The organism is Rhizobium sp. R634 (genome assembly GCF_002211305.1).
Lineage (GTDB): Bacteria > Pseudomonadota > Alphaproteobacteria > Rhizobiales > Rhizobiaceae > Rhizobium.
This window is the reverse complement of record NZ_LOKW01000001.1, coordinates 683,896-741,566: the sequence shown is the minus strand read 5'-3', so window position 1 is coordinate 741,566 and position 57,671 is coordinate 683,896. Positions and strand designations below refer to the sequence as shown.

Below are 57,671 nucleotides of genomic sequence, written 5' to 3'. Positions count from 1 at the left end.
TGCCTGCGGATCCGGAGGCACGGTTGACGGTCGGCCGTATCACCGCCGAACCGGGTTCCATCAACGTCATTCCCAGTTCTGTTGCCTTCACGGTCGATATCCGCCATCCGGACGCCGCTGCCCTTGCCGCAATGGACCAGCATGTGCGGAAGGAATGCGAGACAGCGGCCGCGCGCTGGGACTGTGACGTTGCCATCAGCCAGCGCGTCGACATGGCACCAGGCCGCTTTGCATCATCGATAACAGGAACAATCGAGGAGGCCTGCAAAGCTCTAGGTCTCAAGAGCCGTCAAATGGTTTCCGGGGCCTTTCACGATGCGCTGTTTGTTAGCCGCGTAGCGCCGACGGCCATGATCTTTGTACCGTGTCGCAATGGCATCAGCCATAACGAGGCGGAGTTCGTAACCGACACGCATATGATTTCCGGTGCCCGGGTGTTGCTCAAAGTGGTCGAATCGTTGGCGCTTGTGACTCGGATCGCGTGAATGTTATCGTTGTCTCGTAAGTGAGTGCCGTTATGTAAGTTGATGGCCGAGGGTTCGAATAGGTTCAAGGTGACCGGGTCGTCGGCCTGGTTTGGCTTCCGCCTACATTTCCGGCCGCTAGATTCTCTGATCAAGTACCGATGACAGAAATACGCGCGTCCTCTGCGCTTGCGGCGAACCGAATATGTCTTCTGGCGCACCCTGTTCGCAGATGCGACCCTTATCGAAAAAACAAACGCGATCTGACACTTCTCGAGCGAAGCGCATCTCGTGAGTGACGAGTAGCATGGTCAAATCATGTTCATGCGCCAATGTGCGGATAACGGAGAGCACCTCGCCCACCAGTTGCGGATCGAGCGCTGACGTTGGTTCATCGAACAGTAGAACACGTGGGCGCATTGCAAGCGCCCGGGCAATCGCCACACGTTGCTGCTGTCCGCCGGAAAGTTGTACCGGATAGTGGTCCTTCTTGTCCGCCAGCCCCACCATTTGCAGCAGATCAACAGCACGTGCTTCCGCTTCCGGCCGCGCCATTCCCAGTACCCGCACCGGCGCTTCGACAACGTTGCGGAGAACCGTCATGTGAGGAAAGAGATTGAAACTCTGGAAGACCATGCCGACGTGATTGCGGATCTGGCGCAAATGCCTCTCCGAAGCCTGAAAAGGACCTTTGCCACCCGGCTCGTGGTACGACGTTCCAGCAAGCGTCAGCTTGCCTTCCTGAAACGGTTCGAGTGTCATGAGAATGCGCAGAACGGTTGATTTGCCGGAACCGGATGGCCCAATGAGCGTGACCTTCTCACCCTTCGCAACGCTGAAATTGAAGTTATCAAGCACTGTCAGAATGCCGAAGCGCTTGGTGACATCGGAAAACTCGATGATGGGCTGGTCGTTGTCATTGGTCATCGCAAGGGTATTCCTGCCTTTGGAAGAGCTTTTTGCAAGCGGTGGAGGCCCGCCGAGCAGATCAGGGTCAGCAGAAGGAAAATCAGGCCGACAAGCGTCAGCGGCACGAGATATTCGAACGTGCGTTCGCCGATCATGTTGGCGAGCGCCATCATCTCCAGAACGGTGACCACAGACAGCACAGGCGTTTCCTTGATCATGGCCACGAGGTAATTCCCCATCGCCGGTACAATGCGAGGGATGGCCTGGGGGATGATCACGTCGCGATAGGTTTGCGTACGGGTCAGATTTAGCGCCGTTGCTGCTTCCCATTGGCCGCGATGAATAGCTTCGATGCCACCGCGATAGACCTCAGACGTATAAGCTGCATATTGAAGACCGAGGGCCAGTGCCCCGGTGAAAAAGGCGGGGAACACGACCCCGAAATCTGGCAGCACGTAATAGAGGAAGAACAGTTGGACTAGAAGTGGCGTATCGCGCAGGAACTCGACGACGAAGGCGGTTGTCCAGGAAATCGCCATGACGCGGCTGCGGCGCAACAGAGCGAATACCAGGCCAAGCACCAGCGCAATCCCAAAGCCAGCAGCTGCCGCCTTCAACGTGACCGTCAAACCTATCAGGATGATCGGCAAGATCGACGTCGTGTAAGTGACCCAGGTTGTCGTGTCCCATTCGTAACCATACATCGAACTGTCCTCATGAATGGCCGCCGCGGGGGAAGACATCGCCGCGTCGTACGAAGTGCTCGATCACGCGAACGGCTGCCATCAGGACAAGCGACATGGCGAAGTAGCACACGAGCGTGACCGAATAGATGCTCGCGCTATCCAACGTGATGTTGCGGATGGATTGGGCTGCGAAGGTAAGATCGGCAATCGAGATCAACGACACCAGCGAGGACAGCTTCAGCGTTTCGATAGTGAGGTTGCCGAAGGCCGGCATCATCTCGACGACCGCCTGTGGCAGCGAAATGCGAAAGAGGGTCTGGACACGGTTGAAGTTCAATGCGCGGGCAGCTTCCAGCTGCTGCGCGGAGACCGACAGGAGGGCTCCGCGGACGATTTCGGCGCCATAGCCGCCGACATGAGCGGCCAATACCAGGATGCCGGTGGTGATCGGATCGAAACTTAGGCCGACCAGCGGCAGCGCGTAATAGAACCAGAACAGCTGAACGAACAGCGAAGTCCCGCGAAACACTTCCGTATAACACAGCGCGACGGCCGACAGAATCGGTCCTCCCTCGACGCGCAGGATGCCGAAGACGAAGGCGAGCACCGCGCCGCAGACGATCGCTGCCAGAGTGATCGTCATCGTCACGATAGCGCCTTGCCAAAGCATTGGCAGATAGGCTGTCCAGCTCATCTGGCAATCTCTCCGAATGAAAGCAGGTGGCGCCCAGTTCGGGACCGGGCGCCCTTTTCGTTACTTCCCGGCGCAGAGATCGGTGACGTTCTTCTTAGCCGCCGCCGCGATGCTCTGTTCGGATAGACCATACTTCATGAGGATCTTCTTGTAGTCGTCCGTCTTTCGGAACGCGACGAGCGCGGTGTTAAACGCGTCGCGCAATTCCTTGTCTTCCGGACGGAAGGCAAAGCCGCCATAGTTGCGGACCGGTGCGTCCTTGACGATCGGATCCTTGAACGGCGCGACCTGCTCGACATTGGCCTGATCCTTGGCGAGCGCGGAGACCGTCAGCTCGGTGGCCGCATAGGCATCGACACGGCTCTGTACGGTCGGGATCGCATCGGCATTCGCCGGAATAAAGACGATCTGGTCGTCCTTGACGCCGACTGCACGCAGGAAGTCGACATTGTTTGCACCCGAAACCACCGCGACTTTCAACGACGGGTCTTTGGCGATGTCGGCATAGGTTGTCAGACCCTTCGGATTGCCCTTCTTGACCAGAAGGCCTTCACCGTAGGACGAGTTGGGTTCGGTAAAGGCGACCTGCTTGCAACGCTCGGGGGAAATGTTCTGCTCCGCAGCAGCAAAGTCAAAGCGACGCGCCTTGAGACCTGGAATGAGCGTGCCGAAGGGCGTCACCGTCCAGTTGATTTCCTCGATGCCCATGGATTTCAGGACGGCATTGGCAACATCGGGACCGATACCGGCAGAGGTGCCGTCCGGCTGCATATAGGAATAGGGTACCTCGTTGGCCGTCGCGGCCCGGATAAATCCTTGCTTCTTGGCTTCTTCGACGGTCAGTGCGCTCGCCGACGTGACGCCGATGCCGAGCGCAAGTGCGGACAGGCAGATGGTTTTTGAGATGCGCATTCGAATTCTCCTCTGGTTAATTTATGTGGTCCGTTTTCGGATCTCACGGCGTTCGTCTGGTCAGGTTTTCTCCGTGATCGTTGCGATGACGGAAAGGCAGTCGCCGGCCTTGATCAGGCCGGGCACGTGGCGGGCCGCAAGCACGCCATCCATGGCGGCGCGGTATTCGATTGGCGCAACACCGGTCTTGCCGACGGGATACACGCGCGCGACGATTTCGTTCCTTTTGACCGGCTCGCCCAGATCAAGGGCAAAGGCGATAAGCCCATCGTCCTCAGCAAAGGCGAAGCAATCGCTCGATGGCATATCCAGCCAGCGGGTCGGCCTAGCGTCCGGCGCGCCCTTCAGGATTCCGGTGTGACGCAGGAGGTTGAGGCTGCCCTTTCGCGCGATCTCGACCGACTTTGCGGTGGCTGTGCCGGCGCCGCCGAGTTCAGTGGTGACGAAGACCTTGCCCATCTCCTCGACCGTCGTATCCAGCATGCCAACCGCATCGATCTCCAACATCCTCATCGAGTAGGGCGCAGCAAAAGCCGCAACGGCATCAAAGCAGCGTGCCTCCTGATCCTTGTCAGGCAATTCGTGTGCTGCGGCATAGGGCAGAAAATCGAGCGTCTTGCCGCCCGAATGGAAGTCGAGGACGATGTCGGCGAGCGGTATCAGATGGCGGGTGACGTAATCCGCGATCTTTTCCGTCACCGAACCATCCGGGCGACCTGGAAAGCTGCGGTTCAAGTTTCCGAGGTCGATCGGAGAGGTGCGCGTGCCTGCTCGAAAGGCCGGGTAGTTGAGCGCCGGGACAATAATGATGCGCCCGCTTACCTTCGACGGATCCAGCGTCTGTGCCAGTTCGAAGAGAGCCGCCGGACCTTCATACTCGTCGCCATGGTTGGCGCCGGTCAAAAGAGCGGTTGGGCCTTCGCCATTGGCGATGATACAGATCGGAATCATCACGGAACCCCAAGCGCTATCATTACGGCTATAGGGTAGTCGCAGATGCCCGTGCTGAACGCCCTTCGCATCGAAATCGACGGAGGAGGTGATCGGCGAAGGGCGGGGCGCGCCGGTCAACATGGCATCAACCCTTCACGAATAGTTGGCGCGGCACGTTCGACAGGCATTCCACGCCTGTTTCGGTGATCGCGATGCTTTCGGTGATTTCGAGCCCCATGTCCTCGAGCCAGAGACCCGTCATGAAATGGAAGGTCATGCCAGGCTTCAGTTCGGTGCGGTCGCCTGGACGCAGGCTCATCGTACGCTCACCCCAATCCGGCGGATAGGAAAGACCGATCGGATAGCCGGTACGGTTGTCTTTGATGATCCCGTATTTCTTCAGCACGGCGAAGAAGGCGTTGGCAATGTCCTCGCAGCTATTGCCCGGCATTGCAGCGGCAAGGCCCGCTTCCATGCCCTCGAGTGTCGCCTTTTCCGCATCGAGAAAGGCCTGAGTCGGTTTGCCGAGAAATACGGTGCGCGACAGCGGGCAGTGATAGCGCTTGTAGGCGCCGGCGATCTCGAAGAACGTTCCTTCGCCCAAACGCATCGGCTTGTCATCCCAGGTCAGGTGCGGCGCGGAAGCGTCTGCGCCCGACGGCAGCAGTGGCACGATTGCGGGATAATCGCCGCCGAATTCCGAGGTGCCGCGGATGCCGGCATCGTAAATTTCTGCGACGAGATCGCATTTGCGCATGCCGGGCTCGACGATGTCGACAATGCGCTTGTGCATCAGTTCGACGATCTTGCCTGCCCTGCGCATGTAGTCGAGTTCCGTCGTGCTCTTGACCGCGCGCTGCCAGTTGACGAGGCCTGCCGCATCCTTGAAGCAGGCATTGGGCAGATGCTTTTGCAGAGACGCGAAGGCGGCTGCCGAGAAATAATAATTGTCCATCTCGACGCCGACGGTGAGGCTCGACCATTTGCGCTCATTGATGATCTGCGCCAGGAGATCCATCGGGTGACGCTCGGTCGACTGGACGTAGTGATCGGGGTAGCCGATGATATTGTCATCGTTCAAATAGGCGGTGCGTTTCGCGCCATTGGCATCCTGCTTGCGACCGTACCAGATCGGCTCGCCGCTCGGCGGCACCAGAACGCATTGATGCACATAGAAGGACCAGCCATCATAGCCGGTGAGCCAGTGAATGTTGGACGGATCGGTGACGATCAGGAGATCGATCCCCGCCTTTTCCATCGCATGACGGGTTTTGGAAAGGCGCGCGGCATATTCCTCGCGCGTAAAGTTCAGCGTCACGCTCACGCTGCATCTCCCATTTTGATGTCGTTTTCGATCGTCTGGCCGCTTCCTGCGTCTCTTGCGCGGGCAAGTGCCAGATTGGCGATGGCGGTGTCCTGCACGCCGGCCCCTGTGAGGTCGGCGAAGGTTATGTCGTCTGCGCTCGATCGGCCAATTGCCGTGCCGGCGATGATGGCTCCGAGTTCGGCAAACTGCTGGTCCGGCGTCACTGCGCCGGCCTTGATGGCATGATGCAGCTCGCCGAGAATGCGGGTCTGCGAAAGACGGTCTGCAACGTAGATAGCGCGATCAAAGACGGCCGGATCGATCTCATTCTTGTGCTCCGCATCCGACCCCATCGCGGTCAGATGCTGACCGGGTTCGAGCCATTCGGCCATCAGGATCAGCTTTTCTGCCGGCGTCGTCGTTACGACGAGATCCGCGCCGTGGATCGCTTCACGCGGATCGGCGATGGCGGCGACCTCGATTGCGTGGTCGCGAGTGAAGTCTGAAGCAAGCGTCTTGGCCTTTGCGGGGTCACGCGCCCAGATCCGGGCCGATTTGATCGGCCGCACGAGCAGGAGAGCCTCGAGCTGCAGCCGCGCCTGCATGCCTGCTCCAAAGATCGTGGCGACGCTGGCGTCTTTGCGTGACAGATGGCGTGCGGCGACCGCGCCGGCCGCTGCCGTGCGCACATCCGTGAGATAGCCGTTGTCGAGAAGGAGGGCTTCAACCAACCCGGTCTTCGCGCTCAGCAGGATCATCAGCCCGTTGAGGCTTGGCAGACCGATCTTGGGATTGTCGAAAAAACCGGGGCTGACCTTGATGGCAAACCCATCGAAGCCTGGCACGTAGGCCGTCTTGACGTCCACCTCGCCACGAAATTCCGGAATGTCGAGGCGCAGGATCGGCGGCATGGCAACGGCTTTGGTCGCGAGCGCAGCAAAGGCTTGCTCGACACAGTCGACAGCAGAGACGTCGAGCTTGACGATAGCGCGAAGGTCTCTTTCCATCAGAATACGGATACGGCTCATATGGCAGCCTCCGCGACGATTCTCTGGTGCAGGATCGGGTCAATGTTGCCGCCTGAGATGATGACGGCGGTGGAGCCGGAAAGTTCGACTTTGCCAGCGAGGATAGCGGCAATGCCGACCGCACCGGCACCCTCGGCCGTTATGTGCTCCTCCTGTGCGGCATGGCGGATGCCTTCAGCAATCTGATCTTCGGAGAGAAGGACGATGTCGTCGAGGAGATAGCGGCAGAGCGTAAAGGTCACATGGTTTGAAAGACCGATGCCGCCACCCAGTGAGTCCGCCAGCGTTTTCTCCTCGCGGACCGCGACTGGCTTGCCGGCGGCAATCGCCGCATGCATGGCCGCCCCACGCTCCATCGAAATTCCGATGACGCGGACCTCAGGCTTCAAGGCTTTGACGGCAACGGCAATGCCGCCAGCCAGGCCACCGCCGGAAAGGGGCACGAGCACTGTCGAGAGGTCGGGCAGGTCCTCCACAATTTCGAGGCCGATCGTGCCTTGACCGGCAACAACGTTCGCATCGTCGAAAGGCGGAATCGGCGTAAGGCTATGGCTCAGGCGTTCGACTTCCGCTTGCGCGTCGTCCTGCGATCTGCCGACGATGCGGATTTCGGCGCCGAGCGCGCGGATCGCTTCGACCTTGTTGGCGGGCACGAGCGATGACATGCAGATGGTGGCGGGAACGCCGAGTTCGCGTGCGGCATAAGCCACCGCGCGACCGTGATTGCCTGTCGAGGCAGTGACGAGACCACGCTTGCGCGTCATATCATCCAGCGCGAGGATAGCGTTCATCGCGCCGCGCAGCTTGAAGGCGCCGATGGGCTGGCGGGTCTCGAGCTTGAGATGGACAGGCCGACTGGCGCGTTCAGAAAGAGCGCTGGAATAAACGAGCGGCGTGCGTGTCACTCGGCCGCCGATGCGAGCGGCAGCCCGCTCGATATCGGCCAACGCGACTGGCGGCATCTTTTCTTCGGTCGATCTGGACAGGATTTCGCTCTTCATGATTGTCATGTTGAGAGCGAAGTAAAATCATGTCAATTATTATATTGTAATGATTCAATGATTTAGGTCAGATCTATCCGATAGCGCCGATGTCATAGACCGGCGGCAATTGCTCGAAGGCCTGCCGGACGATCGTCATTGCCTTGGCCAGGCTTGCATGGTTCATGCGTCCACCCAAACAGACACGAATGCCACCGCCATGACCCGGACCGGCGATGAAGGGTTCGGACGGCGTGACGGCGACTTTCTGGCTGGTGAGCGAACGGATCAGACCTTCCTCGGACCAGTGCGGCGGGACCTTGAGCCAGGCGCAGAGCGAGAGCGGATGGCTGGAGGCGATATGGTACCCCAGGATTTCACCGGCGATGGCTTGGCGCGCTCTTGCTTCGTCGCGTTGGATTTCGACCAACTTCTGTGCTGTACCGTTCTCGACCCAGCGGGTGGCGATTTCGCCGGTCAGATAGGTGCCGCTCCAGCTCGACACACGCAGGATCGAGGCAGCGCGAATGGAATAGGCGGGTGGAACAACGAGATAGCCAACGCGCAACCCGGTCAGCACCGCCTTGGTGAAGCTCGTGACGAAGAAGCCGAGGTCGGGCAGCATCTCAGTGATCGAGGGCAGGTTTTCCTCGATCAATGGGCGATAGACCTCATCTTCGATGACGAAAACACTATACCGCGCCGCAATCGCGGCTATCTCGGTCCTGCGGGCTGCGCCCGTGACATGACCGGTCGGATTGTTGAGCGTCGGGATAAGCACCAGCGCACGAACGCCGCCTGCCGCACAGGCGGCTTCCAGCGCATCGGGTACGATGCCCTCATTGTCCGTCGGCAAGCCCTTCAAACTAAAGCCAAGGATGTTGGAAAGCCCGATAATGCCGTGATCGGTGAGGTTTTCGCACAAGACCACATCGCCGGAGCGGACAATACAGCTTAGAGCAAGAAAAATGGCATGAGCGGCACCATTGGTGACGAGGATACGCTCCACCCCGGAAGTGACCCCGAGTGTCCGCAACCAGACGCGCGCGGTGTCTCTATGGCGATCGAGGCCTGCGATTGGGCGGCACGGACGCATGAAACTTGCATTGTCGCCGTCGGCGAGCTCGCGAAGGATCTCGCGTGATGCGGTCTCATGCGCATCAAGATAGACGCCGCGGATAATGGAAAGGTCGAGCACCTCGTTGGCACTATGATCAAGCATCATGCGCCCGGCCCGGTCCGTTACCCGTGTCTTCACGAAAGTGCCACGACCGATCTCACCGCTCAGGTAGCCGAGCCGCTCAGCCTCCTTGTAGGAAAGGCTGACGGTCTGGACGGAAAGGCCGAGTTCACGCGCCAGATCGCGATGCGTCGGCATTCGATCCATCGGCTTGAGCACACCGGAATCGATATCGGCGATAATGCGCTCGGTGAGCGCCGCATGCTTCGTCTCGCCTTTTTGTTTGGCGAGGCTTGGTCGCCATACCACCGGCTTCATCGCCGTTGTCGGAAAAGTGTTCAGCGGATTGGCTTGACGTCGCATGAAATTGTCTCGTTTAAGGACGATCATTTCATGACATTATGCACGCTTCGTCTGAAAAGATGAAGCTCTATGCAATTAGAGTCGTGATTGCTCCCGAAATAATCCCGATCATTTCGACTTTGCTCGCAAATCGGGAGCGGCGGGCAAGATTTTCTCGCCCCGCCGGCCATGCCTGCATCAGATCTTCTCGCCAGCCTTGATCAACTCGTCCATGACGGAGCGGACGGCGGATTCAGCAATGGCGACAATTTCGTCGATTTCTTCCTTGGTCGTGACGAGCGGCGGGGCAAAACCCAAGATATCGCCATGCGGCATGGCGCGGGCAATCAGTCCGCGGCTGCGCGCGGCCTTCGAGATTCGTGCGCCGACAGTCATGCCGGGCGCGAAGCGCGTCTTCTTTTCGCGATCGGCCACAAATTCGATTGCGCCCATCAGGCCGACGCCTCGCACTTCACCAACGATCGGGAGCTGAGCGAACGTGGCCTTCAGCTGCTCCTGGAAATAGCTGCCGACCGTTCGGGCATTCCCCGGCAGATCCTCCTTCTCGACGATGTCGAGAACGGCGTTCGCTGCTGCGGCGCCGATCGGGTGGCCGGAATAGGTGTAGCCATGCGAGAAAGAGCCGACGCGATCAGCCCCTTCTTCCATCACCTTATAGACCTTTTCGCTAACGATTGCGCCCGACAGCGGAAAATAGGCCGAGGTCAGCCCCTTGGCGACGGTGATCAGGTCGGGTTCGATGCCGTAATGTTGTGATCCGAACATCGAGCCGGTGCGTCCGAAACCAGTAATGACTTCGTCGGCGATGAGCAGGATGTCGTATTTCTTCAGGATCTTCTGTACTTCCTTCCAATAGCCTTGTGGCGGCGGCGTGATGCCGCCGGTGCCGAGCACCGGTTCGGCGATGAAGGCGCCGATCGTGTCGGGATCCTCATGCACGATCAGCGCTTCGAGTTCGTCAGCACGGCGTTTGGAAAATTCACGTTCCGTTTCACCGGCTTCCGCGCCCCAATAGAAATGCGGTGCGCCCGTGTGGATAATGCCCGCACGCGGCAGGTCCATGTGGTCATGGTAGAAGCTCATGCCGGTCATGGAACCGGAGACGACGCTGCAACCATGATAGCCGCGTTCGCGGGAGATGATCTTCTTCTTGTTCGGCTTGCCACGCAGGTTGCTGTAATACCAGACGAGTTTGGCTTGCGTTTCGTTGGCGTCGGAGCCTGACATGCCGTAGAAGATCTTGCTCATCTTGCCGGGTGCCATTTTCACCAGCCGATCGGAAAGGATCGCGAGCTCGTCCGTCGTGTGGGCGGCATAGGTATGGTAGTAGGCGAGGCGATAGGCTTGGCGCGAAATGGCCTCGGCGACCTCGGTGCGGCCATAGCCGATATTGACGCAGTAGAGACCGGCGAAACCGTCGATCAGCTGCTTGCCGAGCGCATCCTGAATGCGGATGCCCTTGCCCGTTTCGACGATCGTCGGATCGCCCATCTTGCCATTGGCGAAATCCTTGAGCTGCGTGAAAGGATGCAGGACGGAATTACGGTCCATCTCGGCGATCTGATTGGGATTGACGGTCATGGCGCGGATCCTTTCATGCAGCGAGGTTGCCGAAGCAGACATATTTTGCTTCGAGATATTCCAGGAGGCCGTGGCGCGACCCTTCGCGACCGAGGCCGGATTGTTTCCAGCCGCCGAATGGTATCGGGGCGCCGGTGAACTTCGGTGTGTTGACGGCGATCATGCCGTATTCGAGCCGGTCGGTGAGACGCATCGCGCGACCAAGATCGTTGGTGTAGACGTAGGCTGCCAGCCCCATTTCGGTGGCGTTGGCACGCGCGAGCACTTCCTGTTCATCATCGAAGGGCAGTATTGCAGCGACCGGACCGAAGGTCTCTTCACGGGCAATCAGCATGTCGTCGGTGACATCGGCAAGGACCGTCGGTATGACGAAGTTGCCGCCGAGCGGACTGTCCTGTCCGCCGCAGACGAGACGTGCACCGGCGGAGAGGGCCTGTGCAATCTGCTGGCGGCATTTTTCGGCAACCGAAGGACGGGTCATCGGTCCGATATCAGTGCCGGGTTCAAGGCCATGACCGACGCGAAGATCCATGGTCGCTTTGGCAAAGGCATCGACGAACCGATCATAGTGCCCGCGCTGGACGTAGATCCTGTTGGCAGCCAGGCAATCCTGCCCCGATGTGGCGAATTTTGCGCCGACACAGCCCTTTACAGCCTTGGACAGCTCGGCGTCGTCGAACAGGATGAAGGGTGCGTGGCCGCCAAGTTCCAGGGAGGCCTTCTTGATGGTCGCCGCCGATTGCGTCAGCAGGATGCGCCCGACTTCCGTGGAGCCAGTGAAAGAAAAGGCCCGCACGTCCGTGTGTTCGAGCAGACGGCGCGCGAGCGGCGCGGCTTCTCCCGTCAGAACCTGGAAGACGCCGGCAGGCATCCCGGCCTCCTCAGCAAGCTTTGCCAGAGCAAGCGCCGATAAAGGCGTTTCCGGCGCCGGCTTGACGATCATCGTGCAGCCGGCTGCGAGCGCAGCGCCCGCCTTGCGGGTAATCATTGCAGAGGGAAAGTTCCACGGCGTGATCGCAACCGTCACGCCAAGCGGCTGCATCTGTATCGAAAGGCGGCTGCCCGGCAGGTGGCTTGGCATTGTTTCGCCATAGGCACGCTCGCCTTCGGCGGCGAACCAGTCGAGGAAGTTCGCGGCATAGGAAATCTCGCCAAGGGATTCAGCGAGTGGTTTTCCCTGTTCAGCGGTCATGATGACAGAGAGATCCTGCGCGTTGTCGCGCATCAGTTTGCCCCATGCACGCAGGATCTGGCCACGTTCAACTGGGAGCCTGTCACGCCACTTGAGAAAGGCATTTCTCGCGGCGTCAACCGCGGCATCGGCATCGTCGAGTGAACAGGCTGCGACATCGACAAGGTGCTCGCCAGTTGCCGGATCGACAACGCTCAGCGTTTCTCCACGCTGAGCCCATTTTCCATCGAGAAATGCACGGCCTTCGATCAAATCGGGTCGTTGCAGCGTTTTCAGCGCAGCGCTGGCGATACCTTTCATGCGGAACTCCAGATGGGGTTTACAGGAAGACTAACCGCGCGCCATGATCGATTGACTGCATTGATTTGGCCGCCCGAGCAGGAAATGGGCTTAATTTGGATATCGAACGCAGGATTTCCGCATGACCATTCTCGATAGAGCGGATCGGGCGTTGCTTGACGCCGTCCAGAAGAACAATCGTCTGACCTCCGAAGAGCTGGCGCAGATCGTCAATCTTTCGCCAACTGCCTGTCAGCGACGGCTGAAACGCCTGCGAGAGGAAAAAGTGATCGAGGCAGACGTGTCCATCGTCTCACCCAAGGCGGCCGGGCGTGGGATTACCATGATCGTTCTTGTCTCCCTTGAGCGCGAACGGGCAGACATTGTCGATCGATTCAAAGCGGCAATCCGCACCACCAAGGAAGTGATGATCGGCTATTACGTGACGGGCGATGCCGACTTCATCCTGGTGATCACGGCGAAGAATATGGAAGACTACGAAGCGTTCACGCGCCGGTTCTTCTATGAGAATCACGATATTAAGGGTTTCAAGACCATGGTGGTGATGGATCGGGTGAAAGCCGGCTTCGCTTTCCCCATAGAGGATTGATCGCAGTCGGCCCACAGGATTGCCTGCGACAAGAAGTATTCGATCCAGTAACCTCATCCTTCTGAGCCGTTGAGTTTTCGACGTGACACGCTTGGCAGCGTCCACATGAGCCATGGCCAGCTCGATCTCACCTAAGATCGCTCTGAGCAGCGGCTCAAAGTTCTTTCTTGCCTTCTGCCTCCCTGCTATCGTGGAAGTGAGGAGACGGCGCCATGAGCGAGACCCGAAAGCTGGCTGCAATCCTGGCCGCGGACGTGGTTGGGTACAGCCGACTTGCCGGCGCCGACGAGGACCGCATTCTGGCGAGATTGCGGGCACTGCGCAGCGATCTCATCGATCCGACGATCGCCGTGCACCACGGCCGGGTGGTGAAGCGGACCGGCGATGGTGCGCTGGTCGAGTTCCGCAGCGTGGTGGACGCCGTGCGTTGCGCCATCGAGGTGCAGAACGGTATGGTGGAGCGCAATGACGGCGTGCCGCAGGACCGTCGCATCGAGTTCCGGATCGGTATCCATTTGGGCGACGTTGTCGAGGAAAGCGACGGCGATCTGATGGGCGACGGCGTCAACATCGCCTCGCGGTTGGAGGGGGTCGCCGCGGCCGGCGCGATCTGCCTGTCCGAGGATGCCTATCGCCAGGTCAAGGCGAGGCTCGACCTCTCGGTCTGCGATCTCGGCAACACGCAACTCAAGAACATCGCCGAGCCGATCCGGGTCTATTCCGTGCAAGTCGGCAGCGCCGGAACCAAGGCAGCCGCGACCTCGGAAACCGCGGCGAGCCGACCGGCGACGGCCGCGTCTCCGGAGCTCTCGATCGCCGTTCTGCCCTTCGCCAACATGAGCGGTGACGCCGAACAGGACTACTTCGCCGACGGCATCTCGGAAGACATCATCACGGCGCTATCGAAGTTGTCCCAGCTCTTCGTCATCGCTCGTAATTCGTCTTTTACTTTCAAGGGCAAGAATGTCCATGTGCAGGAAGTGGGCACGAAGCTTGGCGTGCGCCACGTGCTTGAGGGCAGCGTACGCAAATCGGGCAACAGGGTACGCGTCACGGCGCAGCTCATCGACGCGACCACCGGCGGGCATCTATGGGCGGAGCGGTTCGATCGCGAGCTCACCGACATATTCGCGGTTCAGGACGATGTCACGCAGCAGATCGTCGAGGCGCTGGCGCTCAATCTGACCGAGGGCGATCGGCAAAGACTGGCGCCGGGGCAGACCCGGCACCCCGAGGCCTATGACTGCTTCTTGCGTGGCAGGGAGCTGTGGCACCGGCTGACCAGACAAACGAACAGCGATGCCCGCGACCTCTTGCAACGTGCCGTCGACCTGGACCCGAACTTCGCCTCAGCGCACGCCTTCCTCGCCCTTACCCACGGGCTCGACTACCTGAACCGGTGGAGCGAGTCGCCGCAACGCTCTATCGAGCAAGCCGAAGAGGCTGCGACGCTGGCGGTAGCGCGGGATGATAGCGATCCCGTGGCGCACTGGGCACTGAGTGTGGTCAAGCTTTACTCGCGACAGCACGATCGAGCCATCAGCGAGGTCGAGCGTGCGATAGTCCTCAATCCGAATTTTGCCGAAGGGCAGGTCAGCCTCGGTGAGGCACTCATCTATTCAGGTAGATCTGAGGAGGCACTCGCCTATTTCGATCGGGCGAGGGTCTTAAATCCGTACTTTCCGGATGTCGTTCTCCACTTTCAGGCCTTGGCCTTGTTTCAACTGCGAAGGTACGAAGAGGCCATCGAGCTGTTGCTGCAGCGTGTGAGCCGCAACCCTGTCACCGATGTATCGCGCGCGCTTCTGGCCGCCTGTTACGGACACCTCAGCCGTGTCGAAGAGGCTCGCGCGATGTGGCAAGAGGTGCTGCGCGTCAATCCCGATTATTCATTGGAATATCGTCGCAAAGTCTTGCCCTTCAAGGACCCCGGCGCTTTCGAGCTCGTCTTGGAGGGGCTGCGCAATGCGGGGGTCGTACAATGACGGGTGAATATATTCGATCTTGAAACTGTTGCGGCCAATTGCCCAGTGGCTGCCGTGCGCGCCGAGGCCCGTGTAAGCAATCAAGCGACGACGAAATATATCGCCGAAAAACGAATAGGCTTCCATTCGGTCACCGGTAGCGGCAGTCCCGGCGCGATCCAATTCCATCCCGCAATCCGCCCTAGATGAGAACCACCGCCGCCCCAAACTGCCAATGTCGAGGCGGCAGATATGGCCTGGGTGAGATCGCCTGAGAATGTCCATCGGCCGCGGTTGCCGATGGCGACGGCGACCGCGATCTTCCACTGGTGTGTAGGCTGTCGCGAGCGAATAGAAGCTCATCACAAGGGCATGGGCTACGAGACGGTGAACAGGATGATGCAGGCGATAATTGCAAAAACGCCAGTGTATCGGTCACTAGAAAAAAATCGCGACATGCGCCGGGAGCATCAGCAATTCTTCCAAGGTGATCTGCGTTCGCAGCCCTCCTTGCCCTGCTGGCCAAGGGTCGCGCACCTCCAGGACCTTGCCATCATCCGAGTACCCGTACACGACATAATAATGGATCGCTGTGCCAACTACGAAAATTCGATCATTATCTATCTCGGTCTGGACCAGGTTAGCGGTGAGACTTTGTACGAACCGGCCGCCGGTAGCGCTGTTATCGAACGCGTTCCATTGCGTACGCACCAACTGCACAATCTGGCTTCGCAGATTCGCTCCCCCGTCTTCGTGCTGGCCCGCAGAGGCGTCCAGCGCCTCGGCCAGCTCCCATCGCTCTTGAACCGCAGGATCGAGTTCTGCTAGCGACCAGGTAATCCTCCTCGCAATGTCATACTGCGACATCGCAGTGAGACGACGGTAGTTCCTCACCATGCCCTCCGCGGCAGCGAAGCACCAAGAGGGTGTCTCCTGAGCGACCAGGGCTGGAGGTCTTGTGACTGTCGGCATGGGTGGCTCCTTTTTAACCGTCGGAAGCAGCGCGGTTAGTTGTAGCTGATCAATGGGAGCCTATATTCAGCTTCTATCTGCGCTCGCGTCACCAGATCCTCGAGAGTGGCCGCAGAAGCCGCTCCACCCGTCAAGAAGTCCCATGTTTCCTTCATGCGCTGCCTTGCCTCGTCGCGTTCTTCCTTCGTCAAGGTCGAGATTTCGTTCAGCTGAAGTGCGAAAATTCCAACGAAATCCGACCAGGAGATCTTTGCCACGTCAACGTTCGACAGCACATAGGAAAAGGCCGTTGCCTGCTCGATCTTCGTCTTCAACGAAGCCGCCGTCACCGATCTCGACCAAGCCATGAGGTCGACGCGATAGATCGCAAAATCCGTGGCGTAGACGAAATATTTGCTTGTGGTCATGGACTGTCCCTCAGTCGAACCCAGGAATACCTCAAGAGCCTTTGAGAGTAGCGAAAACACACCATCAATAATATTGTTGGTACCGCCTTCTATGAAGCCGCCGACCGCTGTTTTGATCACTTCCGGTATGTCTTTCATATTGTGCGAACTGAACGCTCTGGACATTCCGTCGGTGCGAAGGACCTTCGATATTGGCACCGTCTTGTTCGTGCCGTGCCCAGCATCTAATATCAGGAGATTAATTTGCTTCGTAAACAGTTCGCGTTTGGTTTCGCCCAACGCTTCGAGTGTTTCAAGCGCTTCTCGCTCCGCTTGAGCCAGTTCACTCGATCCGTCGAACTCAGAAATAAGGGTGCGAAACACGGCCATGTTTCTCTCCTGTTAAAGGTGCCAAATCTTTTCGAGCCACTTGTAGCAAAAACCGCAACCGTAAGGCACGGAATTTTTTTCTTACAATTAATAAGTTTATGCCTGGGTTTGAGCCTTGTGGCAGATTGGCACAATTCCGACGCCAGGCCGGGCACCTCGGGATGCAGAGGCCATCCGGAGCTTTGCGTCCGTTTCAGCTCGGTGGTTGCCTTTCCGTCCGCTCAACTATGGTGGACGCGAACTGGCAAGCGCTTCAGCGTTCCTCTGCACAAAGGGAAGCCATGAGGCGCCGGAGCGCCGCCGCTTCGGCTATCGCTGCATCCATGTGATCCTGGATCGGCAAGGGTGGATCCAATGAGTGACGGACAGTTGCATGAGTTCTTCTTACGAAACTGACGCTGAAATATCGGGGTTAACGGTTCTGGCACGGCGAGAACAATCAGCGCCGATCCAATCAGGGCGGTTGAAGCAGGTCATGGCATCGGAATGTTAGGATGACCAGCCGAGAATTCATTAAGGATGTCGGGGAGCGAACGACGGCTTAATTGTCGGGTCTTCCTATGCGATTTTCTTCTCGTCTCTTCATCGACTTGAGCGGAAACCCGCCAGCGGAGCACATTGTCGAGGATAAGGTCTGAAGACCGCTATGTTACAGGAACGCGACTAGTCTCCGGAAGCGAATATCGCGTGAGAACCGCATCCTCGCCATCGAGGGTCACTTCAATGACTTCATTGACCATATCCTGGTCTCCTGCCAGATCCTGCAATATGAGGGCAAACAATTCTCGTTGCTGTGCGGGAAGCACCTGCGGGACAATGATCACCAGACCCGCATGCAATTCCTCTTTCGCGTACAGCTTCCGGAAGTCGCGGGCATTGTTCGTTACGAACGTAAAATCCTCCTCGATGATCCGAGGCATCAGATCCCAGTCGGTTTCGCCGCTCAGTCCGAGCCAGTTCACATGGAAGCAATCGTGGCCGTGCGCTTGAGCCACGGCCACGAGAGACGTGTGAAGGCATTCATCGATAAGAAACTTCACGAGGTCGAGCCAGAGGGTTTGGAGAGATTCTCGTTCCGAAGGCTCAGGTGCTTCACGGATTTCACCTTCAGGCCCTGCTCCGAAAGCTTCCGCGGACGTCCTCTGGCGGGATGGGCCGCAACCCAGATCTCGGCAAGTTCCACCATGCGCTCGGTGAGCGACGGATAACCCTCGACGATTTCCGCTGTACTTGCGCCTTGGCTCTTCATCGCGGCAATTACTCGCACGGGAACACGGGTTCGCTTGAACACCGGCTCGCCGCCCGCGACACCCTTCACACTTTCGATCAGTCGTTCGGCTTCTCGAAGCGCCTCGGCCCGCGCGGCCAGTTGCTCCCGTGCGCGAGCGACGTCGATAATGAGATAGTCGTCTGCTCTCACGGTTTCGGCATCGGGGTTCTGGTCGATCGTGTCGAATAAGCGCTTGCGGCGCTCGGCAGACAAGATCGATCCGACGCCGTACCAGAGCTTCAACCGAAGCAGATCCTCATCGGTGAGTGCTCGACCCCTGCTACCAACGAGATGAGTCTCGATGATGCGCTTGTCGATCGCATTGTGCACTGACTTCACAGCGATCTCGCTGACAGCCGCCGCCTCGGCGGGCGTATAGGCGTGTGATGTGTTGGCCATAATCATTCTCCTTATGGAGAATATAATGCAGGTGGCGTCCCCCGTAAACACCGGCCGAGCTTTTCGATCTCGCTTCTGCTTATTGGTGGGCACCTTTGCAGCGGCCGTTCAGTCACGCGAAAACATCGCCCCCGCCCAGGCGAGGGACTTGCTCGTGCCGGCTCTTCACTTCGGTTCGTCGAAGATCAAGAGCTGGAAATCTCTCAAGATTGCGCTCGCTGATTGCTGCGATGGCAGAGCAATCGGTTCTGGTCCCATCAGGGCGAACGCATCTCATATAGCTTTCACAGAAAACTTTGCGTCCAAGTTCGAAAGCTTCAGCTTGAACATCATGGCAATCGTCCGTTGCGGATCGTTTCTGAGCTCAGCAAGAAAGGCAGTTGCGATCTCATTTGCCTTGGACGCTACCACGTCAAATCCATGTGCTGCTCTGTTCATTGCCTGAAGCGCGCTTCGAAACTAGTCGGTGACCTGGGGAGCAATGCCGAGCTCCTGTAGTTCCCACCTTTGTCTATCCCGACGCCGCAACTTAGAGAAAAGTTTCACGGACTCCGGCTGAAAGTTCTTTCAAGCGCTGCGTATTTTTACGCAACGCCACCGTTTGTAATTGTGCTAGCTAGACGACGCGAAATCTTAAACCCAGTTTTCTTGGTTTCATAACTTACTTGGAATTTATTTAAGCATATGAACTGCTTCTAATCTGTCGAAAAATATGATGACCAGGAACTGTTGGCGGCAGCGCGGATAACTAGCTGTACTAGAACTATTTTCTGAACTCAACACTTGCGTGCGCGCGGATTAATACGGCGTAACAAAAATGTCATATTTGGTTGCAATCGGGAATGAAAGAATGGAATTGAACTACGACATCCTACTCGTGGGAGGTGGGATTACTGGCTTGATGGCCGCGCAGAAGTTGAGCGATTTGGGCCTGCGGATTGCTCTAATTGAAAAGCAGACAACCCTCGCATCTGGTCCCTCAACTAAAAATGAAGGCCTGGCTACATCGGGGTACTTATCACGCGTCTTCCATCCGGGATCGCAATGCAGCCATTCAGGTTGCCCGCAGATGTATCTACGGACACAAACAATTGCGGCGTTTCGCACCCGAGGCTGTCGAAGATCCCGACGTGCTGCCTCTGGCCCTTATCAGGGACAGGGATAACCTTTCGGAGGTGATCTCGCGATGGGACGAGGCTAATGTTCGTTACCGGCCGGTGTCGCGTGCAGAAGCCGAGAAGATCATTCCGGACGCCTCGTTTAGGAAAGTTTCAGGAATTTTTCAGGTGGGGGACGTCAGTCTCAACACGCGAATCCTGTATCGTAAACTTTTCGCTCTTGCTCAAAAAGCGGGATGCGATTTCTATTTGGGATCTGAAATCGAAAAAATTGACGGTCGGAGTCTGATTGTTCGAGACAGCAGCGGTGACAGGCGGACATTCTCCGCGCGCAAAATCGTTTACTCATCTGGAATAGGTGCGAAAGACCTCTTCCAAAAACATCATGGGCTCAATCTGCCCATTCGCTATTGGAAAAGCCATCTGGTTGTGACCAAGCGTCTGGCGCAGGCCGGCGTTTTCTTTCTCGACCCTCATGAAGCAGCCATGATGCATCACGGCGATGTGAGTATTGTTGGTTTCAACGAGGATGCGCTGCTTTGCAACGAACCGTCATATGATGTCATTCCCGATCGTGCCGAAAATTTGCGCCGAGGCATCCGCCGAATATTCCCGTCCTGGGATGATCGTCAGTCGATCAACGTCGCGTGTGTGAAGGTTGACTATGTTACCGATCTTATGAGCGCACGTTCGCTGAACATTGCCATAAATGAGCCGATTCCAGGACATGTGTTGGTATTGCCCGGCAAGATGACGGAAGCTCCGTATCTCACCGATGTTTTGACCTCTTACATTCACGAACAGCTCGATAATCCGGAAATTGCACTCCGGCCCTGTGATCAATTCCCTCTTCAAGATTCGACTGCCATCAGAGAGGTTGCATAGATATGGCATTCCCCTCATTTATCGATGACACGCGTCGTTCGCGCGGTCTGATGACTATCGCAGACACTGGGAAGCTCACCGAGCGAGGGAATATAATCTTCGATCCATTTTCGGTGTTGATTGCTGCAGACGTCAAAATCGGCAGAGACAATATCATCTTTCCCTGCGTTTCTTTATTGTGCAGAGAACTGGGCGAACTCCTGATCGGCGACAACAATACATTCTACAGCAACTCTCTGGTCGAGGCCGTATCTGGCCCAATTTCCATCGGCTCGTCCAACCAGTTTGGCGAAGGTGGATTTACGGCAAAGACAAATAGGCTAGGTGCCCGGATCGTCATCGGCGACCATGGTCGTTACCTCAGCGGCGCATCTGTTTTTGGGGAGGCGACCTTAGGAACAGGAAGTCAAATCCTCGGAGCGATCACCGTCGATAGCTGCCATCTCGAGGCCGGCCAGTCACACAAGGAATCCGACCCGGATCTTCGGGGGGGGGGTGCTGAAAGGTTCAGGCGTCGCCCGCAATCTCATCGTTCCGACCGGCCAAGTCGTTCTTGGAAACGGCGTATTTTCTCAGGACGATACAAAGCCCCAATCCTTTTTCCACCCCAAGGGCAAATAAGATGTGCGCAGTTGAATTGGGGTTGGGCCTATTGTCGATAGGTCGGCAATGGGGTGTGAATAGGGTGTTACCTCCGGACGAGGAAGCAGCGCTCTTGCTCATTGACACAGCCTATTCGAAGGGAGTCCGTTTTTTTGATACGGCCCCCGCCTATGCAAGAAGTGAAGCGATTTTGGGTTTGGCTTTGTCCAGATCGCTCCTGCCACGGAACCAGGTCACCGTTGCAACGAAAATGGGCGAGAATTGGGATGCAAGAGATGGGGTTGCGCGGCCCGATCATTCCTTCGACGCGTTGGCAAAAAGTCTGGATAGGAGCCTGGAGTTGCTTGGCAAGATCGATGTGCTGCAACTCCATAAGGCGAATGCATCCAATGTTACCTCGCCTGACGTTTTCCGGGCATTTGATCGCGCTGAATCGATGGGGGCGAAGAAATTCGGTGCGTCTGTTAGCGACTTCGAAACTGCCGTTATTGCGTGCAAGTCCGGTCGATACGAATATCTTCAGTTTCCGTTTAATTTCGAAAATCAGTCGCTGCAGCCGGTATTTAGGATGCTGGCCGGATATCGCATGAAGGCTATTGTCAACCGCCCCTTCGCCATGGGGGCTCTCGTCCAGAATGATGCAGATAAAGGTGAGAAGTTGTTTCGGTTTATTCTGGAAATGAAATTTGAAGGCGTCATTTTAACGGGCACTTCTTCCTCCTCTCATTTGCAAGCAAATATTGAAGCTTTTTGGAGCGCGATTTCCTGATGTGGATGGTTTTTGGTTTATCAGCTGGCGCATTGCTCGGTCTTTATGACTTTTGGACGAAGAAAGCGATGGACGGTAACGGCGTGATCCCTATCGTGTTCTGGTCCTCCCTCTTTGGCGCATTCGCGTGGATACCCGCGTTCCTGCCGGTTTCCGATGCTTTCGGATTCCATGTGGATTTGTCTCAAACGAACGTGCACCAGCAAATACTGATTTTAATAAAGGGACTGGCGATGACCTTGTCTTGGGTCTTTGCCTATTATTCCGTTAGAGAGCTCCCAATGTCATTTTCTGGAGCTGTACGAGCGTCTGGACCATTATGGACTCTGGTTGGCGGTGCTCTTATCTTTGGGGAATATTTGTCCGCTCTCCAGCTCTCGGCTGTTCTGTTGTCAATTCTGGCTTATTACGCCTTGTCGCAGATCGGAAAAAAGGAGGGCATCCGCATACTGCGTAGCTGGCCGGTCCTCATGATGCTTGCCGCAACGGTACTCTCCGCTATGACCACGGTTTACGACAAGTTCATCGTTCAGAATCTCGGGCTGCCAATCTACAGCATCCAGGCTTATTCTGCGATCCATCGTTGTGCACTTGCGATGTTGTTCTTTGTCGTAATGTCCTGGAAGCGGGGCGGTTTCATGCCTTTGCGGTGGTCGGTCTATGTTCCGCTCGTTGGGCTTTCATGGGTAGGGGCTGAGCTAATTTACTTTTTTGCAATCGCCGATCCGGTTGCGAATGTGACGTATCTGTCAATATTCCGACGTACAAGCTTGGTAGTGGGCTTTCTCCTTTCGGTTCTTCTTATTGGGGAGAAGAATGTTCTTCCAAAAGGTGCAATCATCCTACTAATTGTCGCCTCAACTGCGGCTCTGATACTGGATCGATGAGCCTGATGTCAGCATCACTAGCATTGACCTGAAAAGGTCAACCTTCAACCTTTCCTTAGCTAACCGCCCTGGCCGTAGAAGACGAAGGATAGCGCTCGAAAGAGTTTTCCTCCCTCAACTCCATTAAAAAAGGAACTGCTTGCTCTACACCTCCCGCGCCGCGCGATGGTAGAGAATTTTGTCGACCTCCTCAAACAGCTACTTGCATTTGTAAATATTTTCGACTTTAGGGAGTGTAAATTTCAGCACGTCTTGATTCATTTGGGGGATTCATGGGTCACTTTCGTTCGGGTGTTGCAGGTTTTGCCGTAGCGATTCTGTCGGCATTGTTTGTTGCACCGGGCATAAACTCTGCTGTTGTTGGAACCGCGGTTGCGGCGGATACCAGCAAAAGTGGCTTTGGCAATGGAAGCACGGGGCTCGGCGGGACGGCCGCCCCTGATCCGACGACGTCCGACCTTACGTCCAATCCTGCAGCTGCTCCCTCTCAACCGGACAAGGCCGTCGATCGGACCACGCTTGGCAAGAGCGGTCTGACGCCTGCCGACAGCGACACGACCGCGACTACTTCGACCGAAAACGCGGTCGGCGCCGAGGCGAGCGACGACTCCACTGGCGCCGACAACAAGACAGACAGTTCCCTCAAGGCGAAGAGCCTGAGTGCCACGGCCACTGCAGCCGCCGTATCGATCCCCGCCGAGGCAGCGGTGAGCGCACTGGAGAAGGCGTCCCTCCCGCAGATCGCCGGATCGGGCTCATTCACCCAGTCGATTCCGATTGATTTCCCCTACTTCCACGGCATCGAGCCAAAACTGTCGCTCGGATACGACTCTACCCGCAAGAGCCGTATCGGCGGCAGCTACCAGGGGTGGCTCGGTTATGGCTGGGGGCTCGATGGGCTCGAGGTCATCGAGCGCGGCAGCGTCGGGAGCGGCATCCCGGCCTTCGACCTCAGCGATCTTTATCTGCTGAACGGTGAGTCTCTGATCCCCTGTTCACCGAGCACCTCCGTTTCATGCGCTACCGGGGGCTCTCATGCGACCGAGGTTGAGAGCGATCGCCGCATCAAGTATGACTCCACTGCCAGGACTTGGACGATTACCAATCGCGACGGCACGGTCTCGACCTTCCGCCCAGTGGCTGTCGTTGCCGGCACAAGTCCTGTCGCTGGAAGCGTTGATGGGAATTTGCAGCTGCTCGGACGGTTCCTGCTGACCTCCGTAACCGATACGAGCGGTAACACCGTCAATTACGGTTACACCTGCCCTGACCTGCCGGTCTGCTATGTCGCTTCCATCTCCTACGGCAGTACACTCGTCAGATTCAACTATGAGATCCGCCCCGACTACATCATCACTGGCAATGGCCATAATCTCTCCTATACGCGGCGCCGGCTAAAGACGATCGCGGTCCAGTCGTCCGGCCAGAACCTCTCTGCCTATCTGATGACCTACGACCAAGCGCAATTGTCCAACACCTCGCGCCTGACAAGGGTCGAGCGCTATGGCAGGGACGTGGCGTTCGACAGCGCGGGAATTCCGACTGCCGGGACCCACAAGATCATTCGGAAGATGGCCTATGACAATTTTAATCTGAGCTATGCTTCGATAGGCAGTCAGTTCCCGAAAACCGCCTATGACCAAGACTCGTATTTCTACAACAAGCAGGTCGTGGACCTGAATGCCGATGGATACGACGAAATCTTCGGCATGCGGCTGACCCATACGTATGACAGCTCGATCAAGAAATATAAGCCATATTTCTACTGGGACGCTACGAACTTTGCCTCCACTGGCGGCGTTTCGGGAACGTCGAGCGTTCAGATATTCAACCAGACAACGGATGCCCTACCGACACTGGCGGTTTCCTACACCGGACGCTTCGATGCGGGTAAAGTCACCAAAGACACTGCCTACGCGCTAGACTACACGATGACAACTGATCACAGCGGCAGTCCCGTCACCACCAAGTCCCGCTCTATCGGTGTTATCATCACCAGTGGTCTGAACATCAGCAAAACCGGCGGTACGGTCAACTTCAGCAGCGCTATCGATAAAACGTATGGTAAGACCAAGTCTTTAATGGCCCTGGACCCGGAAGGCGACGGTATTGACAGTGTGATCAGCGCGAAGGGCTATCCGGCAGATCTTCGGGGCAACGGCCGGCAGAGCGTAGCTGACCCTGCATCGAGCGTCTATGGCGACGTTGATGGCGACGGAGCGACCGATCGCGTTCGGATCCGTGCTGATGGCGTAAAATACTACGTCAGTATCGATATCTCGACTGGAAGCGGTTTCGTCCAAGTCGCCTCCGACTTGCCAATCCCAGGCGCTCCGATGCTGCGCGACATGGACAATGACGGCAAGATGGAGCTCGTCAGCTCCGCAGTCAAAAACACTACTACGCCCTTCCGCGACCTGCGCGCCTATTCCGTCTGGTCGAACGCAAGTGGGGTTAGCCTTCAACCTTACGGCACCACCTTCCGCGGCTCTGGTCTGTCCGGCGACTTCAACGGCGACGGGCTGCCGGACTTTGTGTCGTCGGAGACAGCGACGATCATCTCAAATGCCGGGTCCGGGAATCCGAACTTGATGCGCTCCGTTGCCCTTGAAACAGGCGGGACGGTTGCGATCGACTATACGCCATCCACCCGCTTTTCGAACAGTTACCTGCCGATGGTCATGCATCCGGTGACGAAGCTGACCGTCAGTGATGGACGCGGAAACGTGGCCGTCACCAGCTATTCTTATTCCGGCGGACTCTACAATCCGTCAGCTCGAAAATTCCTCGGTTATCGCACCGTCACACTCGTACCCGGCGAAGCTTCCGCTCCCGTCGTTGCGACGGCGTACCATCAAGATTTGGCTCGCTATGGTTTGCCAGAAGTCACCATCTTGCGGAACAGTGCGAATACGGCGTCCAAACAGGTTAACGAAACCTACGAAGCCAGTGCGTCGAAGCCCTACAAGGTTCGCAATATTGCGACAACGACGAAGCTGACGGAAGGCGGCACGACTGCCTACCTGCGGACGGAGCGCAGTTTCGATGCCTATGGCAATGTGACCGAGATCAAGGATCGCGGGCGCACGGTGGATGCCGCGGGCACCGAGAATGTCAATACCTTGGGCGACGAGAAGTGGACGACGTTCACCTATGCGCCGAACACATCCGCTTACATCGTCTCGCTGCCGACGGCGAAGGGCGTGCGCTTCGGTCTGGATGCCGCGTCACCGATCGGTGCTTATGAGGAATACCTCTATGACGGCGCCACGGCGATGGCGACACCGCCGGTCAAGGGCAATCTGACGCAGAAGCTCGTCTCTATGAGCGTCGGCAGCACGCCGCGGGTGTCATCGACCAGCTACGGCTACGACACCTACGGCAACCGGATCTCCGAGACCGATGCGCTCGGCAACCGCAGCGAATGGGACTACGACGCCAGCTATCATCTCTATCCGGTGGCGGAACGCAGCCCGCGCTACTTCGCCAATGGCGCCTTGACGGGCGACAGCCGCTTCGTCAGCACGACCACCTACGATCTGGTCTGCGGTCTTCCGGCCACCAAGACCGACTGGAACGGCATCGTCGAGACCTTCACCTATGACGCCTATTGCCGGCCCTATGGCTATCTGAATGCGGGATCGGGCAATTACCTCAACACCCGTTTCGAGAACGAGGGCAGCCCGACGACGCAGGCGGTGGTGACCGCTTCGCCGCGGACCAACGGCTCGGGCGAGGTGTTCAGCCGCACCTATTATGACGGGCTCGGGCGGCCCTGGCGGGTGGAGACGCCCGGTGCCTCCGCAACAGGGCCGGCACGGATCACCGACACGGTTTATGATGCCCGTGGAAACGTGCAGAAGACGTCGCTTGTCCGATTCAAGGCCGCCGAGAACGAGCCCGAGACGGTACAATGGACGACCAACAGCTATGACTGGCAGGACCGGGTGGTGAAGACGGTCAATCCGGACAGCAGCCAGAAGCTCTATCAGTATGCGGCGCAGTCGGCACTTGTTGCCGATGTCACCAGGCTGCCGGTGTCGCTGACTGTGATGACCGACGAGGAAAATCATCCGCACCGCAGCTATGCCGACGCCGACGGCAATGTCATCGCCCTGCAGTCGCAACTCGGCTCGGATTGGGTGACGGAGAACCGCAGCTACGACCCGCTCGGCCGTCTGCTGGGTGTGCGCGATCCCAAGGGGGCGCAATGGACCTACAGCTACGACCTGCTCGGCAACCGGTTGACGGCGAGCGATCCGGATCTCGGCAACTGGACCTATGACTATGACGATGCCGGCCGGCTGATCCGCCAGACGGATGCCCGCGGCGCGGTGACGACGATGGCCTATGACCAGATGGGCCGGGTGATCCGCAAGGAGGTGACCGAAGCGGGTGCGACGGTGCCGACACTGCTGGCTGAGAACAGCTATGACGAGCCCGCCGCTACCGGTTCGTCGCACAATGCCGGCATGCTGACCAAGGCCGAGAATGCCAATGCGACGGTGACCTACACCCGCTTCTATAACGGCGCCGGCGACAAGGTCATCACCCGGGCCGTCATTGACGGTGTGGCGAATTCGACCACGGTCGAGCATGGACCGACCGGCAAGACCACGGCGATCAGTTATCAGCCTGCCAACATCGTCGTCGGCAAGCGGACCTTGCCCTGGCTCTACAATGATGCCGACCTGCTCTCCAGGATCCCCGGGCTAATCGACTCGACGAGCTACGAGGCCGATGGCCAGACGACGTCGATCAATTACATCAATGGCGTGAAGACGAGCTTCAGCTATTCGCCGACGCGGCGCTGGCTGGACCGGGTGACGACGGCGAAGGGCACGACGGTGCTGATGGACAATCAGTATACCCGCGACCGGCTCGGCCGGATCAAGACGATCACCGGACTGACCGCCAACGACAACTGGACCTACAGCTATGACGATCTCTCCCGTCTGACCGGCGCCGACAATGGCGGCGACAACAGCCTCGACGAGACCTATACCTATTCACCAACGGGCAATCTTCTCTCGCGCAGCCGGATCGGCGCCTATACCTATCCGACGGCGGCAACGGCGGTGCGCCCGCATGCGGCAACGCAGATCGGCGCCAAGGCGATCAGCTACGATGCCAACGGCAACATGGTCTCCGACGGCACCCGGACGCTTGCCTGGGACGGATCGAACCGGCTGTCGACGGTGACCCAGAACGGTGCCACGGTGACGCTCGCCTATGGTCCGGACGGATCCCGGGTGAAGAAGAGCTGGGCCTTCGGCACGACGCTCTATCCCGATGCCAATGTCGAGATCGACCGGACGACGCCGGGCACGGATATCTACACGCTCTATCCGCATCCCGATGCCAAGATCGTCGTCACCGCAGGCAGCACGGTACAGGACAAGTTCTTCCTGCACCGCGATCATCTGGCTTCGGTGCGGCAGGTGACGAACGAAAGCGGCTATCGTGTCGAGCAGACCGGCTATGCCGCCTACGGCGAAGCCACCAACAGCACCATGCAGACCAAGAAAGGCTATATCGGCGAACGCTTCGATCCAGAGACCGGGCTGATGTATCTCAATGCAAGGTACTACGATCCGGCCTTCGGGCGGTTCATCTCGCCGGATGACTGGGACCCGACCAAGGAAGGCGTCGGCACCAACCGCTACAGCTACTCCGAAAACGATCCGATCAATAAGAGCGACCCGAACGGGCATTCCATCAACTACTCAGATAGTTGGGGACAGCGTAGTACCGATCCAATCAATGGACGGTCGTCCGGCTCTGTGACCGGGTTGAAAGCGGCAACTAACGTCAGTCTGAGCAGCGGAACAACCGCCGGCAGCCGAGCCTTTGCAGGCGGTGTTTTCGGTGATGAGCCCGACGTGGAAGAAGAAGGGGAAATCGGAAATTTTGAATTCCAGCGACGTCTGATGGACGAGCAGTTGGAAAAGCATATTCTGGGTCCAACAGCGGGCTTCTTCCACAGAGAAATGCATGGCGTCGATATCAAAGGCATTGGTACGGGCGGTCCCTTGGGGGGAACCGGAAAATCCGTAGGTCAAGTAGGGCGAGACGGGGAAGCAGCTGTCCGCGCCAAGGTCGATATTGGCGCTAAACAGAAAATCATTGTGAATGGAAGGGTTCGAATTCCCGATGGGATCACCCGATCAAGTCTTTCAGAGGTGAAAAACGTGGGAAGACTGAGTCTCACCCAGCAACTGCGAGATTACATCGACATCGCCAGATCTCGAGGGTTGCGTTTCGACTTGTTCGACCGGCCGACGACCCAAAGATCAAGCCCTCTCCAAAGGGCAATTGACGACGGCTTGATAAATCGCAGGGATATAGAGCGGTGATCTTAGGGGGCGTGCTATTAGAATTAGGAGGATAGAATGAGCGATATTTGGGCCATTCGCGACGCTCGCTTGCTTGAAGAGGAAAGACCTATTGTCAGCGAACTGCGCGGGGCAGGCGCGAACATTACCTCTATTTGGGACCTTGTTAACAGCAATAGTGGATATCCGAACCTGGTGCCGATCTTGATGAAGCATTTGCGTTTGCCTTATTCTGATCGAACCCTGAGCGGGATTGCAAGAGCTCTAGCGGTTCCCGCGGCCAGCGAATATTGGGATTTCCTCGTTCAGCGCTACATCGACGCAAAACAGGGAAAAGGCCCTGTTTTTCCCGGTGATGACACGGAATTTGTGCTTGGTTTTAAGGAGGCGTTAGCATGCGCGCTTTCCGGATCAGTAACTGAAGAGAGGCTCCCCGAGCTTATTGAATTGGCAAAAGACCCCGCCAATGGAGAAAGTCGCCTCTTGTTGATTGGGCCATTAAGGCGCTCCAAAGCCGTTATCAGCCAAAATGCGGTCGAGGAACTGCGACACGACCCGCAGCTCGCTAAAGAAATCGACTCTTGGCGGAAGAAGTAGCCAACGTCGCTTCAGGTCCTGAAACATATAGGGTATGACACCGTGAGGGGCTCGATGACTACATATCTTTGATCCGAGCTTCTGACCCTACGAGTGTTCCCGATATCGGCGCCGACGGCGGGCTGAAGGGCAATGGTTGCGAATGTCACCTTCGGCTCCAAGGGCGCCAACCTTGCCACCGGTGCCGAATGAGTGCGAACGACGATTGGCCGAGTGCTGTCATCGAATTCGTGAGGGATAATCTGCCGGTGGCCAGTAGATCACCGCTGAGATAGTCCGACAGCATGACAGCTTATCAGTCAGGGTGTGATGCGTTGGTGGCGTTGGGACAGGCAGAGCGCTTCGGTCCAGGTGCGCCGGCGAAGGACCGTCCAAAACTAACCGAAATTCTACCGCGCTGGGATGATATATGCGTGACTGTCCTGGAACTGGCGGATGTGACGTTCTTGCAGCCGGGAGCGCCCACATTAACCGGGAGATATCAACGGGTTCGGACAGCTCTAGACGTGATATCGCCGCCTCCGACGATCAACGAGGAGATCCGCCGCCGCACCTACGTCGTGCGTATCTTCCCCAACGCAGAAAGCTGTCTGCGACTGGTCAGGGCAGTCACTGTTGAAACCTACGAGAACTGGATGGAGGCCAACCGCTACATCAACATGGACGATCTCTTGATCGAGCGTTCGAAATTCCATTACCGGGCATTCCTCTATTGCGCCTGAAGTTCTACCCCATTAAAGCGGCCATTTTTTAGCTGTGAGTCACCGGCTCACTGTAGCTGGACTTGCGAGGCTGCCGCCCTTCTTTCGCCGATCATAAAGCCGCAACATATATTCCAACCCAGAAATTGGACTTAACCTGCTTTTTTGTTAGTGCGACTTGCAAAGCAAAGAATTTACGACTTTAACATGCCGAAATTTTATCACGTTTGATTCTGAGGGGACTCATGCGTAAACTTGGATTGCATGCTGCAGCTTCCGCTGCAGCCCTTTCGTTTGTTTTGTTGGTTGCTGCAGGGGTAAGTCAAAGCCTTGTCGGAGTTGCCTTTGCAGCCGATGCCGGCAAGGCAGGCGTCGGCGGTCTCGGTAACGGAAGTTCAGGGCTTGGCAGTCCAACCGAGAATGTTCCGGCAGCGTCTGATCCCACCGTCGATGTCTCAGCACCTTCTTCCGAACCCGACAAGACGGTCGACCGTACCGCACTTGGCAAGACTAGCGTTTCTGGCGCCGCGCCGACTGATGATGCCTCCGAGGATGCTGCCAAAAACCAGACTTCGAAAGCGAAGAATGCGACCTCCTTGGCAACGACGGCGGCGGCTATGGTCGCAGCGGCAGCGGTCGATCCGGATGCGCCACCTGTCGGCACGTCGACAAGTTCAACGACGCCGATACCGGAGGTTTCCGGCTCCGGCACCTTCAACGAGGAAATCGGCATCGAAATCCCGGCCTTTCATGGCATACAGCCGGACATCGAGCTTCAGTATGTCTCATCGCGCAAGACGAAGCTCGGCGGGCTCTATCAGGGCTGGCTGGGTTACGGCTGGGGGCTCAAAGGCTTCGACGTGATTGAACGTGCCAGCACTGGATATGGCCTGCCGGCATTCAACTCGAGTGATGTTTACCTGCTAAACGGCGAGGAACTCGTCCCCTGCGGAACGAATACTGTCTCCCCCTCGTGCTCGACCGGCGGCACGCATGCCACTGAGGTTGAAAGTAATCGCCGCATCGCTTTCAGTTCTTCCGCCAGCGAATGGGTCATCACAAATCCCGATGGAACAAGGCTGACATTCAAGTCGTTGGCCGCGGTGGCAAACTTAAACCCAGATCCCGGCCCGCTGCTTGATGTTTATCGTTCTCGCTGGTTGCTGGCCTCCGTCAGTGACACGAACGGCAACACTGTCGCATATGCTTACACGTGCCCCGACCTGTTTGTCTGCTACCCCGGCACGCTTTCATACGGCAATGCCACTGTCAGGTTCCGTTACGAAGCTCGGCCTGACCAGATCATCATGGCTAATGGTTATCGGTTCTCCTATACCAAAAACCGGATCAAGACGATTGCCGTCGAGGTCAATGGCCGGTTGCAGGCAGCCTATGGCCTTGCATACGATCAGGCGCCATTCTCTAACAAGTCTCGGCTGACCCAGGTCGAGCGTTACGGCAGCGACGCCGTCATCGCTTCCGATGGCACGGTTTCGGGGCCAACTCATAAGCCTATCCGCAAGATGGCCTATGATGATCTGAGCTATAGCTACTCGAGCGCGCCAGGCTTGTTTTCTGCGCCGGCTTTATCCTCTGGGGATGCCGAGGTGTACAGCACAGCAGATACGAATCTCGACGCCAGGGATGAGCTACTTGTAAGCCGTACGACGAAAGCAAATAGTTCCTGGGGAATGACGGTAAATTCCTTCGGCACGGACGGGCGTGCGGTCTATCCACGAAGTGTCTCTCGGCCAATTTCTGGCGATGCCGTTCATCTCCTTGCTTATCCGGGCAGATATTTCGCAAGTGTGAAAGACATACCTTATAGTTCGATCACCCAAAATGGATCAGGCTATCAGGCGCTGATCGGCGTGGTTGGAACGGCCTGGGACCAATCTATATCTGACGGACGCTGCGGATCCCCGAACTTTCCGGACTACGTAGCGATGTGCGCGTCACTCCCTTCCGCTTCCAATGCGTCCACCGATCCGTTTTCTCAGAGCCAATCGATTGTAGCTGATCCCGATGGAGATGGCGTCGATCAGCTTTTTCGCATCCCTGCATCAGACTTTGCCAACAACAAAGGGTATGTGGTGGGAGCCGCCGATCTCCTCGGAAACGGCCGTCAGGGCCTCGTCGTCGGCGGAGCAAGACCCACGACCACAGCCACAGCCGTCTGGACCTATGGCGGCGGTATCTGGAACACATATCGGATCGCCTCGATCGACTGCCGCGACAGGGTTTGTGCTCTCGCCGACGTCAACGGTGATGGGCTCACAGACCTTGTGCAGAACACATCCTTCTCGAATGGGAAGTACAGCGGTCTATCGATCTGGCTATGGACGGGACGCGATTACGAACCGTTTATACAGAATGCGTCTTTTTCAGGTCCGCCATTGCTGCGCGATTTTGACAATGACGGTATGACCGACATTCTGATTTCGGTGGGCGCGACCCAGAGCAGCCCCTATAAGACAACCAATGCCTACGGAGTCTGGTTTGAGGCGACAGGCACTCGGTTGGTTCAATCTCCGTTTTCAGCCGTTGCTTCCAATGTCTCTGGCGATTTCAATGGAGACGGCTTGCCGGACTTCATGAACTCCCGCACCGGCCTGCTTCTCTCGAATCCCGGAGCTGGCAACCCGAACCTTCTCCGCAGCATGATTCTTGAGGCCGGAGCTTCGGTTTCGGTCGAATATAAGCCATCATCGGCGCTGCCCGGCGGCTATATGCCACTGCTGCACACGGTCAGCAGAATAAGCGTCAATGACGGAAAGGGAAATGTAAGCAATACTGACTACGCATTCTCGGGTGCTATTTATAATTTCAGTCTTCGCAGATTCTATACATTCCGCTCGGTGGTCAAGACCCTGCCTCAAGCTTCCGGGGAGGCGGCTCCTCCCAAGGTCACCATATATTATCGGCCGGATGTTGCGAGCTATGGCCTGCTGGACGAGATGCTGGCAACTGATCCTATTAGTGGGAACTCCAAGAAGGTCACCGAAAGCTACGTCGTCAACGCGACATCAAAGCCTTATTGGGTCAGAAACACCGCGACGACGACAGCCTTAACAGCGCCGGAAAAGCCGGGGTTAACTGAAAAGTTGACCGTGAACCTTCGAACAGAGCACAGTTTCGACGCTTATGGCAATGTGACGGATATCTGGGATTATGGACGAACGGATGCCACCGGCGATGAGCGTAAGACGACGTTCACCTTCGCGCCGAACACGTCCGCCTATATCGTCTCGCTGCCGACCTCGAAGACGGTGCGCTTCGGCCTGGATGCGGCCTCACCCGTCGGCAGCAAGGAGGAGTATCTCTATGACGGCGCCACGGCGATGGCGACACCGCCGGTCAAGGGTAATCTGACGCAGAAGCTTGCCTATATGAGCGTCGGCAGCACGCCGAGAGTGTCGGCGACCAGCTATGGCTACGACGCCTATGGCAACCGGATCTCCGAGACCGATGCGCTCGGCAACCGCACCGAATGGGACTACGACCCCAGCTATCATCTCTATCCGGTGGCGGAACGCAGCCCCCGTTATTTTGCCAATGGCACCTTGGTCGGAGACAGCCGCTTCATCAGCTCGACGACCTACGATCTGGTCTGCGGCCTGCCGGCCACGAAGACCGACTGGAACGGCATCGTCGAGACCTATACCTATGACGCCTATTGCCGGCCCTATGGTTATGCGAATGCCGGATCGGGCAATTATATCAACACCCGCTACGAGAACGAGGGCAGCCCGACGCTGCAGGCGGTGGTGACCACTTCGCCGCGGACCAACGGCACGGGCGAGGTGTTCAGCCGCACCTATTATGACGGTCTCGGCCGGCCCTGGCGGGTGGAGACGCCCGGTGCCTCTGCCACCGGTCCGACCCGGATCACCGACACAAGCTACGATCGACGGGGCAATGCCTATGCTACCGCTTTCCCGCGCTTCTCAGATGAGACCGCGCAGTGGGCAATCAGAAGCTATGATTGGCAGGATCGGGTCGTCAAGCAGGTCAACCCCGACAACTCGCAGAGAACCTATCAGTATTATGCCTACTTGGCAAAGATCGGTTATACGATCAATGTTGCGCGGGAGTATGTTCTCGTTACGGATGAACAATCGCTTCAGTCACGCACTTATTACACAACAGACGGAGATATACTCAACGTCCAGCCAATGGTGGCCGGTGCTAGTTATAAGAATGAGTTCCGAGGTTATGATCCGCTACGTCGCTTGACCTATGTAATGGACGATTGGCAAGGCGCGCAATGGACCTACAGCTACGACCTGCTCGGCAACCGGTTGACGGCAAGCGATCCGGATCTGGGCAACTGGTCCTATGAGTATGACGATGCCAGCCGGCTGATCCGCCAGACGGATGCCCGCGGCGCGGTGACGGCGATGGCCTACGACCAGATGGGCCGGGTGACCCGCAAGGAGGTGACCGAACCGGGTGCGACGGTGCCGACGCTGCTCGCCCAAAATACCTATGACGAGCCCGCCGCCACCGGCGAGTCGCACAATGTCGGCATGCTGACCAAGGCCGAAAATGCCAATGCGACGGTGACCTACAGCCGCTTCTATAACGGCGCCGGCGACAAGGTCATCACCCGCGCCGTCATCGACGGTGTGGCGAATTCGACCACGGTCGAGCATGGGCCGACCGGCAAGACCACGGCGATCGGTTATCAACCTGCCAACGTCGTCGTCGGCAAACGGACCTTGCCCTGGCTCTATAACGATGCCGATCTGCTTTCCAGGATCCCCGGGCTGATCGATTCGACGAGCTACGAGGCCGACGGCCAGACGACGTCGATCAATTACATCAATGGCGTGACGACGAGCTTCAGCTATTCGCCGACGCGGCGCTGGCTGGACCGGGTGACGACGGCGAAGGGCACGACGGTGCTGATGGACAATCAGTACAGCCGCGACCGGCTCGGGCGGATCAAGACGATCACCGGGCTGACGGCCAACGACAACTGGACCTACAGCTATGACGATCTCTCCCGTCTGACCGGCGCCGACAATGGCGGCGACAACACGCTCGACGAGACCTTCAGCTATTCGCCGAACGGCAACCTGCTGTCGCGCACGAGGATCGGCGCCTATACCTATCCGAACCCGGCGGCGATCCGTCCGCATGCGGCAACGCAGATCGGGGCCAAGACGATCAGCTACGACGCCAACGGCAACATGGTCTCGGACGGGACCCGGACGCTGACCTGGGACGGCGCCAACCGATTGTCGACGGTGACGCAGAACGGCGCCGCGGTGACGCTGTCTTACGGTCCGGACGGAGCGCGGGTGAAGAAGAGCTGGGCCTTCGGCACCATTCTCTATCCCGACGCCAATGTCGAGATCGACCGGACGACGCCGGGCACGGATATCTACACGCTCTATCCGCATCCCGACGCCAGGATCGTCGTCACCGATGGCAGCACCACACAGGACAAGTCCTTCCTGCACCGCGATCATCTGGCCTCGGTGCGGCAGGTGACGAACGAAAGTGGCTACCGCGTTGAGCAGACCGGCTATGCCGCCTATGGCGAAGCCACCAACACCAGCTTCCAGACGAAGAAGAGCTATATCGGCGAACGCTTCGATCCCGAGACCGGGCTGATGTATCTCAATGCAAGGTACTACGATCCGGCCTTCGGGCGGTTTATTCCGAGGGACAACGACAGCTCGGCGGAAGGATCGGTACCATGAAAAGGCTTGGTATCGCCTTTATTGCAGTCGCTACGCTGAGTATATGCGGACTAGCAGCGCGGGCGAACCCGCTCGATCCGCCTACTGCAGCTGTCGAGGCATTGTTCACTCCCGAACGCGACCTCGCAGATGTGAAGTTCTCCGTCGATCATATGATCGATGCCTCCGTCAGCATCGAGGCAGGCATTGCCGAAATCGATCGCATGGCCGCCGACGTGAAGGCCATGTTGCCCGAAAACGCCAGCAGCTCGGAGACACTCATAGCCTTGCGCCGCTATCTCTACGAGCCTGGAGAGTGGAACGGAGGATCTGCTTTCAGCTATGATCAGACCGACCCACTCGGCATAAACCCGACAAACCGCAGGTTATCAAACTATCTCAAAACCCGGCGCGGCAACTGCATAACGATGCCGATGCTGATGCTGTTTATTGGCAAACGGCTCGGCCTGAATATGACGTTGGCGCAAGCGCCTCTGCATGTGTTCATCAAATACACCGACGACGATGGCAAGATTTGGAATCTCGAAGCGACCAGTGGCGGCGGCTTTACCCGTGATGTCTGGTATCGGCAGAAACTGCCGATGTCGGACGAAGCCGTAACGAATGGCGTTTATCTCCAATCTCTATCGCATGACGAGGCCGTAGCGCTGATCGCTTCCTCCTTGGTAGAGCACAAGCTGGGGGAGGGCGATTTCGAAGGTGCCGTTGCGATCTCCAATGTGCTGCTCAGGCATTACCCAAAATTCGCCTATCTGCTTGCCAAGCTCGGCAATGCCTATGGGGGACTGCTGCAGCGCGAACTGGCGGGCAAATACACCCGGATGGAGGATATTCCGCCGAACCTCAAGATCAAGGCAGACGAATGGTATCGGCTGAATGGGGAGGCCTTTACCAAAGCCGAGGAACTCGGCTGGCGGCCGGAAGACGGGCAGATTCAATAAAGAATAGATTTAAGCGGGGGCTTATTCATGAGATTTTTTCTAAAGCCTATTCTAGGCCGCATTCTAAGTCTGCTTCTGGTTTGTAGTATGGTCACCGTCTCATTCGGGCCGGCCGCTAATGCTCGGTTTGTCTCGCCCGATACAATGGACCCGACGATCAAAGGCGTGGGGACAAATCGGTATGCATATTCCGAAAATGACCCTGTTAATAAGAGTGACGCAAATGGACACTGCTGGAGTTGTAAAAGCCAGTCTGATTGGGATTCTTACAACAAGGGACAAGCAGAAAAATATCAAAAACAAGCTGACAGCATTAAAAACGGAAGTGATTTTCTGTCGTGGGTTCGCAGGGAGGTCTTTGGAAGCGACAAAACGTTTCAGAGATACAGCGACGAATATTCATCCAGAATCGGGGTTTCTTCGCAGAAATTTGGTCTAGGTCCCGAAGCACGTAACGCATTAGGAGCAGGAGCAACCATCTTAGGAGGAACGGCACCGCTTGCGACGTCGGAAACGACGTTAAGCAAAGGTACAACTACGTTATACCGAGCTGTGAGCAAAGAAGAACTAAGTGGCATTCAAGCGACCGGAAAATTTTCTGCAGGAAAAAATTCGCTGGAAGGAAAGTGGTTTGCTGAAAGTGCCAACGATGCCGTAAAGTGGGGTGATACTATGAATGGACCTGGCAACTCGACGATAGTGCGTGCTGAACTGCCAACCGCGCAAGCCGATAAATTTTTCCGTGTTGAGCGCTTAGACGGTATTGGTCCGGCGCGTTACGCAGATATAGATCAACTTGATGGCGTGAACATACATTGGTGAGCAACGAGTTGGTATGGACAAAATTGTCAACGTGGAAATTTGTTGGGCCGATTGGAAGATACCTCGGGTTCAGGCACCGGGGCGATATGTTGCACCGGCAAAATTCCCTGAGGATATCAGAACTTGGCCGGATGATGCCTGGAGTGTCGTTCTGGAATTTGAGGAACTTGATGCAAGTTCACCAAAAAATTGCCGCGGAACGGCACATTTTTTAGCCCAGGACGCTCCGCTTCAGCGGTTGCAAAGCGGCGTTTCTTTTGAAATGTATGAAGGGTTGAAGTTGTCGGCTACTATCAATGTCCTTTAGTATTTCCAGCTTATTACGTTTAGTGGTGTCAAATTTCATCATCGTCTGCTAGTTGCCGAACTGTGAATCCACAGATGCTGGGGATGGCTACTGACGTGCCACCGAACTTTCATCCAGCGGCAACTAGAGCCCCGGCGTTTTTGAACCGCCCCTAAACGTTGGACCAGCGAAGGCAAGGATTTCCGTCAGATTAGGGTAGATTACCCAGGAGAGCACAGTTTTATATTCGATAATATTGAATTTTCACAAACGCGGCGAGAACGCCGCGCGATACGGCAGGAAAGATGGCGTTGTCCTCTGGTATTTCCGCAAATTCTCCCGGCGTCAAATTATCTTGTATATTAGCGGAAATATCGACTAAAAATTGTGGAAATTGGTACGGTTTTTTGCATTGTCGGATGCAGGCCGATCGTCTCGAGCTTATTGTCGTTTCATTAGAAGCGCGTGAGTCCTTTTCATGAAATCTGTGGTGCCTGTTTGTATGCTCGGCTTGCTGTTGCTTGCCGCCTGTAGCTCCACGGCTTCTGTCGAAGACGTACTGGCGGTAAAGTTAAACGAGCTTGATTCCACCGGAAAACCTCTCCCGACCACTCGTTTTTCTTCCCGTGCAATTGGCGGGTCGCAACCGGATCAGACCTTCAGTGGTGCCATGCATCCGGGAAGCGGACAGTTCGTCTCTTATGGTGCTCCGCCGGTGTCCGTTGGCCAACTGTCCAAGGGCGGGGATGGCTACAGTCTCAATCTCGTCGGAGCTTCCATTGCCGCTGCTGCAAAGAGCGTGCTGGGAGATACACTCGGCCTGAATTATGTCGTCGATCCGCGCGTCTCCGGCACCGTCACCTTGCAGACGACGAGTCCGGTTTCACGCGAGGCCCTTCTCGATATTTTCGAGGCGGCGTTATCGGTCAACGGTGCGGTCGTCGTGAAGCGCAATGACAGCTACCAAGTCGTTCCTTCATCCGAGGCATTCTCCTCGACGCCGCAGGTTAGCGTGCCGTCGGTGTCCCCAAAAGGCCCGGGTATCAAGGTTCAGGTGGTCGAGCTGAAATATGTCTCGGCTGAGGAGATGAAGGGAATCCTCGAGCCGATCAGCAGGCAGGGCTCGATCCTCCGAGTGGATGTCACACGCAATCTGCTCATGCTTGCCGGGACCAATAGTGACCTTTCCGCCATGAGGGAAGCGATCGGCGTTTTCGACGTCGATTGGATGGAAGGTATGTCCGTAGCTCTCCATCCGTTGAAGGCCTCACAGCCATCTGCCGTCGCCAAGGAACTCGATACGATTTTCGCAAACGACAGCGGCGGCGGCAAGATCATCCGCTTCATTCCGAACGAGCGCCTGAATTCGGTGCTGGTGATCACTTCGCGCCCGGCCTATTTACAGCGCGCTGCGGGTTGGATCCAGAAGCTTGATCGGCTTGCAAGCACGAATGAAGAGCAGCTCTTCGTTTACGACATTCAGAACCGGCCAGCAAAAGAACTGGCCAAGGTCTTGCAGGCCGTTGTCAACGGACAGTCGTCCTCCGACGCGGGTGGTCAGTTGCCCAACAACGCAGTCGCTCCCAATCTTGAACAAGCGAATCTTTCGACCAACAACGATCAGTCACAGACGCCCGAGGCTCGTCAAACAGAGCCGACGGCCGAGCTCGCGGGTTATAGTGCGGAGCCTGCCAAGGTCAAAACATCGATCGTTGCAGATGTTGAAAACAACGCGCTGCTGATTTCGACGACGGCGCGCGAATATGAGCATATCCAGCAACTTCTGCGCCAGCTGGATGTTGTCCCGACGCAGGTTCTGCTCGAAGCTGTGATCGCTGAAGTTACATTGAATAATGAACTGAAATTCGGCCTTCGCTGGTTTTTCGAGAACGGCAATTTCGGCGTTTCATTCTCGGATCTCGCCAGCGGCGGTACCGGCATGGCGTTTCCCGGTTTCGGCTGGAGCTATGCGACCAACGATATCCGCGTCACGTTGAATGCGCTTTCCAGCATCACGGATGTGAATGTTGTCTCAGCGCCGACGCTGATGGCGTTGAACAATCAAAAGGCGACATTGCAAGTCGGCGACCAGGTTCCGATCGTGACGCAGCAAGCCGCCAGCGTGAACGGAGACTCGCCGGTCATCAATTCCATCGAGCTGAAGGACACTGGCATCATCCTGTCAGTCATCCCGCGGGTGAACAGTTCCGGGCGGGTGATGCTCGACATCCAGCAGGAGGTCAGCGATGTCGTCAAGACGACTTCGTCAGGCATCGACTCGCCCACAATTCAACAGCGTAAGGTTTCGACACGCGTCGTCGTAAACGACAATGAGAGCCTGGCTCTCGGTGGCCTTATCCAGCAGAAAAATAGCGTGACCCGCAGCCAAGTGCCGCTTCTCGGCGACATTCCGATACTCGGCAATGCGTTCAAGAATAAGACGGATTCCATCAAGAAAACAGAGCTGCTGATTTTCATCAAGCCACGAATCGTCCGCGACGTGAACGAGGCGCGTGACGTAACCGACGAGTTCCGCAAACAACTGGATTTCCGATCGGACATTCAGAAAAGGCGCGGCGGAAAAAATGCGGTTCAACAGGATCTCAAGCGGTTGGCGTATTGACCAATGCTCATTTCGTTCGGCCTTATCCTTGCCATCTGCACGCTTGCAATCGGCTACATCGATTTCCAACGACTGGTGATCCCCAATGGGTTGAATGCGATCGTTGCCGTGACGGGGATCGTCTTTAAACTGCAGTTTGGATATCCGACAGCAGTGGCGGCATCGCTCTTCGGTGTCCTTGTCCTGTTGTTGTTCTGGGGACTGAGATATGTTCATTGGCGCCTGCGCGGCGTCGTCGGCCTCGGGCTGGGTGATGTGAAATTCGCAGGTGCGGCCGCGATATGGCTCGATCCCCTGATCTTCCCTGCATTCCTGTTCACTGCTTCAGCTCTCGCCTTGCTCTACTTCTGCTTCGTCGCTAAACGCTCCGCGGGCATAGCGTCCCTTCGGGTTCCCTTCGGCCCATTCCTGGCAACTGCATTGTTTGCAACCTGGAACTTTAACACCTTCTACAGTCAGGCGATTGGATAAATGGATAGACATATGTTGCGCAATGAGGATCGCACGCGTGCGCGCGTTCAGGCGACCGAAGGTTTCACCCTCGTCGAACTGTTGGTCGTACTCGCCATTATCGGTCTGATCGCCGCGCTGGTCGCGCCGCAGGTGTTGAAATACCTCGGATCTGCAAAGGTCGATACGACCAAAGCTCAGATCAAGAATATCGAGAATGCACTTGAACTATACTACATCGACGTCGGGCATTATCCTTCGACCGAAGAGGGCCTTGAAGCGCTTTCTCAGGCGCCGACAGATGGAAGTGCCTGGAACGGACCATATCTCAAGAAGTCAGGGACCTTCCTCGATGCCTGGGGCACCGCTTACCAATATAAGAGTCCGGCAGAGGAAAAGCCGTACCAGGTGATTTCGCTCGGGCGAGATCGCAAGGCCGGCGGCGATGGCCAGGATGCCGACCTTCACAACGAGTAGCCTACCTGTTGGGATGCAGGAGCGCTTTTCTGCTGGCGGTAAGATTTGCCAGGCCGCGCTTCGCCTTGACGGTTATTTTGACGGCGTAGGGCAATCGCTCGGGGTCGTTCCACTGGGATAACCATCGCGGGGGTTGGGAGCCGGTTGGGTCCGTTCCCTCGAGGTACTGGAAATCGACGTCAACAATATCCTCGATTACGGTAAACACCTCCGTTGCCGGCGCCGTCGTAAGGCGGCGCGGGGTGTTTCGCAGAAGGATGGAGATTAGTCCATTGGCCTCCGACCGCTCGATCGAGATGTCGCGCAGGGCAATCTGGTCGCTTCCGACTCTCAACACCGCCGGAAAATGGAGGGAATGTTCCGTTCCCTCGAAGACGAGCCTTTTCTGCGAGTGAGCGTCGATGAGATAAACACTACGGGCATCGGTAACGACTGTTTCCAGAAAGGCCGCTGCCGTGGTCAATTCCATTTGGCCATCCGCACCTTGCGTCAGATTTCGCAGTGGCCGGAATTGCGCCACGGCGCCGAGCAAAATCGCACTCAGCGCGGCAAGCAGCGCGAGCGTAACCAGCATCTCGACAAGGGTGAACCCGTCCTCGCTTTGCTCCGAGACTTGGTGCATCGATGTCAATGTTCGTTTCCGGAAGGTAAAGTCACGAGAAAATTTTGGCGGGACGCCTCATTCGTTTTGCCGGCCGAAATAATGGCAAAGGAGACACGGCCTGATTCGGCTTGCATCAAGCGCGGTGCAAGCTTGCGAATGCGCCAACGGAGTTCTCCCAGCTCTCCCTCCTGCTGCATCGCGTCGGACGTCGCCATCTGGGGAAGAGTCTCTGCCCGCAAGGTCTGCACGAGGCTCAATAGTTCCTCTCGCTCGGTTGCAAGTCGGTAGCTCTGGACAGCGATCGCCAATGTCTGAGACGCAATTGCCAACGAGATCGACAGGATGAGAAAGGCGACGATCATTTCCAGAAGCGTGAAGCCGGCATCATTCGTGTGTGGATGGTCAATCATCAAAAATCATCCTGGCAGCGCCTGTCAACCAATCGATCCGGATCGTGATGTCCTTTTCGCCATCGCGCTGCAGCCTGATTTCGCCGCCCGTCGAACTGCCGTCGGCGAGGAAGCGGATATCGCCTCTGGAAATCGTCGTACCGGCATTCTTGCCGACGGTCGCAGTCAACGAAACCGAAGCAGGAATGGTGATATTGTCGCGCCCTGTTTCTGAGCGCACGACCCGAGCCGTGGTATCGATTGTCAGGGCGGTGGCGGATCCCTTCTTGATGGCGACCAGTCGCGCAAATCGCGCCTCCTCGGCAATCCGGTATGCCAGGCTCCGTGCCGTCACAGAAGCGGAACGGTGAAATTGCGGCAAGGCGACCGCGAACAGTGCCCCCAACAAAACAAGCACGACCAGCATCTCGAGGAGGCTGAAGCCGGCATTCGTGATTTGACGATCTGAAATTCCCGCGGTCATTGCGCACCCAATTCGTTCACGCTGAGAAGCGCCGTCATAACGGAGATGACCAGGCTGCCGACGAGCAAACCTAGCAGGATCGTGATTGCCGGAGTGAGAAGCGACAGAAGCCTATCCAGCGTTCTTTGGGCCTCGATCCTCATGATGTTTGAGCCATTAATCAACACGGCCGCGAGCTTGTTGACTTCGTCGCCGACTGCGGTCAGCGACACGATACTCGCAGGAAACAGACTGCTTTCGGAAAAGGCCTCCGCAAGACGCTTTCCCGTAATTACGGTTTCGCGCATCGCGGACAATCTGGAGCGGTAGACAGAAACTGTGCATGCCTCGGCAGCAAGCGCCATAGCTTCCGGCATCGCGACGGCATTTTCGAGCAGCAACGAAAGCGTCTGCAGATAGCGCGCCAGGGCCATCTTGATAATCAGCGGCCCGAAGACAGGCATCTTGATGACAGCTGAGGTCATCCAAAGCGAGAGCGCTTCCGCTTTCCAGGCATAGATCGTCGCCGTAATCACGAAGAGAGCCAGCCCAACAAGCGCGAAAACCGGATCCGCCAGAAGCTGTCCGGCCGTCGACAGGAATGCAATAAGCAAAGGAGTTTGGCGGTCAGAGCTTTGAAAGATGGGTTCGAGAGCCGGAACCAGCACGAATGTGACGACACCGAGAGCGAGCAACATCATCAGTAGGAGAAAGGCCGGGTAGAGCAGTGCGTCGATCAGTTGTTTGCGATGGGCCTTCCGGCGCTCCAGATCGGAAGCGATCACCGAAAGGACGTCGGCAAAGCGCGCAGTTTTTTCGCCGCTTGCTATCAAAGCGAGAGCATCGCCCGGTAATTCGTCGATCAGCGCGAATGCTGATGAGGCGGTGGCGCCGGCAGATAATCGGTCAAGTATTGCATCAAGACGGTCACGCTCGGTTTGACTGGTTGCGGATGCATGGAGCGCGCGCAGCGACTGGTCCAGGGTAAGGCCGGCGGCAACGAGCACAGCAAGATTGCCGATGAACCTGACATGGTCAAAACGCTGCTCGGTTTTGAGCGTCCATCGTGATCGCGAGCGTGCGTCTGCGAGCGGTCGAAGGTCGGAAACCGTGACGCCCGGGGATCGAAGCTTCCGTCGCGCATCGGTAAGGTCCGAGGCTTCAATGCTACCCGTACGCTTTCGACCATCGGCCGTATAAAGTGAATATTCGAATTTAGCCATTGCGACTAGTCCGCATTAATGACACGCAAGATCTCGTTCATCGTGGTCACGCCATTGGCTACCAGAGTTCGCCCGTGCTCGCGCAATGGCATCATGCCGTGCGCAATCGCCACCGCTTCGAGATCCTCCTCGGCGTTGCTCGATCGCATCGCTTCACGGAATCGTTCGGAAACCTCCAAAATCTCATAGGTTGCCGTGCGTCCCTTGAAGCCGGTTCCCTCACAAACCGTGCAATCAACCTTGGTGGGGAGATCCCGGCAAGCTTCACAACATTGCCGTAGCAGGCGCTGCCCGATCACGCCTCTGACGGTGGCCGCCAGCAGAAAGGGCTCAACTCCCATATCTCGAAGGCGGTTGAAGGCGCCGATTGCGCTATTGGTATGCAGCGTCGAAAGGACGAGGCGCCCTGTGAGCGCCGCCTGAATCGCAATCTCTGCCGTTTCCCGATCGCGAATCTCGCCGACAAGGACAATATCGGGGTCCTGACGCAGCACGGACCGAAGCGCGGTCGCAAATGACAGTCCGATCGCCGGGTCGATCTGCAACTGGGTGATGCCGGTAATACGGTATTCGACCGGATCCTCTACCGTGAAGATCTTGACACTTGGCCGATTGAGACTGGCAAGTATCGAATAGAGCGTTGTCGTTTTTCCGGACCCCGTCGGGCCGGTCACGAGAATAAGGCCATTGGGTCGCCGCGTCAGATTATCGATCCTGTTGGCCGACGCTGCATCATAACCCAGAGACTGGAGGTCCAGCCTGATGCTCTCGCGGTCCAGAATGCGGAGCGCTGCGGTTTCTCCATGGACTGAGGGCACCACCGAAAGGCGGAAATCCACTTCTTGGCCCCTGACGGGCAGGCGCAATCTTCCGTCCTGAGGCAGCCGCCGTTCGGCGATGTTGAGGCGCGCCAAAATCTTTAGGCGGCTGATCACGCCGGTATGGAGTGACCGAGGTGCTGTCTCTGTTTCGAGAAGTAGACCGTCACGGCGAAGCCGGACACGCATGGTATCGGCCTGCGGTTCCAGGTGAATGTCAGTCGCCTTGTCGTCGATCGCCCGCTGAACGATTTTTGATACGAACTTCACGACAGGCGCATCGCGTGCGACATCAAGTAGACGCTCGAGATCGACATCGGAGGCGCTCTCTTCCAGGATAGCCTCTCCGACCGGCGAAGCTGACGCGCGCCGAAAGCGGCCGATCTGCTCTTCGATAACGCTCCTCGGTGAGACGCCGATTTGGATTGGCAGATCGAAGAAATAGGAGACCGCCTCGATTGTTTCGTGATCGAACGGATCAGCGATGGCAAGATGAAGATTGGAATCCTTTGATCCCATCGGGAAAATCGCCTTTTCGGTGGCATAGTCCCAACCAAGCTTCTCCAGCCATTCGAGACCGTCGCTGACACCGCAGTCTGCGATAACCTCCAGATCGAGGAATCGCGCCATTTCTCCTGCAATTGTCAACTCCGGAAGCACTCCCAGTTCCCGGATCACCATGTCGAGTGGCTGAGCGGTCTGTCGGCGAGCGGATCTTATTCTTTGAACCGCCTCGGACGTGGCCGTTCCGCTAGCGGCAAGATGGGAAAGAAAACCATCCGCTAGCACCTTTGCATCGATCATGGAAAAGTCTCCGCAAGCCAGGCGGCCATATCCGCGCCAAGCACGTTTCCGCATTCGGGAAGCGCGGCATTCGCGCTAGGTGAAAGCGGCAACGACGGCGTGCGTCGGCCACTCCCTCGCATGTCACCAGTGGTGACGATCCTGGCATCGATTGCGGACTCGCCACGTCGGCTAATTTTCGTCACCAGGGTATAGGCGCGAAGCGTATTTGGACCCTCGCGTGCCGCGCCGTCCAGCTTTGCCAGAATTGGCTGCAGCGGCTTTGGCGCAAAGCTACGAGCAACGAAGGCGCTGTGGCTGTCGACGGTGAAAACCTCGCCGAGCTGCTCGGGCGTGAACCGCCTCATTTCAGCAAAATCAAGCAGTTCGACTATATCTTCGAATGGCGCATGCTTGAATCCGAAATCTGGTTCCGGCCCGCTTGCGCCTGCCGAGCCAGCCTGCGGCGAGCGGAACGCCACGATAGAACCGGCGACTGCTGCGGCTTGTTGTTCGCTCATCGCTAATGCTGTCATTCCTGCAGCAATTGTGCTCACGCCGGCGACATTGAGGTCGATCAGGCCAGCATGATTGACGATGCGCAGTGTCAAGGTGAGGTCCTTTGTCCGGCATGACATACCATCTGCGCTGGCCCCGCGCGTAATCGAGTTTGCCCATAAAAGATCTGATGTCAGCTTTATTGCGGCATAGGCATTGACGGATTCCGCGGCAGAAGAAAGCCGGCTGCGTTCGAAATTATGGCTTGATGTCAGCGCGGTGAGCCGCGCGGCGGAAGAGAACGGCAGCAGCAATGCCGCGAAGAGCAATAGGAAGGCAAGAACGGCCAGGAGGGCAAAACCTTCCTCCGCAGGATGATCGTCATCCCCAGTCCTAGTTTTGTGAAACATCTGGGCTTTCCGCCGGGTAGAGGTCAACGACGGCAAGCTGCTCTCCAGATCGGAGCGCAACGCTATGGGTATCGATATGCTCCAGGGTCCATCCCTCGAGCGCGCCGCCGACAGGCAGCCAAAGTGCTTGTTCTCCTTCGCTGATCGACAGCAAGGCCGATAGATCGGCACCGATCTTCCGAATTCCTTGAAGCCGAAAGGCTGGAATCGAAACCGCTCGGGGCGGTGCTGGCGGAATGCTTTCCGGTTGAGGTGCAATGGGCGCGGCGACCTGTTCGAATTCGCGGCGCGTCGGACTGAAAACAGGGCGTGACAGCGTATCCTGCACATCGAAATCAATGTCAGTACGCCGGGCACTGGATAGCATTTCCGCGGAGGACGGCTTCGGCAGTTCTCTGGCAATTTCCGTTGGCGATATGTCGACGGGGATTCGGCTGAGGGCGAGGTTGAAAAGAACGAACCCGATGACAAGGGCAGGGGCGCCTAGATAGCCAAGCGGGGTGGAATTGATGTGGGCAAATTTCATCGGAGCGGTGTCGCTTTTGCGGGGGCGATCAAGGCGGGGTCCGCCGAACCGTAAATTTCGAGGGTTACCGCCAGCTGAAGCGGCGCTCGCAATTGCCCTTCCTGAACCGGGGTCGTCATTCTGATCAATGCCTTCCGAACCAACAGAGGTGGCTTCGACGTCTCTACTTGGCGGATCACGTCATGAATGGCATTCAGGCTTCCTTGGATATCCGCCACGACGCCGATCAGTGGAACGGCATCCGGCGAGGCATCCGGAACGTTGTTGATTGACGCAACGACTACCCCGGTCTGCGCTGAGAGGTCGCTGATGCGCTGCTGAAGCCGCGCCTTTGTCACCGGCATCGTCTCTCCGTCGAGGTAGAGATCTGTCCGGGGCGGGAGGCTCGCCGATTCTGCATCTGCAGGCTTCTTCTCCAGCAGGGCGTTCAATCGGCCAAGCTCAAGGCGTTTTTCGTCGATCTCATTTGCCTGCTCGCGAAGATGAACGATCGCCAGCGTCACCAACCAGATTGCGAGAAAGAACCAGAAGCCAAGCATAGCCAGCGCGGTTAACCGCTGGACGCGCCGCGATGCGTTCATGAGGCCTATCAGTACATCGGTCATTCTCGGACGACCTTCAGACGCATCTCAAAATGCTCTCCGGTTTGGCCGGGCACCCGGACAATCGGCGAGGTAAAGCTCGGTTCGCTAAAGAGCGCCGATTCTTCCAGAGGTCCGATCAGGCCGGCGGCCGATTGCGCGAAACCCGATATGGTTAATATTCCATGGTCAAGCGAGAGATCGGTCAGCCAAGAACCGTCAGGGAAGCGACGGCTTATTTCCTCCCAGACGGCTGTGACCGGTATCTCCTCTTGCTTTCGGCGGCGCGCGATCTCCAGAGCCGATGCGGTCTTTGCGCGTTGATTGAGAGTGGCACGCACCGACACAGCTTGCTGCCGTTTGACGGCAATGTCGCTATCGAGCGCCGACAAAGCATTGCCATAACGGAAAAATGCGTGTCCAAACGTGAGGGCGATTACGAGAGCCGACGCACATAAAGCCGCCGCGATCATGCGTGATCGATAGAAAACACGAGCAGATTTCGGCACAACTTCCCGTAGGGCTCGCCTTGGTAGACAAGCGATGACATCGCTAGAGCGCCTAAGGGAAATCGTTTTGATCCTGATCCCGGCTTTCGCCAGTGCCGCCACATAGGGGTCTACGACCGTTCTTTTAATGATGGCATACGAGCTTGGCGAGCCGTCAAAACTTGTGATCGGCGTAAAATATACCTCATCCGGCCGATATGGAGTGTGGGCGATGAGGTCGACTGCGCTGATGTCTTTGGCTCTGCTGTAAGGTAAGGCGGAAGCCGTCATTCGACGAAGGATGTAGCGGCCCTCGGCGATCAGCAACGTGCAGACGGGGGAGTGGGAAAGTGCATTCGCCAAGTCGTCAATTGCGAGAGCTTCAGTGCGTGAGCCATTCGGCCAGGAAATGGCGGCTTCGGCCCGAGTTATTTCGACGCAGGGTTGATCGTTTAACGCCGGAGGGGGCAACAGGAGCTGGATCTCGCCAGACCACCAGTCCCAAAAATCGCGAAGGGTCGCAGTAAACATCGTCTATTTTAGCTTCGGGCCAGCGAATCGTGCTGCAATCATAATACCTCCTAACGTCTCCGGCAGCATTGAACGGGTGTCGAAAGCACTGTCCACAGACTTTCTTTTCGAATTGATCCGGCTGGGGAAACTAGACAAATCGGTGAGTTTTAAGCACGAGGTATTCTCCCGATAGAAGCGGGGCACCGGGCGACGTGGAGCTCAAACGTGCTTGAACGGCACTTTACCTGATAGTTTAATTTTCAACGTAAAACTGCACTTGCATCGGACGTTATAGTCAGCTTAAGACTGCAAAAATTTTTTCATCACGTCTTAATTCGCTTGAGGGGTTCATGCGCAATTTGACTATTCGTGGCGCGGCTTTGACCGCGCTGGTATCGCTTGGCCTTTTTATTGTTGCGGAGACAGTGGGTCCATTTGCCGGCCTCGCCCTGGCGGCAGAGAGCGGCAATGCTGCCGGGAGCGGTTTCGGCAAAGGCAGCTCCGGACTTGGAAGCGGGTCTTCATCCAACCCATCCACTTCCGGTTCGTCATCCGAGCCGGCGGTCAGTTCTTCCAGTCCCGACAAAGCGGTTGATCGAACCTCGCTCGGCAACGGCGGCAAGGCGCTGGCCGATGGGGTTGACGGCGATACCGGCGAAAGCGGTGCGCCAGTCGATGGCGTCGAGGCGGATACGGCAACGTCCGCGGACAAAGACGCTGCATCGACCGCGAAGAGCGCCACCACACTTGCAGCGGCGGCCACCGCCGTCGTGCCGGATTCGGCCGCGGTCAATGCGCCTGAGAAAGCATCGGTGCCGCAAATTTCCAGCAATGGGTCTCTGACGCACCTCATCGAGCTGGGCACGCCGGACTATCGCGACATCGCGCCCAAGTTGGCACTTCATTATGATTCCGCCCGCAAGTCTCGCCTCGGCGGCCTGTACCAGGGCTGGCTGGGATATGGCTGGGGTCTCGACGGTCTCGACGTCATCGAACGGGAGAGCCCTGGCGGAGGCGTGCCGGCGTGGAGTTCCACTGAGAGTTATGCGCTGAACGGCGAAGCTCTGGTGGCCTGTTCGGCTGCCTCCAGCTGCCAGCCCGGCTCGACGCACACGACCGAGCACGAGTCGCCGCAGCGGATCGTTTTTGACTCGACCGCAAACAGATGGACGGTCACCGACAGTAAAGGGGTCGTGACCACGTTCCAATCTGTGGCGGAAATTGCCGGCACGCCCGGCGCTTATCCAACTCGGATCGCACGCTATCTGCCGACCTCGGTAGTGGACCCGAACGGCAACCGGGTGACTTTCCTATATACCTGCCCTGATCTCCCGGTGTGTCATCCCAAGCGGATCGAATACGACAGCCACTCCTATGTTGCTTTCGGCTACGAAGCGAGGCCCGATTATCAGCCGATGGCAAACGGCTCTGGCATTACATGGAACCGCTTCCGGCTCAAATCGGTCTCTTATAGCGTCGCTACCGAGGCCGGCATCAGCGGCGGCTACGTCCTGTCCTACGACCAGGCGCCGTTCTCCAACGCATCTCGCCTGGTCCGGGTCGATCGCTATGGCCGTGATGCGGTGGTTGATGCCAATGACAACATCACCGGCGGGACCCACAAGGCCGTACGGTCGATGGTCTACGACAACATCAACTACAGCTATACAAAGCTGAGCAACCAGTTCCCGGCGCCGACGTCCGGAGATCCTGCAAAGCAGCGTTCCTATTTCCTCTCCCGACAAATCGGCGATCTCAACTTCGATGGCAGGGACGAGTTTTATGGGTCGCTGCTGACCTATTCCTACGATTCAAACTTGCGCACATACAAGCCCGACCCGATCAAATTCACGGTGACGAAATTCAGTGTAGGAAGCGGCGCTGTTGCGGGCACGTCTTCGATAATGGTGCCACGGACAAATATGACGTATGACAATTTGCCGTTTCCAAATTATTACCCGGGGCGTTTTCTGTCGGGCAAGCTTACGAAGGATGCTGCGTTCAGTTTCAATGTTACCAGCACCAGCAGCAACGGCAATGTCGGCAAGACACGTATAAACGGGCTCATAACAACTGACTCCTCGCTGAATGTGTCGGCTTCGGTCTGCCCGGACGCCAATACTACTATCTGTAACGCCATTCCGACGAATTACGACAGCACCAATTCGATCAAGAACGTTGCGGTTGACCCGGATGGCGATGGGTTCGATCAGCTCTTCAATGTCGGCAACGACATCCGGGGAGTCGCGGACTTTTCAGGCTCCGGCCGCCAGGGTTACATCAGAGGCCAGAATCTCAGCGCGTACAAATTTGCTGGCGGCTCGTTTTCTTCGCAGGACATGGCGATCGATTGCAGTTCCGCGTCGGCCTATTGCGCTGTTGCGGATGTGAATGGCGATGGGACCACGGATGTCGTCAAGGCGACGCCGTCCGGAACGGCCTATGTGGCTGCAGTCTGGCTTGGGACCGGCACCAGCTTCATCCAGGTCGCAAGCGGCCTAGCCCTTGAGGGCACGCCGATCTTGCGCGACATGGACAATGACGGCAGGGTGGATGTCGTCGCTGCCAAGGATCGCAAGGATACCGATCCCTTCAAGGACGTGAGGGCCTATGGCCTCTGGTTCGGAAGCTCCGGTAACAGGCTGATCGTATCACCGTTTGTGCAACGTGGCTCCGGCCTGTCGGGCGATTTCAACGGCGATGGTCTTCCCGACCTCCTCGCATCCCAAACGGACACTGTGATTTCGAATGCCGGTTCGGGCAATCCCAATCTATTGCGGAAGATCACCTTGGAAACCGGCGGGACGATCGCGGCTGATTATGCCCCATCGACGAGCTTTTCCAACGTGTTCATGCCGATGGTCATGCATCCGGTGACGAAGCTGACCGTCAATGATGGGCGTGGAAACTCTGCCGCCACCAGCTATTCTTATTCCGGGGGCCTCTACAATCCGCCGGCTCGCAAATTCCTTGGTTATCGCACCGTCACGGAAACCAAACCAATCCTAGCTGGAGATACCGCCGCTCCGATCGTGGTGACGACCTACCGTCAGGAACTGGCAAGCTACGGGTTGCCAGACAACACGGTGATCCGCAACAGCGCGAATACGGCCTCCAAACGGATCGCTCAAGAATATACGGTGACAAGTTCGAAGCCCTATATGGCGCGCAACAAGGCGACGGTGACGCAGCTGACGGAAGGCGGCACGACTGCCTACCTGCGGACGGAGCGCAGTTTCGATGCCTATGGCAATGTGACCGAGATCAAGGATCGCGGGCGCACGGTGGATGCCGCGGGCACCGAGAATGTCAATACCTTGGGCGACGAGAAGTGGACGACGTTCACCTATGCGCCGAACACATCCGCTTACATCGTCTCGCTGCCGACGGCGAAGGGCGTGCGCTTCGGTCTGGATGCCGCGTCACCGATCGGTGCTTATGAGGAATACCTCTATGACGGCGCCACGGCGATGGCGACACCGCCGGTCAAGGGCAATCTGACGCAGAAGCTCGTCTCTATGAGCGTCGGCAGCACGCCGCGGGTGTCATCGACCAGCTACGGCTACGACACCTACGGCAACCGGATCTCCGAGACCGATGCGCTCGGCAACCGCAGCGAATGGGACTACGACGCCAGCTATCATCTCTATCCGGTGGCGGAACGCAGCCCGCGCTACTTCGCCAATGGCGCCTTGACGGGCGACAGCCGCTTCGTCAGCACGACCACCTACGATCTGGTCTGCGGTCTTCCGGCCACCAAGACCGACTGGAACGGCATCGTCGAGACCTTCACCTATGACGCCTATTGCCGGCCCTATGGCTATCTGAATGCGGGATCGGGCAATTACCTCAACACCCGTTTCGAGAACGAGGGCAGCCCGACGACGCAGGCGGTGGTGACCGCTTCGCCGCGGACCAACGGCTCGGGCGAGGTGTTCAGCCGCACCTATTATGACGGGCTCGGGCGGCCCTGGCGGGTGGAGACGCCCGGTGCCTCCGCAACAGGGCCGGCACGGATCACCGACACGGTTTATGATGCCCGTGGAAACGTGCAGAAGACGTCGCTTGTCCGATTCAAGGCCGCCGAGAACGAGCCCGAGACGGTACAATGGACGACCAACAGCTATGACTGGCAGGACCGGGTGGTGAAGACGGTCAATCCGGACAGCAGCCAGAAGCTCTATCAGTATGCGGCGCAGTCGGCACTTGTTGCCGATGTCACCAGGCTGCCGGTGTCGCTGACTGTGATGACCGACGAGGAAAATCATCCGCACCGCAGCTATGCCGACGCCGACGGCAATGTCATCGCCCTGCAGTCGCAACTCGGCTCGGATTGGGTGACGGAGAACCGCAGCTACGACCCGCTCGGCCGTCTGCTGGGTGTGCGCGATCCCAAGGGGGCGCAATGGACCTACAGCTACGACCTGCTCGGCAACCGGTTGACGGCGAGCGATCCGGATCTCGGCAACTGGTCGTATGACTATGACGATGCCAGCCGGCTGATCCGCCAGACGGATGCCCGCGGCGCGGTGACGGCAATGGCCTATGACCAGATGGGCCGGATGCTCCGCAAGGAGGTGACGGAGCCGGGTGCGACGGCGCCGACGCTGCTCGCCCAAAATACCTATGACGAGCCAGCCGCTACCGGTTCGTCGCACAATGCCGGCATGCTGACCAAGGCGGAGAATGCCAATGCGACGGTGACCTACACCCGCTTCTATAACGGCGCCGGCGACAAGGTCATCACCCGGGCGGTCATCGACGGGGTGGCGAATTCGACCACGGTCGAGCATGGGCCGACCGGCAAGACCACGGCGATCGGTTATCAGCCTGCCAACGTCGTCGTTGGCAAGCGGACCTTGCCCTGGCTCTACAATGACGCCGACCTGCTCTCCAGGATCCCCGGGCTGATCGACTCAACGAGCTACGAGGCCGACGGCCAGACGACGTCGATCAATTACATCAATGGCGTGACGACGAGCTTCAGCTATTCGCCGACGCGGCGCTGGCTGGACCGGGTGACGACGGCGAAGGGCACAACAGTGCTGATGGACAATCAGTACAGCCGCGACCGGCTCGGGCGGATCAAGACGATCACCGGGCTGACGGCCAACGACAACTGGACTTACACTTATGATGATCTCTCTCGTCTGACCGGCGCCGACAACGGTGGCGACAACAGCCTCGACGAGACCTACAGCTACGACACCAATCACAACCTTCTCTCGCGCAGCCGGATCGGCGCCTATACCTATCCGACGACGGCATCAGCGATCCGCCCGCATGCGGCAACGCAGATCGGCGCCAAGGCGATCGGCTACGACGCCAATGGCAACATGGTCTCGGACGGGACGCGCACGCTGACCTGGGACGGCGCCAACCGGCTGTCGACGGTGAGCCAGAACGGCGCCACGGTGACGCTGTCTTACGGTCCGGACGGAGCCCGGGTGAAGAAGAGCTGGGCCTTCGGCACCATTCTCTATCCCGACGCCAATGTCGAGATCGACCGGACGACGCCGGGCACGGATATCTACACGCTCTATCCGCATCCCGACGCCAAGATCGTCGTCACATCAGGCAGCACCACACAGGACAAGTTCTTCCTGCACCGCGATCATCTGGCCTCGGTGCGGCAGGTGACGAACGAAAGTGGCTACCGTGTCGAGCAGACCGGCTATGCCGCCTATGGCGAAGCCACCAACAGCAGTTTCCAGACGAAGAAGAGCTATATCGGCGAGCGCTTCGATGCCGAGACCGGGCTGATGTATCTCAATGCCAGATACTACGATCCGGCATTCGGGCGGTTCATCTCGCCGGATGACTGGGATCCGACCAAGGAAGGCGTCGGCACCAACCGGTATGCCTATGCTGGAAATGATCCGATCAATAAGAGCGACCCGAATGGACACGCGTCAAACGGTTGGGGTCAGCTTAGCGGAAATGGCTTCTTTAGCGATTTCATCGGCAGCCTTTATGGTCAAAGTCCTCACAGTCGGCAAAGTGATCAAGTGCTGTCTAGCCGGGCCGGAAAGGACGTGAATGCCGCAGCGATGATAGTCGCGAAGACAGCTGCAGATCAAACAGGTCTACCGGATATCTATGATGGTATACGCAATAGGAGTGCCTGGCGGGTCGGCGTCGGTGTTCTCACAGCAGCTTCACTTGTTGGCGGACCAGAAGGCAAGATCGCTGGAAAAGTGGCGGTCGATGTCGGAGGAAAGATTGCCGGCAAGGCTGTTACTGTAACATCGCGGGGCCTAGAATTGGTTAAATCTCATCTCTCTCGATTTGAGGAGTTTGCACCGAATTCCGCCATGATCGAACGTCTAGAATCCGCATACGCAGAAGGACGAAAAATTGCCGGTGCTGACGCGGTATTTTATACCCATGAAGCAGCCGAAGCCACCAAAATGGGACGGGGTATGAGTTATGACGCGGCCCATCGGGCAGCCCTTGACAAATATAGTGTCGAGAACTTTGCAGTCTATCATCCAGAAGTGATTCGAGCCTTTCCCGAGCACTTCAACTCCAATTGGCGAAATTTTTGGGGAATTTCTGAATGATAATCGATTTCGAAAATCCCACTGGATCTTGGATCAGGATTTGGTTGGATGAACCCCCTCCTGGGCTCGATTTCGTGACTTCCAGGGACTGGCGGGTTAGTAACTTGTCCGGAGGCGTCGCAGTTGTTCGTCATCATCGAGTTGCTATCGAGATATTCCGTCCGTTTGGAGGAATGTTCCACTACGGGTTACTAGGTGGAGGTTTCGATAGCACCGATATCGGAACCCCTTTTAGAGTTCGCGTACCCGCTCGAGATGTGACAACGAGCTGTGCCTGGCCGAGTTCTCGTCTTCCGGATGGACTTGTTGAATATTCTTCAGAGTATTCTGAATCCATATTGAACGGCGTGAAGGATTTGGGCGTAACAATCCCCAGCAGGGGAGTGCTATCGTTCGACACAATGGTACATTCAAAGATTGGTTCTGCAGCCACCGTTTTTCGAGCACTCTCAAGAGGTGTTGTGCGCGCGTTAACAAGCAAGCTTGATGTTCTCCCGACCAAAGAGGAGGCTTTTTCACTGCTGGCCTGAGTACGCCAGGGTGGCACTAGTAAACCTATCTAGTCTAGGATGGCTTCAGCAAGGATTTCCCTGGCTGCTCAGGACTTGCGAACTCGGAGGCATCCCGATTCAGCCAACTTGCTCCACTGACAGTGTTCGCACTGGAAGCGGCTTGATTAACGATTTCGCGGAAACGGTTGGGGCGGCGAGGGCCGACCTCGGTCTTGCTGGCGAGATCGAGAGATTTTCTATGAGAATGTCGTCGGGAACCCTCCGGGCAATCGTGATGTAATGATTGGTCGCCATCCACAGCCCCTCCTCGGCGGGGCTGCTTTCCAGGAGGACAGTAAAAAGCTCAAGTTCGCGCTTTTCCTTATCGCCATCGATCCAGGCGCCTATTGCCTTGGCAAGGTCCTCCGCGAGCCGATCCCACTCATAGTCGCGTGTGTTCCTGATCCAAGACCACAGTCGTTTCGCACCAATCTCTAAGTTCGCGTTATCGCGTCAGCCAGAGACACTTGCATGAAGTGTCGAACTTCTAGCTTGATGCCTCGATATTCAGTCCGCTTGCGGATGATTGGCTGGTCAAAGAGATCAGGGCGGGGCGCGCTCCTAAGCTTTAAAAGAAGCGAAAAGAGGTTACCGCTTTCCTCGATGCCGCCGGCATTGCCACCTTTCGGACGCTCGCCATTCTTTCCAGCCATGCAAGCCTCTGGGGCACGGCGGTCGAAGAGGCGACCGGCACCGAGCTCGACCGTCCCTTCACGCGCACATGCCTTCTCGAAGTCCTGCGCCTCTGGCCGACCACGCCCGCCATCCTGCGAGAACTGACGGAGGATCTGAAAGCCGGCGACAGGCGCCTCAGACGCGGCACGGGCATCATCATCTTCACTCCGTTCTTCCATCGCGACCCGGAGCTCGCCTTTGCCAACCGCGTGGAACCCAGCATCTGGGGACCGAACGAAGCCTTGCCCGCCATGGGCTTCGTGCCTTTCAGCGCCGGTGTGGCCATCTGCCCGGCCCACAATCGCGTGCCGACCATTGCAAGCCTCGCCATCGGCGCGCTGCTGTCGAAAGCCGATCTCAGCCTGCTGCAGCCGTCGCTGACTGCCGGCGAACTGCCCGGCACGCTCAATCACTTCGATATCCTGCTGCGCCTGCAGGCACGGCGGGCACGGTCCGCCGCGGCTGAGCTTTAGTGCAGACCCAGGAACTGCTTGAGCTCGGCCGTTTGCGGATTGGCGAAAACCTCCTCCGGCGGGCCGATCTCGTGCACCTTGCCCATATGCATGAAGACGACGCGCGAGCAGACGTCGCGGGCGAATTTCATTTCGTGCGTCACCATCAGGAGCGTCATGCCTTCGGCGGCGAGCTCGCGCACGACGGCAAGCACTTCCGAGACCAGTTCGGGGTCGAGGGCGGAAGTGATCTCGTCGCAGAGCAGGGCGATCGGCTGCATGGCGAGCGCCCGGGCGATGGCGACACGCTGCTGCTGGCCGCCGGAAAGCTCGTCCGGATAGGCATCGAACTTGTGGCCGAGGCCGACGCGGTCGAGCATCCGGCGGGCCATGGCTTCCGCCTCGCTCTTCGGCGTCTTCTTCACCACGGT

General features: G+C 57.4%; 44 protein-coding genes and 1 pseudogene (2 of these 45 only partly in view). 19 read left to right on the top strand and 26 right to left on the bottom strand.

Annotation, left to right across the window (positions count from 1 at the left end; genetic code table 11):
- Nucleotides 1-485, top strand: the end of a protein-coding gene (locus ATY77_RS03290; protein ID WP_088686055.1) for a Zn-dependent hydrolase. The gene continues 772 nt to the left of window position 1, outside the view; 485 of the gene's 1,257 nt are visible here — the last part of the coding sequence; the start codon falls outside the window, past its left edge; the stop codon is at nt 483-485.
- 117 nt (nt 486-602) lie between these two features.
- On the opposite strand, the gene ehuA is transcribed toward ATY77_RS03290, so the two are convergent.
- The 11 genes from ehuA to ATY77_RS03235 all read right to left on the bottom strand — a co-directional run bounded on the left by ehuA (nt 603) and on the right by ATY77_RS03235 (nt 12,528).
- Nucleotides 603-1,391 carry an ectoine/hydroxyectoine ABC transporter ATP-binding protein EhuA gene (gene ehuA, locus ATY77_RS03285; RefSeq protein ID WP_088686054.1) on the bottom strand — a complete coding sequence of 263 codons (789 nt, stop codon included), beginning with the start codon at nt 1,389-1,391 and terminating at the stop codon, nt 603-605.
- A complete protein-coding gene (ehuD, locus tag ATY77_RS03280) occupies nt 1,388-2,077 on the bottom strand; it encodes an ectoine/hydroxyectoine ABC transporter permease subunit EhuD (protein WP_088686053.1) in 690 nt (229 codons plus the stop codon). The genes ehuA and ehuD overlap by 4 nt, the downstream gene beginning before the upstream one ends.
- 10 nt (nt 2,078-2,087) lie before the next feature.
- The gene (gene ehuC, locus ATY77_RS03275) at nt 2,088-2,753 is read right to left on the bottom strand and encodes an ectoine/hydroxyectoine ABC transporter permease subunit EhuC (RefSeq protein ID WP_088686052.1); all 666 of its coding nucleotides are present in this window, start codon (nt 2,751-2,753) and stop codon (nt 2,088-2,090) included.
- A gap of 60 nt (nt 2,754-2,813) precedes the next feature.
- Nucleotides 2,814-3,665, bottom strand: a complete 852-nt coding sequence (ehuB, locus tag ATY77_RS03270; RefSeq protein ID WP_088686051.1) for an ectoine/hydroxyectoine ABC transporter substrate-binding protein EhuB — start codon at nt 3,663-3,665, stop codon at nt 2,814-2,816.
- A 60-nt stretch (nt 3,666-3,725) separates the two neighbouring features.
- Nucleotides 3,726-4,739 (bottom strand): N(2)-acetyl-L-2,4-diaminobutanoate deacetylase DoeB, encoded by a 1,014-nt coding sequence (gene doeB / locus ATY77_RS03265; protein WP_088686050.1) that lies wholly within the window; start codon nt 4,737-4,739, stop codon nt 3,726-3,728.
- A 4-nt stretch (nt 4,740-4,743) separates the two neighbouring features.
- A complete protein-coding gene (doeA, locus tag ATY77_RS03260) occupies nt 4,744-5,922 on the bottom strand; it encodes an ectoine hydrolase DoeA (RefSeq protein WP_088686049.1) in 1,179 nt (392 codons plus the stop codon).
- Nucleotides 5,919-6,932 (bottom strand): ectoine utilization protein EutC, encoded by a 1,014-nt coding sequence (gene eutC, locus ATY77_RS03255; protein WP_088686048.1) that lies wholly within the window; start codon nt 6,930-6,932, stop codon nt 5,919-5,921. The genes doeA and eutC overlap by 4 nt, the downstream gene beginning before the upstream one ends.
- Nucleotides 6,929-7,942 (bottom strand): hydroxyectoine utilization dehydratase EutB, encoded by a 1,014-nt coding sequence (eutB, locus tag ATY77_RS03250; RefSeq protein ID WP_190237569.1) that lies wholly within the window; start codon nt 7,940-7,942, stop codon nt 6,929-6,931. Before eutB ends, eutC begins: the two co-directional genes overlap by 4 nt.
- Before the next feature lie 64 nt (nt 7,943-8,006).
- Nucleotides 8,007-9,455, bottom strand: coding sequence for a PLP-dependent aminotransferase family protein (locus ATY77_RS03245; RefSeq protein WP_088686047.1), 1,449 nt, complete (start codon nt 9,453-9,455; stop codon nt 8,007-8,009).
- 177 nt (nt 9,456-9,632) lie between these two features.
- Nucleotides 9,633-11,036, bottom strand: coding sequence for an aspartate aminotransferase family protein (locus tag ATY77_RS03240; protein WP_088686251.1), 1,404 nt, complete (start codon nt 11,034-11,036; stop codon nt 9,633-9,635).
- Nucleotides 11,037-11,049: 13 nt separating this feature from the next.
- A complete protein-coding gene (locus ATY77_RS03235; protein WP_088686046.1) occupies nt 11,050-12,528 on the bottom strand; it encodes an NAD-dependent succinate-semialdehyde dehydrogenase in 1,479 nt (492 codons plus the stop codon).
- A gap of 121 nt (nt 12,529-12,649) precedes the next feature.
- Here ATY77_RS03235 and ATY77_RS03230 point away from each other — a divergent pair, with 121 nt between their 5' ends.
- Together ATY77_RS03230 and ATY77_RS03225 are read left to right on the top strand one after the other, a co-directional pair.
- A complete protein-coding gene (locus ATY77_RS03230; RefSeq protein ID WP_088686045.1) occupies nt 12,650-13,117 on the top strand; it encodes an Lrp/AsnC family transcriptional regulator in 468 nt (155 codons plus the stop codon).
- A gap of 212 nt (nt 13,118-13,329) precedes the next feature.
- Nucleotides 13,330-15,102, top strand: coding sequence for an adenylate/guanylate cyclase domain-containing protein (locus tag ATY77_RS03225; RefSeq protein WP_088686044.1), 1,773 nt, complete (start codon nt 13,330-13,332; stop codon nt 15,100-15,102).
- 417 nt (nt 15,103-15,519) lie between these two features.
- Here ATY77_RS03225 and ATY77_RS03220 read toward each other — a convergent pair whose 3' ends face one another.
- The 4 genes from ATY77_RS03220 to ATY77_RS03205 form a co-directional block, all read right to left on the bottom strand.
- Nucleotides 15,520-16,053: a papain-like cysteine protease family protein gene (locus ATY77_RS03220; protein ID WP_141103902.1), complete on the bottom strand. Its 534-nt coding sequence runs from the start codon at nt 16,051-16,053 to the stop codon at nt 15,520-15,522.
- Nucleotides 16,054-16,088: 35 nt separating this feature from the next.
- Nucleotides 16,089-16,829, bottom strand: coding sequence for a hypothetical protein (locus ATY77_RS03215; RefSeq protein WP_088686042.1), 741 nt, complete (start codon nt 16,827-16,829; stop codon nt 16,089-16,091).
- Between the two features lie 644 nt (nt 16,830-17,473).
- A complete protein-coding gene (locus ATY77_RS03210) occupies nt 17,474-17,869 on the bottom strand; it encodes a DUF5615 family PIN-like protein (RefSeq protein WP_088686041.1) in 396 nt (131 codons plus the stop codon).
- Nucleotides 17,866-18,498 (bottom strand): DUF433 domain-containing protein, encoded by a 633-nt coding sequence (locus ATY77_RS03205; protein WP_088686040.1) that lies wholly within the window; start codon nt 18,496-18,498, stop codon nt 17,866-17,868. Before ATY77_RS03205 ends, ATY77_RS03210 begins: the two co-directional genes overlap by 4 nt.
- Nucleotides 18,499-19,445: 947 nt before the next feature.
- Between ATY77_RS03205 and ATY77_RS03190 the strand changes: the two genes are divergently transcribed.
- The 14 genes and pseudogenes from ATY77_RS03190 (at nt 19,446) to gspG (ending at nt 41,703) form a co-directional block, all read left to right on the top strand.
- Nucleotides 19,446-20,501 (top strand): FAD-dependent oxidoreductase, encoded by a 1,056-nt coding sequence (locus ATY77_RS03190; RefSeq protein ID WP_245314275.1) that lies wholly within the window; start codon nt 19,446-19,448, stop codon nt 20,499-20,501.
- Between the two features lie 2 nt (nt 20,502-20,503).
- Nucleotides 20,504-21,163: a hypothetical protein gene (locus tag ATY77_RS32340; protein WP_141103901.1), complete on the top strand. Its 660-nt coding sequence runs from the start codon at nt 20,504-20,506 to the stop codon at nt 21,161-21,163.
- Nucleotides 21,124-21,873, top strand: a complete 750-nt coding sequence (locus tag ATY77_RS03185; RefSeq protein ID WP_088686036.1) for an aldo/keto reductase — start codon at nt 21,124-21,126, stop codon at nt 21,871-21,873. The genes ATY77_RS32340 and ATY77_RS03185 overlap by 40 nt, the downstream gene beginning before the upstream one ends.
- Complete coding sequence (locus ATY77_RS03180; RefSeq protein ID WP_141103900.1) at nt 21,855-22,760, top strand: DMT family transporter; 906 nt, start codon at nt 21,855-21,857, stop codon at nt 22,758-22,760. The genes ATY77_RS03185 and ATY77_RS03180 overlap by 19 nt, the downstream gene beginning before the upstream one ends.
- Before the next feature lie 272 nt (nt 22,761-23,032).
- Entirely contained in the window at nt 23,033-29,116 is a 6,084-nt protein-coding gene (locus tag ATY77_RS03175) for an RHS repeat-associated core domain-containing protein (protein ID WP_088686034.1), read from the top strand.
- A 36-nt stretch (nt 29,117-29,152) separates the two neighbouring features.
- Nucleotides 29,153-29,692 carry a hypothetical protein gene (locus ATY77_RS03170; protein ID WP_088686033.1) on the top strand — a complete coding sequence of 180 codons (540 nt, stop codon included), beginning with the start codon at nt 29,153-29,155 and terminating at the stop codon, nt 29,690-29,692.
- Nucleotides 29,693-30,219: 527 nt separating this feature from the next.
- Nucleotides 30,220-30,414: pseudogene (locus ATY77_RS03160) on the top strand (transposase); the annotation flags it as partial.
- A gap of 224 nt (nt 30,415-30,638) precedes the next feature.
- Nucleotides 30,639-36,104, top strand: coding sequence for an RHS repeat-associated core domain-containing protein (locus tag ATY77_RS03155; protein ID WP_088686032.1), 5,466 nt, complete (start codon nt 30,639-30,641; stop codon nt 36,102-36,104).
- On the top strand, nt 36,101-37,045 hold the full coding sequence (locus tag ATY77_RS03150; RefSeq protein WP_088686031.1) for a transglutaminase family protein: 945 nt from the start codon (nt 36,101-36,103) through the stop codon (nt 37,043-37,045). The genes ATY77_RS03155 and ATY77_RS03150 overlap by 4 nt, the downstream gene beginning before the upstream one ends.
- A 144-nt stretch (nt 37,046-37,189) precedes the next feature.
- A complete protein-coding gene (locus ATY77_RS32335; protein ID WP_141103899.1) occupies nt 37,190-37,867 on the top strand; it encodes a hypothetical protein in 678 nt (225 codons plus the stop codon).
- 13 nt (nt 37,868-37,880) lie between these two features.
- A complete protein-coding gene (locus ATY77_RS32330; protein ID WP_141103898.1) occupies nt 37,881-38,174 on the top strand; it encodes a hypothetical protein in 294 nt (97 codons plus the stop codon).
- A 457-nt stretch (nt 38,175-38,631) separates the two neighbouring features.
- Complete coding sequence (gene gspD, locus ATY77_RS03145) at nt 38,632-40,776, top strand: type II secretion system secretin GspD (protein WP_088686030.1); 2,145 nt, start codon at nt 38,632-38,634, stop codon at nt 40,774-40,776.
- A gap of 3 nt (nt 40,777-40,779) precedes the next feature.
- Nucleotides 40,780-41,247: an A24 family peptidase gene (locus tag ATY77_RS03140; RefSeq protein ID WP_088686029.1), complete on the top strand. Its 468-nt coding sequence runs from the start codon at nt 40,780-40,782 to the stop codon at nt 41,245-41,247.
- Nucleotides 41,248-41,703, top strand: a complete 456-nt coding sequence (gene gspG / locus ATY77_RS03135; RefSeq protein WP_245314274.1) for a type II secretion system major pseudopilin GspG — start codon at nt 41,248-41,250, stop codon at nt 41,701-41,703. It begins immediately after the preceding gene.
- Nucleotide 41,704: 1 nt separating this feature from the next.
- Here gspG and ATY77_RS03130 read toward each other — a convergent pair whose 3' ends face one another.
- From ATY77_RS03130 to ATY77_RS03090, 9 genes are read right to left on the bottom strand one after another with little or no spacing between them, the layout of a single operon-like run.
- Nucleotides 41,705-42,325 (bottom strand): prepilin-type N-terminal cleavage/methylation domain-containing protein, encoded by a 621-nt coding sequence (locus tag ATY77_RS03130; RefSeq protein WP_088686027.1) that lies wholly within the window; start codon nt 42,323-42,325, stop codon nt 41,705-41,707.
- A gap of 5 nt (nt 42,326-42,330) precedes the next feature.
- A complete protein-coding gene (locus tag ATY77_RS03125) occupies nt 42,331-42,717 on the bottom strand; it encodes a prepilin-type N-terminal cleavage/methylation domain-containing protein (RefSeq protein ID WP_088686026.1) in 387 nt (128 codons plus the stop codon).
- Nucleotides 42,710-43,180 carry a GspH/FimT family pseudopilin gene (locus ATY77_RS03120; RefSeq protein ID WP_088686025.1) on the bottom strand — a complete coding sequence of 157 codons (471 nt, stop codon included), beginning with the start codon at nt 43,178-43,180 and terminating at the stop codon, nt 42,710-42,712. Before ATY77_RS03120 ends, ATY77_RS03125 begins: the two co-directional genes overlap by 8 nt.
- The gene (locus tag ATY77_RS03115; protein WP_088686024.1) at nt 43,177-44,382 is read right to left on the bottom strand and encodes a type II secretion system F family protein; all 1,206 of its coding nucleotides are present in this window, start codon (nt 44,380-44,382) and stop codon (nt 43,177-43,179) included. The genes ATY77_RS03120 and ATY77_RS03115 overlap by 4 nt, the downstream gene beginning before the upstream one ends.
- Before the next feature lie 5 nt (nt 44,383-44,387).
- Nucleotides 44,388-46,004, bottom strand: a complete 1,617-nt coding sequence (locus tag ATY77_RS03110) for a GspE/PulE family protein (RefSeq protein WP_088686023.1) — start codon at nt 46,002-46,004, stop codon at nt 44,388-44,390.
- Entirely contained in the window at nt 46,001-46,891 is an 891-nt protein-coding gene (locus ATY77_RS03105) for a hypothetical protein (protein ID WP_141103896.1), read from the bottom strand. Before ATY77_RS03105 ends, ATY77_RS03110 begins: the two co-directional genes overlap by 4 nt.
- Nucleotides 46,875-47,417: a hypothetical protein gene (locus tag ATY77_RS03100; RefSeq protein WP_088686021.1), complete on the bottom strand. Its 543-nt coding sequence runs from the start codon at nt 47,415-47,417 to the stop codon at nt 46,875-46,877. The genes ATY77_RS03105 and ATY77_RS03100 overlap by 17 nt, the downstream gene beginning before the upstream one ends.
- On the bottom strand, nt 47,414-48,022 hold the full coding sequence (gspM, locus tag ATY77_RS03095; RefSeq protein WP_088686020.1) for a type II secretion system protein GspM: 609 nt from the start codon (nt 48,020-48,022) through the stop codon (nt 47,414-47,416). The genes ATY77_RS03100 and gspM overlap by 4 nt, the downstream gene beginning before the upstream one ends.
- The gene (locus tag ATY77_RS03090; RefSeq protein ID WP_088686019.1) at nt 48,019-49,017 is read right to left on the bottom strand and encodes a PilN domain-containing protein; all 999 of its coding nucleotides are present in this window, start codon (nt 49,015-49,017) and stop codon (nt 48,019-48,021) included. Before ATY77_RS03090 ends, gspM begins: the two co-directional genes overlap by 4 nt.
- Before the next feature lie 332 nt (nt 49,018-49,349).
- On the opposite strand from ATY77_RS03090, the gene ATY77_RS03085 reads away from it, so the two are divergent.
- Nucleotides 49,350-55,562, top strand: coding sequence for an RHS repeat-associated core domain-containing protein (locus ATY77_RS03085; RefSeq protein WP_088686018.1), 6,213 nt, complete (start codon nt 49,350-49,352; stop codon nt 55,560-55,562).
- A gap of 985 nt (nt 55,563-56,547) precedes the next feature.
- On the opposite strand, the gene ATY77_RS33110 is transcribed toward ATY77_RS03085, so the two are convergent.
- Entirely contained in the window at nt 56,548-56,967 is a 420-nt protein-coding gene (locus ATY77_RS33110; RefSeq protein ID WP_245314273.1) for a hypothetical protein, read from the bottom strand.
- On the opposite strand from ATY77_RS33110, the gene ATY77_RS03075 reads away from it, so the two are divergent.
- Nucleotides 56,851-57,261 (top strand): cytochrome P450, encoded by a 411-nt coding sequence (locus tag ATY77_RS03075; RefSeq protein ID WP_348627666.1) that lies wholly within the window; start codon nt 56,851-56,853, stop codon nt 57,259-57,261. The genes ATY77_RS33110 and ATY77_RS03075 overlap by 117 nt on opposite strands.
- Here the strand turns inward: ATY77_RS03075 and ATY77_RS03070 are convergent.
- On the bottom strand, nt 57,258-57,671 hold the 3' portion of the coding sequence (locus tag ATY77_RS03070; RefSeq protein ID WP_088686015.1) for an amino acid ABC transporter ATP-binding protein. Its footprint extends 312 nt past the window's final position; the window shows 414 of its 726 coding nt (coding positions 313-726); its start codon lies beyond the right edge, outside the window; it ends in the stop codon at nt 57,258-57,260. The genes ATY77_RS03075 and ATY77_RS03070 overlap by 4 nt on opposite strands.

Excerpts from the sequence above, each read along its gene's own strand:
- ATY77_RS03125 (WP_088686026.1), bottom strand. The coding sequence starts at position 42,717 with ATGATTGACCATCCACACACGAATGATGCCGGCTTCACGCTTCTGGAA.
- ATY77_RS03110 (WP_088686023.1), bottom strand. The coding sequence starts at position 46,004 with ATGATCGATGCAAAGGTGCTAGCGGATGGTTTTCTTTCCCATCTTGCC.
- ehuD (WP_088686053.1), bottom strand. The coding sequence starts at position 2,077 with ATGTATGGTTACGAATGGGACACGACAACCTGGGTCACTTACACGACG.
- ATY77_RS03215 (WP_088686042.1), bottom strand. The coding sequence starts at position 16,829 with ATGGCCGTGTTTCGCACCCTTATTTCTGAGTTCGACGGATCGAGTGAA.
- ATY77_RS03225 (WP_088686044.1), top strand. The coding sequence starts at position 13,330 with ATGAGCGAGACCCGAAAGCTGGCTGCAATCCTGGCCGCGGACGTGGTT.
- ATY77_RS03230 (WP_088686045.1), top strand. The coding sequence starts at position 12,650 with ATGACCATTCTCGATAGAGCGGATCGGGCGTTGCTTGACGCCGTCCAG.
- ATY77_RS03100 (WP_088686021.1), bottom strand. The coding sequence starts at position 47,417 with ATGAAATTTGCCCACATCAATTCCACCCCGCTTGGCTATCTAGGCGCC.
- gspM (WP_088686020.1), bottom strand. The coding sequence starts at position 48,022 with ATGACCGATGTACTGATAGGCCTCATGAACGCATCGCGGCGCGTCCAG.
- ATY77_RS32330 (WP_141103898.1), top strand. The coding sequence starts at position 37,881 with ATGGACAAAATTGTCAACGTGGAAATTTGTTGGGCCGATTGGAAGATA.
- ATY77_RS03170 (WP_088686033.1), top strand. The coding sequence starts at position 29,153 with ATGAGCGATATTTGGGCCATTCGCGACGCTCGCTTGCTTGAAGAGGAA.
- ATY77_RS03185 (WP_088686036.1), top strand. The coding sequence starts at position 21,124 with ATGTGCGCAGTTGAATTGGGGTTGGGCCTATTGTCGATAGGTCGGCAA.
- ATY77_RS03240 (WP_088686251.1), bottom strand. The coding sequence starts at position 11,036 with ATGACCGTCAATCCCAATCAGATCGCCGAGATGGACCGTAATTCCGTC.
- ATY77_RS03090 (WP_088686019.1), bottom strand. The coding sequence starts at position 49,017 with ATGTTTACTGCGACCCTTCGCGATTTTTGGGACTGGTGGTCTGGCGAG.
- ATY77_RS03220 (WP_141103902.1), bottom strand. The coding sequence starts at position 16,053 with ATGCCGACAGTCACAAGACCTCCAGCCCTGGTCGCTCAGGAGACACCC.
- ATY77_RS03155 (WP_088686032.1), top strand. The coding sequence starts at position 30,639 with ATGCGTAAACTTGGATTGCATGCTGCAGCTTCCGCTGCAGCCCTTTCG.
- ATY77_RS03130 (WP_088686027.1), bottom strand. The coding sequence starts at position 42,325 with ATGCACCAAGTCTCGGAGCAAAGCGAGGACGGGTTCACCCTTGTCGAG.
- doeB (WP_088686050.1), bottom strand. The coding sequence starts at position 4,739 with ATGTTGACCGGCGCGCCCCGCCCTTCGCCGATCACCTCCTCCGTCGAT.
- ehuC (WP_088686052.1), bottom strand. The coding sequence starts at position 2,753 with ATGAGCTGGACAGCCTATCTGCCAATGCTTTGGCAAGGCGCTATCGTG.
- ATY77_RS03205 (WP_088686040.1), bottom strand. The coding sequence starts at position 18,498 with ATGGCCAACACATCACACGCCTATACGCCCGCCGAGGCGGCGGCTGTC.
- ATY77_RS03235 (WP_088686046.1), bottom strand. The coding sequence starts at position 12,528 with ATGAAAGGTATCGCCAGCGCTGCGCTGAAAACGCTGCAACGACCCGAT.
- ATY77_RS33110 (WP_245314273.1), bottom strand. The coding sequence starts at position 56,967 with ATGGAAGAACGGAGTGAAGATGATGATGCCCGTGCCGCGTCTGAGGCG.
- ehuB (WP_088686051.1), bottom strand. The coding sequence starts at position 3,665 with ATGCGCATCTCAAAAACCATCTGCCTGTCCGCACTTGCGCTCGGCATC.
- ATY77_RS03105 (WP_141103896.1), bottom strand. The coding sequence starts at position 46,891 with ATGTTTCACAAAACTAGGACTGGGGATGACGATCATCCTGCGGAGGAA.
- ATY77_RS03120 (WP_088686025.1), bottom strand. The coding sequence starts at position 43,180 with ATGACCGCGGGAATTTCAGATCGTCAAATCACGAATGCCGGCTTCAGC.
- gspG (WP_245314274.1), top strand. The coding sequence starts at position 41,248 with ATGGATAGACATATGTTGCGCAATGAGGATCGCACGCGTGCGCGCGTT.
- ATY77_RS03115 (WP_088686024.1), bottom strand. The coding sequence starts at position 44,382 with ATGGCTAAATTCGAATATTCACTTTATACGGCCGATGGTCGAAAGCGT.
- ATY77_RS03085 (WP_088686018.1), top strand. The coding sequence starts at position 49,350 with ATGCGCAATTTGACTATTCGTGGCGCGGCTTTGACCGCGCTGGTATCG.
- eutC (WP_088686048.1), bottom strand. The coding sequence starts at position 6,932 with ATGAGCCGTATCCGTATTCTGATGGAAAGAGACCTTCGCGCTATCGTC.
- ATY77_RS03245 (WP_088686047.1), bottom strand. The coding sequence starts at position 9,455 with ATGCGACGTCAAGCCAATCCGCTGAACACTTTTCCGACAACGGCGATG.
- ATY77_RS32335 (WP_141103899.1), top strand. The coding sequence starts at position 37,190 with ATGGACCCGACGATCAAAGGCGTGGGGACAAATCGGTATGCATATTCC.
- eutB (WP_190237569.1), bottom strand. The coding sequence starts at position 7,942 with ATGACAATCATGAAGAGCGAAATCCTGTCCAGATCGACCGAAGAAAAG.
- ATY77_RS03150 (WP_088686031.1), top strand. The coding sequence starts at position 36,101 with ATGAAAAGGCTTGGTATCGCCTTTATTGCAGTCGCTACGCTGAGTATA.
- gspD (WP_088686030.1), top strand. The coding sequence starts at position 38,632 with ATGAAATCTGTGGTGCCTGTTTGTATGCTCGGCTTGCTGTTGCTTGCC.
- ATY77_RS03140 (WP_088686029.1), top strand. The coding sequence starts at position 40,780 with ATGCTCATTTCGTTCGGCCTTATCCTTGCCATCTGCACGCTTGCAATC.
- ATY77_RS03175 (WP_088686034.1), top strand. The coding sequence starts at position 23,033 with ATGGGTCACTTTCGTTCGGGTGTTGCAGGTTTTGCCGTAGCGATTCTG.
- ehuA (WP_088686054.1), bottom strand. The coding sequence starts at position 1,391 with ATGACCAATGACAACGACCAGCCCATCATCGAGTTTTCCGATGTCACC.
- ATY77_RS32340 (WP_141103901.1), top strand. The coding sequence starts at position 20,504 with ATGGCATTCCCCTCATTTATCGATGACACGCGTCGTTCGCGCGGTCTG.